Source organism: Chroococcidiopsis sp. [FACHB-1243] (assembly GCF_014696895.1).
Lineage (GTDB): Bacteria > Cyanobacteriota > Cyanobacteriia > Cyanobacteriales > Chroococcidiopsidaceae > Chroococcidiopsis.
The window spans coordinates 1-57,671 of sequence record NZ_JACJQX010000017.1 but is presented as its reverse complement, the minus strand read 5'-3'; the positions used below and the strand labels follow the sequence as shown (position 1 = coordinate 57,671).

Below are 57,671 nucleotides of genomic sequence, written 5' to 3'. Positions count from 1 at the left end.
AGGGGTTATTAGTAATGATGCGGTGCTGCATGAATTCGCGATCGACTTCGACCAGAAAATCTCTAAACTCGTCTACTCGATCCTGAGTCAGTTCGCCTTGGCGCAAGCGTTCCTCAATCCGCGCAGAAATAGTTAATCTACTTGAAGATGTTGTCAAAAGAGAAGTCATAATTTATTACTCCTAACAGTAATGGAGCTTTTGAGTAGAGGGGACAAGGGGGACAAGGGGGACAAGGGGGACAAGGAAGCAGTTACGAATGATCGATGACTAATGACTGACCCAACTATACGAATAGTCTTTGTCCTCAAATTTAAGAGCGTGCCGTGTCAACTTCAGCGGACGAAAGGTATCGATCATCACAGCGAGTTCGTCAGTCCGTTCTTTCCCAATTGACCCCTCGTACATGCCTGGGTGAGGACCGTGGGGAATACCTCTGGGATGAATGGTAATCGATGCCCGTTCAATTCCTTTACGCGACATAAATTTTCCATCGACGTAGTAAATTACCTCATCTGAATCGACGTTGGAATGGTTGTATGGAGCCGGAATTGCTAAAGGGTGATAATCAAACAGACGCGGTACGAAGGAACACAAAACAAATCCGGGAGCTTCAAATGTTTGATGCACTGGAGGCGGTTGGTGAACCCGACCTGTAATTGGCTCAAAATCTTCGATGTTGAAGGCAAAGGGCCAAAGATACCCATCCCATCCCACAACATCTAAGGGATGATGGTGATAGAGGTAGCTAGTAATCTGGTTTCCAGCTTTGACTCGAACCTCAAATTCTCCTTCCTCGTCGTGGACGATTAGTTGGTTTGGCGGACGAATATCGCGCTCGCAGTAGGGGGAGTGTTCGAGAAATTGACCGTAGCGATTGAGATAACGTGCTGGTGGATCGATGTGTCCGTAAGCTTCTACAACCAACATGCGCTGCTCGACTGCTGCATCAGGGAGGATACGCCAAAGAACTCCTGTGGGAATCACCAAGTAATCGCCAGGTCGGTAGAAGAGATTGCCAAACTGAGTTTCTAGTATGCCGCTCCCGTCATGGATGAAAATGACTTCATCGCCGCAGGCGAACCGATACCAATAGTGCATAGGTCGTGTCGGGCAAGCGACTGATATGCAAATCTCTGAATTTGCCATCAAGGGGATGCGCGATTCCACAGCATCGCCTTTCGCTGTCATATTTGCCGTGCGTAGGTGGCGGTGATGCAAGGGGCTTTGGTCTTCGTAGGGAATTTCTACGTTGCCCTCGATCCAAATTTTCTGAATTTGCGTGGGTGGATGCAAGTGGTAGAGCAAAGATTGCACGCCTGAGAAGCCACGAAGCCCGATCGATTCTTCGTGATACAGAGAGCCATCTAGTTGACGAAATTGAGTGTGTCGTTTGTGAGGAATGTTCCCCAAATAGTGGTAATAAGTCATGGTTTCACACCGTGGCGATCGCCAAATTACCTCTCAAGGTTTGCTCGCGTTCGATCGCGACAAACAAGGATTTGAAATTCCCCTCACCGAAGCCTTGCGCTCCATGTCGCTCAATAACCTCAAAGAACAGCGTCGGTCGGTCTTGTACTGGCTGGGTAAAAATTTGGCATAAATACCCATCTTCTTCTCGATCTACTAAGATGCCTAACTCGGCTAGCCGCTCGATTGGCTCGTCGATTTTTCCGACTCGCTCCTCTAAGTTTTCGTAATACGCTTTTGGTGTCGAGAGAAACTCAACTCCTGCTGCCCGCATCTGAGTGACTGTCTCGACGATGCTGTCGGTCGCGCAGGCAACGTGTTGAATTCCGGCTCCGTGGTAATATTCCAAGTACTCTTCAATTTGAGATTTACCCTTGCCTAAAGCTGGTTCGTTAATGGGTAATTTAATCGTACCCGTGCTGTCCTGCATTACTTTGGACATTAAGGCTGAGTACTCAGTAGAAATAGCGCGATCGTCAAAATGTATTAATAGGTTAAAGCCCATCGTCTCAGCAAAAAACCGCGTCCACCTCTCCATTGCTCCTAGTTCTACATTTGCAACTACGTGGTCGATGGTTTTCAATCCCACTCCTTTGCGGTTGGCATGTAGATTCCGAGGTTCAAAACCAGGAGCAAAAACACCTGCGTAATTGCTGCGATCGACGAACTCGATTAAGGTATCGCCATAAGCATGAATCGCACTGTAGCGTAACACTCCATAATTATCTTGTGCTTCCGTCGGGGCGATCGCTCCCACCGCACCTCGTCGAGTTGTTTCCTGATAGGCGCTAACAACATCAGGGACTTCTAAAGCAATAATGGCAATTCCGTCGCCGTGTTTGAGTACGCTTTTGGAGATGGGATGTTCTGGATGCAGTCCCGTACTCAAAACAAAGCGAATATCCCCTTGCTCTAGTACGTATGAGGCAGTGGCGCGGCTATTAGTCTCTAGTCCTCTATAGGCAGCGATCGTGAATCCAAAACACTTGGAATAAAATAGTGCTGCCTGCCTTGCGTTCCCAACATAGAACTCAAGGTGGTCAAATCGCTTAATCGGGCAAAAATCGCTCATTTGGATTTCTCCTTTGAAGAAGCTTGTCCAATTGCCCAACCTGCGACTGAATCTCATCAGACAATTGGAGCGATTGAAACGCAGACACTTCTAACTCTCTATTTGCGTTACCGAGGCAGCACAATCTGACACGAACGCTACCCCACACTACCTTTGTTGCTGAGGAGCTGAAGTTGTCTTTTAATTTGATATTCGAGTTGTTGTTAACCAAAAGACTCTAATAAGATTATAAAACTTATTTTTTAGCTCCATGTAGCATGAATTGTGAACTAGTAAACTTGGTTTGGTTTATGTATTTTATTTATCTATCTTTAGGTGTAATTCTTTAAGCGTAACCGAGCAGTTCATCCCAAGAGATAGAGTGACAATTAGGCGATAGTGTTCTAAGCCAGCGGGAGTTGAATTTGAAAAGTGGAACCCTGCCCAGAAACGCTTTTGACGCTAATTTCACCGCCGTGAGCGCGAACGATCTGAGAGGCGATCGCTAACCCCAATCCAAAACCGCCTGTTTTACGCGCTCGCTTAGAATCGACACGATAAAAGCGATCGAAAATCCGAGGTAAATCCGATTGGGGAATGCCAATGCCGCTATCCTCAACTTGAATTACAGCTTGATGAAAACGGGTAAAAAGTCGTAATTGCACGCTCCTGCCAGCTGGCGTGTACTTAAAAGCGTTACTCAACAAATTTACAACTGCTTGTTGCAGTAAGTCTGAGTCGATTTTCACCTTGACTGTATGTTGAGGTAATTTGATGGCAAAATTTACATTTTGGGTTGTGGTTTGGGTTGCGATCTGAGAAGTATAATTATCTGCTAATTCTTTTAGCCAGCTTGTCAAGTCAACCTCTACCAAAGACTGAGTCGTTAATTGCCCTTCATGCCTTGCGAGAAATAGCAACTGACCGATCAAAGCCTCCATCGACTTCGCCACTTTGACAATCTTCTCAAATCGCAGCCGCTGTTGCGAAGGATCGCTCGATTTGGAAATCACTCCAACTTGAGCATTGCTCATCACTGCTGCTAGTGGCGCTCGTAATTCGTGGGAAGCATCAGACGTAAAGCGTTGGAGTTGGTCGTAGCTGTCTCGAATCGGTTGCATTGCTAACCCTGCCAGCAGCCAACCAGCTAAGCCGACAATTCCTATAGTCACTGGTACTATCAGCAATAAAACTAATCGTAATTGGGCTAGCTCTTGCTGTGTAGGTGCGAGTGGAATGGCGACTTGCAGATAACCAATTAACAACTCGCTTTGGTAAACAGGCAAAGTCACTTGGCGCAGCCAGACAGGAGTAGGTGCTGTCTGGGTGTCGTTGTTAACAGTTTCTAACGTGGAAAATCCAGGCGATACAGTTAGCTCAGATGAGGGTGTCGTACCGAAAAACTGTACGAGTTGCCTTTGAGAGTTGTACCACCGCGCATAGACAACATCCGTCCCAATGGGTGGGGTATTAGTCCCTACCAGCGGTACATTTTTTAAATTTACTTGCTTTGTCAGTCGGTTATACTCGGCGTTCACCGCCATGACGCTAGTTTTTTTGTAAAGTAGGCGATCGAGATCCTCCAACTCATCTAAGATCGTCAGGTAGTAGATTACCCCTGCAAACACGACTAAAATACCACCCATCGTCACGGTAAACCACAGAGCAATATTAGTACGACTGCGAGCAAACCTGCGGTTAAACATGAACAGTGGTAGTTGGTAATTGGTAGTTGGTGAGCGGTTAACGATCCGAAACAGTTTTAACTTACGACTTACGACTTACGACTTGCTCAACGGTAGGTTTAAAGCGATAACCCATACCATATATAGTTTCAATCCAGTCGGCGGCATTGACTAATTGCAGGCGTTGACGCAGCCGTCGTATCAGTGCAGTCACGGCGTTGCTTTCAGGCTCAGAACCCCATTCCCATAATGCTTGTTCGATTTGGTCGCGGCACAGAACGTGGTTAGGATGACGCAGAAAATACTCTAGTAAATGAAATTCCCTTGGAGCCAATTCTATAGCAATTCCATCTCGTTCCAAAACTAGGGTGTCAAGATGAAGTTGTAAATCTGCCAGCCGCAGAATATCTCCCTGCCACATGGGCGATCGCCTCCCCAATGCCCGCACTCGTGCCAAAAGTTCTAAAATATCTATCGGTTTAACCAAATAATCATCCGCACCTGCATCTAAACCCATAATTTTATCTGGAGTCGTATCTTTAGCCGTCAACATCAGTACGGGGGACGTTTTGCCCGTTTGTCGATACTGACGACAGAGCGATACCCCACTGACTTCTGGCAGCATCCAGTCCAAAATCAATAAGTCATAATCTTTTTGAGATAGCAGCCATTGTGCCATTGCCCCATCATCAACACCATCGACAATGTGTCCGGCTTCAGTCAAGGCAGTTTGCAGTGGTTCTAACTGTTCGCTGTCGTCTTCCACCAATAAAATTCTCATAATCCCAGCCTGCGATCGCGTGTTCTGAAGTTAACTATTTTCTGATTATCTTTAAACTAGGAAATATCAACCGATCGGCATATCCCCCACCAGTGAGATTCTCCGATCGAGCCTTTGGGAAAAATCCGCTCCAAAATCGCTCCTTTGAAGTGCAAGCTCCAATCCCTATCTATGTTCCTTTGGTTGCTAAAATTGTCTGCTTTACCGCTGAAGTTTCTGCTACCTTTACCATTACTCTTAACTGCTTTTGGACTGTTTGGCGAGCAACTCACAAATCGAGTGTTAAGTCTTTCCTTCGTGGGACTAGATAAGCTACAAGCTGAAAATTCCCATCTCCAAGTACAGTTACCAGTAAAAGCAATAGTGGTTAAAGCTGAAATCGAGAGAGAGTTAGAGTTTACTGAAGTTGAGATTGAGATTACCAAATCGCCAGTGAAAAAGTTACGATTTGAGTTTCCCAATGTAGATGCGATCGCTTTACAAACTATACTTGCTCGCGAATTAAACCTTGCTTCTGGAGGCAGAGAATTACAATCCGGTATGCAAGTTCAGGGGCAGTTTAAATTTAATGTCCAAGGAATATTAGCCCAGATCGATAAACAACAGGGAACGACTAAGGTGGAAATCGTCACGATTGATTCGGCAATTAAAAATTTAGAATTGGAGTTTCCAGTTACAGATATCGAGCGATTAAAAGATGCTATGGTTCAGGAACTAGGGCTATCTCGTCAAGAAATTAGAATGTTGGTCAGCTATCGAGTCATTAACTAGTGAAAAGGCAATATAGTAGTAGCTTTTTTCAATTACTGATAACTTTGTAAAGACGTTACATGTAACGTCTTTACACTACTCACTACTTACTCTCTACTGATAACTGATAGCCTCTACTAAAGCTATGGAAGTAAAAATTCTTGGGACTGCCGCAGTGGAACTGTAACTGTCCTAATTGCCAAGCAGTCCGCGCCTCTAGTGCAGGTGTATGCTGGCTCAATCAGTCCTCAATTGCAGTACGGGCAAATAACCAACCTTGGTTTTTAGTCAATGCTTCCCCAGACGTGCGTTAGCAACTTGAGTTATTGCGGGACGGCAAACCAGTTTCCATCCGCTCTAGTCCGATCGCTGGGATTCTGCTCACAGATGCAGAAATTGACCACACCACAGGGTTGATCTTGTTGCGGGAATCTTCCGAACCACTGCGTGTTTACGGCACTGATACAGTTCGTATAGCTCTGACGGAAGGGTTTCCATTACTATCGACTTTAGCAGGCTATTGCGGCGTAAAATGGTCGTTACTCGAACCTGGCATACCGATAAACCTGGGACTGGATGCAGCAAATCAACTAGAAGTAGAGGCGTTTTCCCTGGCTGCCAAACCACCAAAATACATGCGTCACAAGGCTGTAGCAGATGAAGTGTGGGTTGTAGGTTTTACGTTTCGCGCCAGTGGCAAAGTGATGACATATGCCCCAGGTTTAGCTCAGTTAGATGACACCGTATTAGAACGGTTTGAATCTAGCGATTGCATTCTGATTGATGGGACGTGTTGGCAAGATGACGAGTTGGTAAATTTGGGCATTGCCAATCGCAAAGCACGGGAGATGGGACACCTACCTCTTTCAGGAGCGGAAGGTAGCATTCAGCATCTCGCGCAACTACGCCACCCGCGCAAAATTTTGGTTCATATCAACAATACCAATCCAAAATCTCTACTTCTAGATTGCCGTGTAACATCAATGTCATCGCGATTAATTGTAATTCTATCGTCATATTTATACGGGTTGTCTTGACACATTCTTGTCATATTTATACCTCAGAATAGAAACATCTAAAGAGTTCGGAAGTTGAACTAATCCAATGTTAAAGTTGTTGCATTTGAGTGCTGCGATCGCTGCTATTCTTGGCGCTCAGATTAGTAGCAGCAGTTTGCCTATTGCCGCTCAAACCGTTACTAGAGAAGTTGAGCCAAGTCACCGCGAATTTTTGACGGCACAAATATACCGATCGAACCCCAGGAACGAAGAAGGAATAGATCCTAACCTGATGCTAGCTTTAGCAGGCTTAGCAGGTGGCGCTGCGGCGATCGCCTTAGCCGCTAGAAATAACGGACACTTCAAATCTCCAGTAAAATCGCGTCCTGTTGCTGTAGGAGGTTCCGTTCGCGTCGAGCAAGGTAGCCGTCATCTTCAGAAAAGATTAATGAGTTTGCTGCATGACGAAAGAGAAACAGCCAACCGCCTTCTATCTCAAGCTCAAAAGAAAAACCCGCACCAGTCAGTTGATTGGTATATGGAAAAGGTAATCTACGATCTCAAACGCGATCGCGGCGGCTATTAAAGGGGATTTAAGGGCGCACAGTTGTGCGCTTTTACACAACACCATAGTTCTTAGGATAGACTTGCGATTTGTGAGAAATTGAAACAATAGGGAGGGTAACTCTCTTTTAAAAGACATTAACACTATGAGCTTTAGTTTTTTTGACCTATTCTGGGTTTTTCTCTTCTTTTCTTCGCTGCAACCAGTATGGCAGCGTCGTCAGATGGAATTTCGTCGCGTCAAAACTATCCAAGAATTTGAACGGGGTCGCAGCAGCCGAACTATCCTGCTGATTCACCGTCAAGAGTCAATTAGCTTGTTGGGAATTCCCCTTTCTCGTTACATTACGATTGAAGACTCAGAACAGGTACTTAGAGCAATTCGCCTCACTCCACCTAATGTCCCCATCGATTTAATTCTGCATACTCCTGGGGGTTTAGTCTTAGCAACAGAGCAAATTGCTAGAGCCTTAATTCGCCATCCAGCAAAGGTAACAGTGTTTGTACCCCACTATGCCATGAGTGGTGGCACGATGCTAGCACTGGCATCTGATGAAATTGTGATGGATGCTAACGCTGTGTTGGGACCAGTGGATCCGCAGTTAGGCAACTTCCCCGCTGCAAGTATTCTCAAAGTGGTGGAAGATAAACCGATTAGCGAGGTGGAGGATCAAACCCTAATTATGGCGGACTTGTCGCGTAAAGCGATCGCTCAGGTTCAGCGCTTTGTCCGCACGTTGTTAAAAGACGATATTCCCAAACAGAAAATCTCGCCGGAAAATGTTGAAAAGATTGTCGAGACGCTAACGACGGGACAAGTCACTCACGACTACCCTATCACCGTAGAAGAAGCAACAGAACTGGGATTGCCAATTACAGTAGGATTGCCAAGATCGATCTACGACCTGATGGAATTGTATCCTCAACCGCAAGGAGGTCGTCCCAGCGTCCAGTATATCCCGATGCCATATGGCGATCGCCGTCCGAGATTACCCGAACCCAAGGGTAGACCGTTACCAGATCCGATGGAACCATAATTCTTGTAGAGACGTTACGTGTAACGTCTCTACAGAAGCTGAAAATAAAAAGCAGGGTTTTTCTTCCCCTGCTGCTAACTTATGGTTGTGAGATTTTAGTTACGCAGCTTTCCTGAAATCCTCGTCATCTATATCGTGAATTCTCCTAACTTGAGAATCATATTTTTTAGGAGATCGTTCTGACATTTTAATATTCTGTTGATGGAGTTGATGAAGCATATAGATTTTATCAACTAGCTTGGATTTATCGATTCTATGGCTACCTCTCATAAGTTCCTCCTGTTGTCTTTGTTTGCATGAAATCAAAATATAGACAAAGAAAGTGACTTATTCGAAACAACAAAGTGACAATTTAGAGACAAATAACAGGTAAAAAGAAGCTGTTTGTCAGTCAACCTAGCAAAGGCGATCGCCGAGATTAGATTGAGATGCCAAAGTAATCACCGTCACCTCTGGCGGACACAAAAATCGACCGGGGGCATAAGTTCCTAAGCCGCGATTGACGTACATTTGGTTCTCACCAACTTGGTGAAAACCCTGCGCCCATTCCCAGTGACGCACGACTTTAGCGCACTCAGCTTGCATAAATGGCATCCAACGCCGCATATTTTTAGGTAGACTGCGGCGCAAATCTTGATACCAGGTAATCGCGGGACCAATACCAGGTAAGGCAAACTGACCCCCATGAGTATGACCGGATAATTGTAAATCGACGCGCCATTTTTTCAACGGTACGGCTGTGTCTGGATTGTGAGATAAGACAATTCGAGGGATTTGCGGGTCTAGCTGTTTCATTACCGATTTAGCATCAAACTCCCGCGACCAATAATCAGCTAGTCCAACTAAAGGTAATTTTTTCCCAAATGGGTAAGCAATTTCATTCCACAACACACAAATGCCCACACTTGTCAAGGCTTTAGTTACTTCGGCTTTGGAATAGGGGTAATGGATATCGTGATTGCCCAGGCTAGCATAAACTCCATAGCGACTTTGCAGGTGCTTGAGTCGCAAGACTAACTGATGGATGGGGCTGGGATCGTCGGTAACGTAATCGCCAGTTAAAACGATCAAATCGGGATCGGCTTCGTTCGTAGCCGCGATCGCCTGCTTTAACATCTCTTCTGAGAGCTTAACACCGTCGTAATGCAGATCGGACAGTTGCACTATCTTCGTCCCTACCAAAGATGCAGGTAAGTCGGCGATCGCTACCGTCAGTTCCTCTACACTCAAAGATCCAGTCAATAGCCAGTGCATACAAGCTTGGGTTCACTCCTCAAACAGCGCGATTATAGCTTAGCCGAAGCGACGGATGACGCGAAATATACTGGATAACATCTGCTGCAATCTGTGGTTTTGTTCGTAATTTTGGCGAGTTTGAGCAAAAGCTGCCTTACTATTCACTTCTGATAAGGTGGGATAGATGTGAATTCCACTCAGAGCAGATAGCTTCAGATTATGCGACATTGCCAATATAATCTCGTGGATAAGTTCGCCCGCCGCTGCACCAACTAAATGAGCGCCGAGTATTTGCCCGCTACGTTTGGTAATAATCTTAGCAAATCCGGCTGTCGTTCCGTCAGCTTGAGCGCGATCCACATCTGCATATTCTTGTTTGACAACTCGAACATCGTTCCCATACTTTTCCCTAGCTTCTTGTTCCGTTAATCCCACCCTTGCTAATTCTGGCTCGGTAAACGTTGCCCAAGGAATGACGCGATTGCTTACTTTAAATATTGGTAAAAACAAAGCATTTTTGAGAACGATATTTGCTTGATAACTAGCAACGTGGGTGAATTGATAACCGCCCAAAACATCGCCACAAGCGTAGATCCGGGGATTGGAAGTTTGCAGTTTAGAATTGACTTCAATTCCCTTTTTACCTACTTTTACGCCTGCTGCCTCTAAGTTCAAAGATTCTACGTTTGGCGCTCGTCCGGCTGCAACTAAAATTTGGTCAACGATAATCTTTTCTTTTCCCGTCCAAATATATTTTTTACCATCTACAACTTCGATTTTTTCTGCTTTGGTATTCAGGAGAAAATTAATCCCTTCAGATTGAAATTGTTGGTGGATAACTTCAACTGCTTCTGGATCTTCCTTAGGAAGGAGGCGATCGCGACTAGCAATGATGGTAACTTTCGATCCTAAACGAGAAAATGCTTGTCCTAACTCACAACCGATTGGTCCTCCGCCAATAATGGCTAGCATATCTGGGCGATCGGTAATTTCAAACACTTCTTCGTTAGTAATAAATCCCGCTTCCTTCAGTCCTGGTATTGGTAGCGTGGCGGGACGAGAACCTGTAGCGATGACAAAACTTCTGGCTTTGAGGCGGCGGTTATTAACTTCAAACGTTTTCTTATCAACGAACTTACCATCACCAAAAATGACTTCTACACCCAAACCCTCAAACCTTTCTGGCGAATCGTGGGGTTCGATGGTAGTAATTGTATTTTGGACGTGCGCGATCGCTTTAGCAAAATCAATTTGCGGATCGTTACAGTAGATCCCAAATCTTCCCGCATGTTTCACCTCATAAGCCACGCGAGAAGCACGAATCAAAGACTTACTGGGGACGCAACCATACCAAAGACAATCACCACCCAGGCGATGCTTTTCAACTAGCGCTACCTTCGCCTTAAGTGCAGCGGCGACACCAGCCACCACCAAACCACCCGAACCGCCACCAATAACCACAAGATCGTATTCCACTGCCATGATAAGTACCTTTAGAGGATGCGATCGCCTTCTTCTACTTATAGCGTTTTGTTGTCCATCTGAATTAAGTCTTGGGTGTTACTCGATTTTCTCTTTTGGGTAAATTAACTGTAGGAAAAACTATTTTGCCTAAAAATTACTTATCAAAGTAAACCCTCATTTCTAACCGAAAACCTAAAGGTTGCTATTTATGCCGTCATCTGTTGAGTCATACTTTACGAACTATACAAACTATAGAGACTTCGAGGAACACGTAGAGCGACTTTTTCATAGAGAAGGTTGGACAGTCACAACCCCTAAACCCAATCAACCTGGTTACGATTTGGTTGTAAGAAAAGATGGTATAGTCGCTGCTGTACAGGTTAAATGGTTAAGAGCTAATGTTACAGCTCCTATGCTGCAAAGATTTGCTGCTTTTCTAGAGTCTGAAGATGGTAAAGAATTCAATCGTGGTTATTTCATAACTACAAAAGGATTCGGAGGTCCAGCACTTGCCCAAATCAGAGCCTGGAATCAGGAAACTAAGATGTATTGTGGGATTGCCTTGGAACATAAAATTGAGCTAATAGATGGTTCTATTACATCTTCATCAACAAGAAAAACAAAAGATAAAATTTATTTTGGTGTTTTTACTTGTAAAGGTGGAGTAGGAAAAACCACAGTTTCAGCACATTTAGCTGGGGCATTTGCACTACAAGGATTTAATATTGCTCTAGTAGATTTAGACCCAGAACAAAACTTACAGAAATTGGTAGGCGATGGTGTTTTTGTTCCTAACCCTAAAGGTCTTGGTACAACTATTACAGTTTTTGATGGGCAAGACTGGCATGAAGATGCTGCGCGTGATTGTCAAATAGTAATTTGTGATTGTTCCCCTGCACTTGAACGTAATCCTGAAGAACTCGTTCAGAAATTTGATTATTGCATCATACCTACAACATTAAATCCTTTGGGAATTAATAAACATGGGAAAGTAATTGAGGGAACTGTAAAAGAAATACGTACAATTAATAAGAAAGCAAATCTGTTTGTACTAGTTAACAATTTTAAACAACCAAGTGTAAATCAATTGAAGATTCTCAAAAGAGCCTTCTTTAATGCTTATAAAGAAATTAGTAAAACAGATGAAAAGTTCCATTGTATAGATCCAGAGGAAATTTGTATTCGTGCCAGCGATCAGCTTTATTATTGGGGTATACACCTTTTAGAAAATCCAGATGGCTCTCCTAGCGAACTAGCCTTTAAGCTAATTGGAGGTAAATGCCATCCCCGTGAAGACTTTATTAATTTATCAGACTATATAGAAAACAAAGCAGCTCTTGGCAGCTTACGAAATACTAATAGCTAAATCACATCAACAGCTACTTATTGCCTTTTTCTTCGCGTCTTTGCGTCTTTGCGCGAACAAATTTCAGAGTAAGGGCGAATAGAATTCACAGCTACACAAACAAAGTCTGACGAGCGCAGACTAAAAACTATATTTAAGTTTTTTAACCTGCGGAGGTAGGTTTTGTCTGTGTAGATGCGGTTTTAACCGCCCCTTATCTCATTTACCTTGCAGCATCGAACTTAACTCCAACGCCAACCACCGCTGAAATAGCCGTTCCAAAATTTCTTGGAATCTTTCCGAAGTTAACTGAGCTGAAAAGAATTCTTCTACTAATAGTAAACAATAACCTGTATCAGTTTGCAGAGGACCGATCGCCTGTCCTACAGCACCACTAAAGACGATCGCTGCTATATCTGGTTGTAACTGAGACCGATAGATTCTTCCCTCATAACCGCATTGAAGTCGCCGTTTTTCGCTAATATCGTAGAAGTGTGCAGCTTCATAAAAGCTAATTTGCCCCTCTTGCAATCGATATAAAATTTCTAATGCTTCAGCTGCACTAGACACGACAATTCGATAAAGTAAGACTCGTTCAAATTCACTTGGATGTTGGTTAAAGAATCGTTCTACTTCTATAGCAAAGAGACGTTGATTTAATTTTTCAGCCAACAGGCGATCGCGAATACTAGCTTCCCAAGTTTCTCGATCGAGCAGCCGATCTGTCAACCAAGTTAACAAATCGGCATCTATTTCTAAATCGCGATCGCGACGCTGGCGTTCCAACTCAGCTTGAATTTCCTCAGCTTCAACTGTTAAGCCTCTTTCCCGCGCCACACGTTCGATGATTCGGCGATATAAAATCTGCTGACAGACTTCCTTTAATTGCAAATTCTTTTGCAAATAACTAACGATCTCAGCAAATTCTATAGATAAACCAAAAAAATCAACGGAGTGGGGTGCGGGATTCATAAATACAACCACTTGTCATCGTAATATTGAGTAAGTTAAGTGGTGACTATTAAGGCTTTTTAAGTAAGATAAAAGCTGCGTCTTAATACAAAACATCTCATTATAATTTTACAGTTCGAGCTAACTAGCTGTCCCAAAACAATTGAAATAAATTAAATATATTTCGCATTCTAGAGCTACTAGAACGAGATCTACGTCTACCAGATCCACCAAAAAGCGGCATGGTAAACGCTAAAGTAATTTGCGATAATTTGTAACTCGTACGGCGAGAAATAGAACTGCCATCCGTAAACTTATCTTGAGCATCAGCGAAAGTGTCTATATCTGTTTTTTGAAAAAAGAAAGAACTAAAAAAATCTTCCCAGCCAAATCCACCCACTACAGCTTCTTGTTCCCGATCGGATAACTCATCTAACAGCCGATCGCTCTTATCTTCATTAGGTTCAGACATATTAATATCTACTCCACTTAAGGTAAGAAAAATCTTAAATTTTCGTCAGGTTTGTTACGTAAAACTGATAAAAAACCTTGAATTTGTAACTTTCCTCGATCGAGTAGCACCACCCAATCAGCGCGATCGATCGCACTCGGACGATGGGTGATAATAATTGTAGTTTTGCCCTTACGGTAGTTTAACAATCGCTCCAGAACTTGAAATTCACTCACCGGATCGAGACCAGATGTCGCTTCATCTAAAATGAGAATAGGTGGATTGCTGACAATAGCGCGGGCGATCGCTAGTCTTTGTCGCTGTCCGCCAGATAAATTTGCGCCAAATTCTCCTAAAACTGTTTGATATTTATTAGGTAGTTGACTGATAAAACTATCGGCATCTGCAATTTGACAAGCTTTAACAATTTGCTCGAACGGAAGGTGAGGATTTCCTAAACGGAAGTTTTCTAAAATTGAACGACTCCAAAAATGAGGTTCTTGAGGAATCAAAACAACTTGCTGACGCAGACAATCGATCGCGATATCTGACAGATTATACGTCCCAATCCGAATGTTTCCTGATTGGGGTTCATATAAACCTGCAATTAATTTGGCTAAAGTACTTTTACCACATCCAGATTGACCGATCAAAGCAATAACTTGTCCGCCGGGAATTGTGACTGAAAAATCTTCTAGTAGATCGACTCTGCCAGCATGATGAAAGTAGAGATTCGTACACTCAATATCTGCATCTGATAAAATTTCAGCAAAGGGCTTATGAATGTCTCCAACCGCTTCTGGAGTTGCATCAATTACTTCTAAAAGACGATTAACTGCTGTTTGAGAACGAAAATATTCGTCTGTTAAACCAACTAGAGAATTAATTAAACCAACAACATTAATTTGCATCGTGTTAAACGCTAGCATTTGCCCGATACTGAGTTCCTTATTAATTACCAAAATGCTACCGAATCCCAGTAAAGCAATACCACCAAGGCTGCTCAACGTTTGAGTGAAAACACCGTTAATAATGCCAATTTTAATCGTACTAAAAGTCAAATGTGCCAACCGACCAAAACGACTTTGAAACTCATCCCAAAATTGGGGTGTAGCCGCTGTAGTCTTCATCACCATCGCACCTTTAAAAGTTTCTACCAAAACACCCTGATTCTCTGCCGATAAAACGAGTAGACTGCGCGTTTTCTGCCGTAGAACTGGTAAAAACGGTAACGTTGATAAAATCATAATTGTGGCGATCGCCATCACCGCCAAAGTCAGTTTCCAGCTATAAAACAGCATGAAGCCAAACGAAACTAAAGCAACAAAAAACTGGCTGGGTAGATAGGCAACAATTTGCGAGACCAACTGATTGATTTCAGTAATATCTCGCAAGCGACTGACAATTTCTCCACTACGGCGAGTTTCAAAATAATCTAAAGGTAGATGTAAAAGTTTGCGTCCAAATTCTAAGACTAATCCTAACTGCAACTTTTGACTAAAATGAGCAATCATTGTAGTTTGTAATAGTTGCATCGTACTGCTAAACAGAGTTGTCACGACCACAGCAGCTATAACAACACTTAGTAGTTGAACATCTCCCCGTACTAGAACATCATCTGTGAGAATTTGAATTAAAAATGGGCTAGCTAAGGCAAGTAAACCTAAGACAAGATTAATGCCCAAAGCCTCAATCAGTATGGCTCGATAAGGTAATATCCGTTGAAAAAAACGGATAAATCCGCCTAAAGAATCTTCTTCATCCCAATTATAAAAGCAGCTAGGATCGGGAGTTAGCAAAAGCATGATGCCATTCCATGCTTTCATTAATTCTCGCCTGCTTAAGTAGCGAATACCCGCAGCTGGATCGGCAATGACGTAATTCCTACCCTGTCGCCCATACAATACTACCCAGTGGTTGCCCTGCCAATGCACGATCGCTGGTAGAGGAACATCATTAATCTGGTCTACCACCTCTCGCGAAGCTTTAACTGGTCGAGTATTGAAACCCAAGGACTCCGAACCACGCCTTAAGCCCAACATCGTCGTTCCCAACTGTCCAGTACTGACAGCTTCCCGCGAACGATTAATACTTAAAACCCGTCCGTGATGTCTGCAAATCGTAGCTAGACAAGCTGCCCCGCAATCTTCCTCGCTTGCCTGTAAGACACATGGATATTTTTTGTTAAACAGGCTAACCATAATAGGTAATTGGTAATAGGTAATGGGTAGTTGGTAATTGGGAAGCCGTAAGTCGTAGGGGCGGGTTTTTTGAAGATCCCTATGAAAAAACAAACAGTACTACAGTTAAACCCGCCCGTACACAAGTCAGAAGTATTTCACGCACCACGCACCAATTTACAAATCTGTCAGTAGTCTTGCTTTTCTCAGAATGAATTGCAGTACGGTTTCGGAGCGAGAAATAATATCGGCTGCACCTTCCATCCCAGGTTGCAACCGACAGACGCGATCGCCTGTACTGACAAATTCACGATCCGGCTGAATCGTCACTTCATAGCTAGACGGGGCGATCGACCGCTCTAACCCCGCGCTAGCTGCGGGTAAAGCGTCTGGAGCAACAGCTTGAACTACACCTCTGAGAGTGCCGTAGTCGGGATAAGGACAAGCAGAAACGCGCATTTGAACTTGTTGACCGGGTTTGACTTTGCTAATATCTGGTTCTGCGACACGAGCTTTCACCACTAAGGAAGCGTCACGGGGAGCAATTTGGGCGATCGCATCCCCCATGCCTACCACCTGTCCTGGGTTACGCAGTTCTAGCTTGAGAATTGTGCCATCTGTAGGGGCAAGAATAAACGCCTTCCTCAGTTCCAAGCCAATTTGTTGTAGTTCTTTTGTATCCTGCTCTTGTTGATTTTGCAGGGCAATTTTGTTAACGATCAGGTTTTCGCGCTCTCTGTTTAATGCAGCTACAGTTGCAAGTCCTCTGGCTTTGGCTTGAGCGATCTGCTCGTTAGCTATAATCACCGTGGCATTACTAGGATTGAGGCTGGCTTCAGCTTGCTTGAGTTTGGCTTTAGCTGCTTTGAAAGCTTGTTCTTTTTCCTTAACTTGCAATTGGGCGATCGCACCTGTATTTGCTAGTTGTAGATATCTCTGCTTCTCTTCCTGTGCCAATCCCAGAGCGGCTTGAGCTGCTTGTACTTCTGCAATTGTGGCAATTTCCTTAGTTTGATATTCTCTACGTTGCAACATCAGTTCCGCTGCTGTCGCAGCTACAGAACGCTGCATTAAGTTTGTCTCAGCAGCTATTTGACGATCTAAGGAATTGAGTTGAGCTGTAATTTGTACTAATTGTAAGTGGCTCTGCTGAATGTTGGTTTGCAATTGTTGTTTCTTAGTTTGAAGTTGTGAATTGTCGATCTCAGCAATTGGCTCACCTTTTTTTACAGCTTGATTTTCTTGCACGTTAATGCTTGTAATCGTTCCCTCTGTTGCTGCCTGAACAACCCGCAGTTCTCCGCTCGGACGGATATTTGCAGGTGCTTTGACTGTGACGTTGTAGCTGAGCGTGGCAGCTAGAGACACTCCTACACTAAAAATAGCGATCGCCATCCCGCCGCCGAGCGTTGTCAAAGAACCGATTGGGGGGATAAACTCATCAGTTTCAACTGCACCAAAATTGGGATCGATTTCGCTTACCATGGCTACAAACTCTTAGTTCGGCACTTAAATTCCATACCTAGAAAAACTAGGTTATTCAGGCAGTTAGAAAGAGGAAGTTTCTAAATAATCATCTTGGGAAACATCAATTGTTCCCCTACTCCAAATGGAGATTGCCATGCAATTGGCTCTATTATCACTGGTTTATCTCGTTTCCCTTTTTGAGCATCTGAGTCTGTACTACCTCCATCTGATGTTTCGGTTTTAATGTAATACTGCTTGTTGTTTTCGTACACCTTACCACCAGCCACAGTCTCTTGTTGCTCCTCAGATAAGTCTAGAAATAATTCTGAGGATTGGTTCTTGGAAAAGAACATGTTTGATACCTCGTTTATTGATTGCTATCCACTTAGTCAAGCTAAAACTATCAACAAGAAAACTGCCCGCCTCCTTGTAGGAAGTCTAATAAAAAGATTCCAGAGCCTTATTCCTTTGCATTGTTCTTATTTGTGCAGCGAGACGATTGAAGCGTGCAAAATGAAGAATTTAGGAGGCTCTGGAATCTATATTCAGGTAGTTTGTGCAGATAAACACTCTACCTTATCGCAGTTTTTTGTCAAATGTTGCACGTCGCGTAAATTAGCTTAATTTGGCAAAGAAATCCTTATAAGCTGCGGTGTTAACATCCATAGTGTCGTGCTTGAAGCTTTGCAGATTCGTGCTACCCTTTGGAGTCGATTCCTGAGCCACTTCTAGGTTTGTTATGGTTTGATTAGCTTTGAAATGAGTCGCCAGCTTATCTTTCAAAACATCGCCTGAGCTGCCACCACCTGCAACCAACTGCTGCTGATCCTCAGACAATTCCACAAATAATTCAGACTTGATATTATTAGCGATCATGGGAAAATCTCCTACATTTAAACTAGTGATAGCGCTTACTAATTGGGTTGTCTCTAGTAAAGAGCTTTCGGATTGATTGCCGAAATAAATTAGCCTAATTTGGCAAAGAAATCTTTATAAGCTGCGGTACTAATATCGAGAGTATCGTGCTTGAAGCTTTGCAGATTCGTGCTACCTTCAGGACCCGACTGTTGAGCAACATCCAGGTTGGTTAAACTGTTATTGGCTTTGTAGTAAGTGGCAAGTTTGTCGCGAAGCTCATCCCCTGTAGAACCACCACCTGCAACTACTTGTTGTTGCTCGTCGGATAAATCCAAAAACAATCCAGATTGCATATCTGTATCGAACATAGCTTTAGCTCCTTCTAAATTTAGATGTTAGATATTCAACCACTAACTGCATAAGAAATTGAATATCTATCTATTAACAGGATAGAAAAAGCAATTGTTGAATTCCACAGCGTATCTCCCCAATACACTAGGTATTTACCCTAAGTATATCTACTGGCATTTTTATCTTTAATACAGAATCACACATTTAATTCCTATAGTGTATTTACCTAAAAAACTGGGTATTTTACCTGAGTGAGATTACGCTCAGCAAAACAAGTTAAAATAATATCTATCTTTTAGATGATATATCTTAAGAGGGACTATCTGTCTTGCTGATTTACCATCAAAAATAGTCTGCAACATAAAACCAAGCTATTGCGGAAGCTATTCTGTCTATTGAGTTAGCGATCGCTACTCAAAGCCAAAATATTAGCAACTTCTGCATCTAGCTTGGTTGAGAAAATAAATATTTTCAATCTTTAGACTTACCGCTGTTAACCATCAACTATTAATTAGATGGCGTTCTCTGGCAAAGCACGCGAGTTCTACTCTATTGTTGGTTCCAGTTTTACACAGTAAATTACTAACATACTTTTCTACTGTTCGAGGACTGAGGTATAAGCTAGAACCTATTTGAGAATTTGATAAACCTTTGACTAAAAGTTGAAGTACTGCTTGTTCTCTCTTAGTTAAGGAAAAATTATCGAAAGTCTTAGTATCAGTTGTCCTTTCCTGTTGGTGCTGGTAAGGATTATAGCGCGGTGTATCGACTCGAATAGTTGCTTCTTCTTGGCTTGAAGGATAGTGTAGTGTATTATACGTTTTGCCTTGTTGCTGTTCCATATTTTGTTGTTGAAGCCGTAAGCGCCATTCCCACTGCATTAATTGGGATATTAACTGCGATCGCTCTAGTAAATTACGCACCACAGCATATAATTCATTCAATTCAAAGGGTTTGGCTAAATATGCATCTCCCCCTATTTGATAGCCGCGAATTCTTCCTTCAGTATCTACTCGTGCTGTCAAAAACATTACGGGTAGGAGTCGAAATGTTGGATGCTGACGTATCCACTCAATTAACTCGTAGCCATCCATCTCTGGCATACTAATATCAGTAATGACGAGATGCGGTTGACATTCCTCAATCTGCTTCTGTGCTTCTTTCCCATTCTCAGCTGCGATCGCTGAATATCCCCATTGCTTCAAAGAACAACTCACCAGCAGACGAATAGCCGGATCGTCATCGACGACAAGGATTAATAATGACATATTGTAAATTTTTCTCTAACTATTTTGAGTTAGCTGCCGCGAACTGACTGTCTAGTAGAAGATAGACAGTCCCCGATCTAGAGAAATTGGAATTCCTTGACACCCTGAGAATAGAAACTTGAGTTCTCTTTGTTCTCTCTTATTTTTTTATCGATACCAACTTGAATCTAAAAAAGTATGAGTGTTTTATTCTTTATTCTGTTACAGAGTATACTCTATTTTTTTCTTTTTTTTCAATTGTACTGTCTTTGAAAAGCAGAGACTCTACCATAAGTCAGAGTTCTCTAGTTTGAATTTATGTAACCAAGCTTACTTTGAGTAAAATAAATTTTTTTGGTAAAAATTGATACTAATAAAAACTAATGCTTACTTGTCACATTTTACTATAGGAATCCGGTTTGATGATTGAAAAAATTTCAGCATGGGTAGGGTGCGTTACGCCAGCGCGTAACGCACCAAAAACTGAGAGTGATGCGTTACGCGATCGTGCTAACGTATCCTACGTAGATTTCAAAATTAAATATGAGTTTGATATTAAAATTCCTACACTTGTTTCAGTTGACTAATTTGCTAGTTGCTACCACTTGGCGATCGCCTAAGATGTCGGTTTCGATGCTGAGAGAACTAGAGTAGTTAGTATCAACGACAAAGTAATTGAAGGTAATAGATACGATAATAAACTGTTTTCATCTTAATGCATAAAAAAGCAATTCTTCCTTTCACCCATAGACACTAGACCAAATAAGGGTTTTAATGATCTTAGCCCTGCGTCTTATCTGTCTATGTCCTCATCCCTGCAACCACCATACATACAGGATTTCACTCACTTCGAGCAGCACGTAGCCAGAATTTTTCACAGACACGGGTGGACGGTTGTGACTCCCGAACAAAACCAAGCAGGTTACGATTTAGTTGTCAGTAAAAGCAATATTGTGGCAGCTGTCCAAGTCAAGTGGCTCAAAAATAACGTTGCCGCACCGCAAATTTTGAAGTTTGTTGACTTTCTTGAATCTCAAGCAGCTTGTCAGTTTAATTATGGTATTTTCATTACTACAAAAGATTATAGTGGACCAGCTCGCGCCCTAATTAAATCTTGGGGAAAAGGTTCGAGAATTCGCTGTGGCATCGCTTCTGAACATAAAATTACTTGGGTGAATGGTGACGATGGTACACCTCCACCCCAACCACCAAAACAAGACAAGATTTATTTTGGTATTTTCACTTGTAAAGGTGGAGTAGGAAAAACCACAGTTGCGGCGCACTTGGCGGGAGCATTTGCCTTGCAAGGATTCAATGTTGCTTTGGTAGATTTAGATCCAGAACAAAACTTACATAAATTAGTAGGAGATGGGGTTTACGTTCCTAATAGTAAAGGTACGGGTACAACTATTGAAGTCTACGATGCAAGAGATTGGGATGAAAACGCCGCCCGTGATTGCAAAATAGTTATATGTGATTGTTCTCCTGCTTTAGAACGCAACCCAAGAGAACTAATTGAGAAATTTGATTATTGTATTATTCCTACAACTTTGAATCCTCTAGGTATTAATAAACATGGAATCGTGATTCGAGATACAGTGCAAAAAATTAGAAGTATTAATCAAGCCGCTCACCTATTTGTTTTAGTTAATAACTTTAGAGACCCAGGAATTAGACGATTCAAGATTTTAAAAGAGTCATTCTTATCAGTCTATAAACATATTAGTCAGAACGATGCAAAGTTTCATTGTATCGATCCAGAACAAGTTTGCATTCGTACTAGCGACCAACTATACTACTGGGGAATCCATATTTTAGAGAATCCCGATAATCCATCGAGTGAATTAGCATTTCAGCTGATCGGTGGCAAGTGCTATCCGCGAGACGATTTTATTAGCTTAGTCGATTACATAGAAAGAGAAGCAGGGATCGGAATTCTGCGAGAATAGTAGGGGACATTGTAACTAGAACGCATAAACATGGAAGATTTTAATTTCATCACCCCTCTGGGACTATTTGCAGGAGTCCTGACAACGATCGCATATTTACCCCAGTTGATCAAAACCTGGAAGACGAAATCAGCTCACGATCTTTCTTGGAGTATGCTCATCGTTTTATGTACGGGAATAATTCTGTGGTTGGTCTACGGCTTCTACGTACACGATATTCCTATCATCGCCGCCAACATCGTAACATTTATTTTTGCTGGAATGATTTTGATGCTGAAGATTCGCTATAAATCAGATCCTAGCGAAGAGAATTAACTTTGTCCAAATGTACCTCAAAACTAATGTAGAGATGCACGAGATCGCGTCTCTACAAATTTTTCAACATAACTATCAATGCTGTTACACCTACAACAGTCATTAATCCTGCTGGCATGAATTTGCGTGTTTTTATCAGACGAGAAGTAAAAATAATAACTAATATTACTGTAACTATAGCAGCTAACCCCAGACCCCAGACCTGACCGAAAGATCGCGCAACTCCTCCTAGAATCAGCAATAAACCGCTAGCAGTACCAGAAACTAGCGAAGCCTTACTCTGAGCTTGCTTATAGCCAATCGCACCGCCAACTATGGCTAAAATCCCATACGCGATCGCCGCAACCACACCTGGATTCATTACCTGAAGATTCGTTCAATAATTTAACTATTATTTCATTTTGTCAAACATACAAACGTATATTTTTGTATCCCAAAGCAATTTCCCATCTGTCAAGAATTTGTAATAAATTCTCCCAGACTCCAGTAGCGATCCTCGTCAAATTTACTTGGTAAATCTTTTCATTTAGCACAATTCTCAGCTAACAGGAAAAATTCGATTGCCAACTAATGCTAATTGCTGCACATTCTCATTATGAGCATTTTCATCTACATCGAAATGCTTGTCAATCAATTCTGCAACCTGCTTAGTTTGTACGTGGGTATATCTAGTTTTATCGGGCATCACCACGACATTTGGTCCAGCTTTGCACTGTTTGAGGCAACCAGTAGCCTTAATTTCTACCTCATTTTCCAAACCGCGCTCGTTCAAAGATGCTTGTAATGCTTTACAAACTCCGTTTGCACCCCGCTTCACGCAATCAGACTTCTGACAGACTAAAATACTAGCTTTTGCTTTGGTTTGTCGTTTAACAGGTGTAGCAGGAGTCATAACTGACGGTTGGCGATCGATAACGATCACTCGTTCTGCCTTCAATTTGAGCGAATCTTTTTTATAGTCAAACTTTCTCTCACCAAAAATTTGTACTACATCCCCTGAATTCAGGTTTAACTCCATAGGTGAACGCAGATACTTGGGGAGTTTGACCCGATATTCACCTTCTAAAGTGCCAATTTGCAAATATTTACGCTTATAGCCATCTTCTAATTCAAAACTGAGAAATTTTCCCTCTAAGCTAAAAGCCGATACTTCTTTACCAAAGCGACTACTCATTGCTTTATCACCTTCGGATGAACGACAACCAATGCTCGATCTACGGTTTTACCAGCACTGTTTTAACCACCACACCAAATCTTGGCGAGATGCAGTGAATTGTCTCAAAACACTATTCAATTGAACTGCCGTTGTGGCATCGGCTATCTCAACTTTTAATGGCTGTCCGGCATCGCACCAACAAGGAATCTCTAACTCTTGTAAACGTTGATACACCTGCCATCTATCTGCCCATTTCACTTCCACAATTTCTCTAACTTCCGGTTCGCAACCTAACGGCTTCAACCCCATACCCTCCGATGCTCAAATTACATTTTGTCATCTGATTGCCGTGACTAGCCGTGCTAGTTGCCGACAGTTTAACTTTACCCAATAGCATACCTTAAATGCAAATGATTCTCATGATATTTGCAAAAAATTTTCTTTAATAATGGGTCGTCTCAACAGTCAAAAGCACTGAAATACATAGCGATCGCGCTGTTTAAAGCTTGACTGGAGAGCGATAATGAAAGTAGCAGCGAGTTATCGATCACAGCATCACAACCAGCAAAGAGAGGAGAACCATGTCTGAGGCAACAATTTTACGGAACTTCGGTCAGGTATATGACAACCCTATTCTGCTCGATCGCAGTGTTACCACTCCTGTTTGCGAAGGGTTAAATATTGCTCTTGCTAGCTTTCAGGGTTTGTACCTGCAATACCAAAAACATCATTTTGTGGTCGAAGGTGCAGAATTCTATATGCTGCACCAGTATTTCAGCGAAAGCTATGAAGAAGTCCAGGGACACGTTCACGATGTTGGCGAACGTTTAGATGGATTGGGTGGCGTACCCGTAGCTAGTTTTAGCCAACTCGCCCAGATGTGCTGCTTTGAGCCAGAACCAGACGGTGTTTTTGCTTGCCGTCAAATGGTAGAACACGACCTAGCGGCAGAACAGGCAATTATTGGGTTGATCCGTCGTCAAGCCGCTCAAGCAGAAAGTTTAGGCGATCGCGCTACCCGTTACTTATACGAGAAAATCCTACTCGAAACCGAAGAAAGAGCATATCACTTAGGGCATTTCCTCGCCCACGACAGCCTAACGCTAGGTTTTATGGGGAACGGCTCTAGGTAGGAGTGAGGAGCTAGAAGAGAGCTGAGGGAGCTGAGGGAGCAACTGCAATTCGCAATTTGCAACTAAGCAACTTTTCTCTCCTCTCCCTCTTTTCTCTCTATAAGATTTTGTTTATGACTTCCGTTGCAGCGATCGCTAGCTAAAGATCGAATCGTAGGGACATTCCAGGTTTCTGTTTCTGCTCCCTTGTCCCCCTTGTCCCCCTTGTCCCCTGCTCCCTACATCAACCTGAGTCACTCAAAACGCAAAATATTAAAACATTTACTGTTTTTTGTCTCCTCTGATGCATTCATTAGTCAAATTACTAGTTAACTTTGACTAAAAAATGCAACTTTTGTGTGCGTGAAACAGTTTAACTTTGGAGTGCGATCGCCCTGTGAGGGCGAGTCGTGGAGCTAACTCAACTCTCAAGCTGAGACAGAAAATCCAGGCAGTGGCAGTTTCCTCTCAGAAATGTTACAATTATTAATAGTGTAGAATGTTAATCTTAAGCGATCCAATGACCGATTGGAGGGTAGTAAAGCTGCTCTACCCGTAGAGACAGCTCTAAAATTAAATTTCTGCAAACAACTAGATGTTGTCCAATTCTTGTAACACTATAGCCTTCTGCTGTCTGGATACGTAACAGAAAAAGCTTGTCTCATCAGCAGAGGGCTTGGTAGTGAAATAAGTGTTACTCTTTTATTTCCACACAGCTGCTTACTACTGATAAAGAAACCTAGCGCCATGAAAACCGCTCAGACAACCACTGACCTTGTACGTACTTACTTGCGTGAGATTGGTCGTGTTCCATTACTGACCCACGAGCAGGAGATTGTATATGGCAAGCAAGTGCAGCGACTCAGCACCCTGTACGCGCTCCAAGAAGAGTTAGTTGCAAAGCAGGGGCGCGAACCAACCCTAGAAGAGTGGAGTGAAGCAGCGCGAATAGATAAAACAGCCTTATCTACCGCGATCGCCGAAGGAGAAATTGCTAAGCGCAGAATGGTAGAAGCTAACCTGCGACTAGTCGTCTCCGTCGCTAAAAAGTACATTAAGCGTAACGTAGACTTATTGGATTTGATCCAAGAAGGGACAATTGGGATGCAGCGGGGTGTAGAGAAGTTTGACCCGACTAAAGGTTATAGATTTTCTACTTATGCTTATTGGTGGATTCGGCAAGCAATCACACGGGCGATCGCCGAAAAAGGACGAACCATTCGCCTACCGATTCACATTACAGAAAAATTAAACAAAATCAAAAAAGCACAGCGTCAACTCTCTCAAAATCTAGGACGCGCCCCAAGTATCGTGGAGTTAGCTACAGCACTAGAACTCACACCCAAACAGGTACGCGAGTATTTAGAAAGAGCGAGATTACCACTATCGTTAGATTTGCGGGTAGGAGACAACCAAGATACAGAATTGGGCGAACTGTTAGAAGATACGAGTCTCTCCCCAGAAGAATTCGTGACTGAATCCTGCTTATCTACCGATATTGAGAAGCTGATGGCGGATTTGACTCCGCAGCAGCGAGAGGTTTTATCATTACGCTTTGGCTTAGCTGACGGACAAGCAATGACATTAGCCAAGATTGGCGATCGCCTCAATATTAGCCGCGAACGGGTACGCCAAATCGAGCGCGAAGCCCTCACCAAGCTCCGCAAGCGAAAAGCAGACCTTGACCAGTATTTAGCTAGCTAGGGAGCAGGGAGTGAAGAGAGAGTCGCCCAGCTGAGGAGGCTGAGGAAGCAAGACAAGTCACAATTCATAATTCGCAATGAATTCGGAATTCCGAATTCCGAATTCTCCTCACTCACCACCCAATTACCAATTAACTATAATCCTCATCGTGGAGCAACAACCCCCCAAATTCAGTTCGGTTTTGCCACATATCATATCCGCGCCTACCTGTTACATTAAATTTACATAAAGACGCTATTTGTCGGTTAAATTGTAAACAACACTAACAGCAAGTCGATCGGTTACAATTTGGCAACCGAACTGTAAGGGAGGTCATCAGTGAACGATTCATCACATCAAGTTTCCGAGTTTTTCCCAGGAGAATCAAAGGACAGCGATTCATTATGGCAATACGTCCAGTCGCTGAGTCCAGAGGATATTACTCAGCTATCCAAGCCTAGTTCTACTGAAGTATTCCAGATGATCGAGCGTAACATCATCGGTATGTTAGGTAGTTTACCTGGGGAAAACTTTGGGATAACGATTACAACTAACCGTGAAAGTTTGGGTAGATTACTTGCTTCAGCAATGATTAGTGGTTATTTCTTACGCAATGCCGAACAACGCATGATGTTTGAAAAGTCCCTAGAAGCAACGGAAGTCATTGGGACACAGGAATAAGTAAAACAAACCGTTCATGACTTCAAAACCCATTTCAATTCCGCATAAAACTATCGGCGTGGGCGTTCTGTGGAACGCTCAACAACAAATTTTAATCGATCGCCGTCGCCCAGAGGGGGCAATGGGCGGATTGTGGGAATTCCCCGGTGGGAAATTGGAGCCAGGAGAGACGGTAGAAGAATGCATCAGGCGCGAACTGATGGAAGAGTTAGGGGTAGAAGTTGATGTCGGCGATCGCCTCATCACTATCGAACACGACTACTCTCATTTGCGCGTAACGCTAGCAGTACACCACTGTCATTATTTAAGTGGAGTCCCTCAGCCGATCGAGTGTGCGGAGATCCGTTGGGTAACTCTAGATGAAATTGAACAATACAATTTTCCTGCCGCTAACGTGCAGATTATTGCTGCAATAAAAGATTATAAATAATGAGTAGAGGCGCACAGGTGTGCGCCCCTACTCACTACAAGGAATAAACCGGCAGCGTGAAATGGAAACAACTGCCTCCATTGGGGGCTGAGTCTACCCAAATTTGCCCGTAGTGCGCTCTAATAATCCGTTGACATAAAGCTAAACCGATGCCATAACCATCTTTAGCTTCATCGCGCTTGAGGCGAAACCGCTCTTCAAAGATGCGATCGTAATTTTCTTCAGGAATTCCAGGTCCAGTATCGCAAACGCTGACTTGTACCTTCTGCGTTGTGCGGTGCAAGCAAGAAATGCGGATCGTACCTCCTTCGGGAGTATACTTCATCGCATTGTCTAGTAAATTGATCAAGACTTGCCTTACCCTTTCCCGGTCGGCATAAACCGCAGGTAAATCGTTAGGAAGATCGGTTTGGATAGATTGCGATTTAGTAAAAGCACGGTCTTGGATATGTGCTTCTACATCTTGGTATAACTCGATCAAATCTAGCTTGTGGGGTTGAATTTGTAGTTCAGCACTAGAACCCCGCGTTACCTGTAACAAACTAGCAATCATGCGATCGATAATCTTAGCTTGGCTACGGGCTTGTTTGAACAACTGGGTTAATAAAGCAGGCGATGCAGAAAACCCCCCCTTTTTAGTCGATAGAAATTGAGCTTCGAGAGTTTCTACAGCAATAGACACAGCAGTCAGAGGATTGCGCAGGTCGTGCGCTACCATTGCAATAATTCGATCTTTAAACTGAAGCTGCTCCAATAACCTCTCCTGCTCGCGTTTGAGGCGAAATACTTCATCAGAAAGCCGAATTACTTCTACCGAATCAGCTACAGAACGAATCGCGGCGACATTGGAAGTACCGTAATTGCCCGAGGTGTTTAAGTTTTCTAAATCCTTCGGTTTCGTTGAGGTTTCGGCTAACTCTGCTACCAAATTTGCCTGAGCCTCGGCTGATTGCTGCCACCGCAGCCACCAGTTACTCAGTTGCTCGATCAAATTACTTCCAGCCAGAATTTGTCTTGGTTCTGGATAAATCTTGATCAAAGCTGGCGTAGCCACCAATTTGAAGTGTTCTGCTAAATATGGTTGTTCTCCGACATTGACAATCTGTAATTCAAACGGATACTCAGCTTGTAGCTGCTTGAGATAACGACGAATTTGCTGTATTTGCTGTCGCGAACTGGGACGCTCATCTACAAATAGCAGTAGTTGAAGCCTAGCTTCAGTCGAGGTCGGCTGTTCAGAAGAAACCTGCATGCAATCTTGTTTCAGCACGGGCAACTAACAGGTAACGCTTAGTGGGAGGTGAAAGAAGTAGCCATAGCGGATTATAAATCAGCCTCCTCTTAAATTTAATATCTATTTTAGTTTTTGCATATAGCTAAGATGTTAAGGAGCGTAGAATTACAGATATTAGGCAGTCCTACGCTAGCGTAAAACTAGTACATATACTGAAAAACCGTGTTGTTTTCAAAAAGCGCTCGATTAGCTAGTTTAACCTGCTTATTGCTTGCTGTAACTGCCTGCGCCAACAGTCCTAACGCTCAGCAGTTGGAGCGCACTTTAGCTGCCGATCCTGAGTTGGAGACCAATCGACCGTTTAGCAATTCTGGCACTTCTGCGCCATCCACCGATTCAACTCCGCAAAATCAGCCGAATGGGGCGATCGCCCAGCTACCAGCCGACTTTCCTTCAGAGATTCCTCCCTTTGACGATTCCCGCTACGACACCCAGCTTGTAGCTGTGACACCAGCAAACGAGCCGCAGCAGCCGGACGAAACCCGTTGGGTGACTACTGCGCCGATCAACGCCGTACAAAGCTTTTATCAACAAGAGTTTCAGAAGAATAATTGGCAAGTTGTCAATCCACCGCCAGAGGGAGAAACGAATAATACTACGATTGAGGCGCGGCGGGATGACTTGTTAGTAAAAATTGCGATCGCGCCAAGAACGACATCTACCCCTCCGCCTAATGCGACTCCTACACCCAACCAGCCGAACCCTGGAATAGATCCTGCGGCTAGCACGGAATTTACCATTCAGTATCAGCGAAATGCTCCAGCTACAGCCGCCACTCCTACACCCTCACCCCAAACCAGCGGGGAAAACTCAGCTCAGACACAGACAGGCAACTCAGTCACTTCTGACACAGCCGAGCGAAGCTTCAACGACCTAAGCCAAGCCCCTCAAGAATTGCAACAATATATTACAGATCTGGCGGCTCTGGGTGTTTTGCCCCTGGAACCAACTAACGCCAAAAGCAGCCAAGCCGATCCCGTCCGCCAGTTCAATCCCAGCAAGATCGTCAGCCGCCGGGAATTTGCTCGATGGTTGTTTGAAGCTAATAACCGCATTCAAGCCACTCGTCCAGCACTACAAATTCGAGCCGCATCAGCCGCAGCTCAACCAGCATTTCGAGATGTACCGCGAAACGATCCTGATTTCTCCGTTATCCAGGGACTCACGGAAGCCGGTTTAATTCCCAGTTCCTTGTCAGGAGACGGAACGGCGGTTTTATTCCGTCCTGATGCCCCGTTAACGCGGGAACAGTTGATTCTTTGGAAAGTCCCTCTAGATACCCGCCAAGCCTTGCCTAACGCCTCCTTAGAGGCTGTCAAAGAGTCATGGGGATTCCAAGATGCAGCGCGGATCGATCCCAAAGCTTTACGTGCGGTAATCGCAGATTTTCAAAACGGAGAGCAGTCGAATATTCGCAGGGTTTTCGGATACACCACATTGTTACAGCCGAAAAAACCCGTTACCCGTGCTGAGGCTGCATCAGCAATTTGGTTTTTTGGTAATGGCGGTGAGGGGATGACGGCTCAAGAAGCCCTGAAAGCACAACAGCAACCGCAAAACACCCAACAGCCCCAAAATCAGCCGCCAAATCAGCCTCAAGCGCAACCAACATCACTATAAAAAGTCACCCACGATTGACTCGTGCGCGATCGCCTTCTAAAGAGAATGTACTTCTTTTTTATGTAGAATTAGGTGCTGGCGCAGAAATTGCACAACACTAAAATCTTGTAATATCTTTTACTGTAAGATTTTAAATCTAGAGACTTGAATCCGAGCTAATTTGAGCGATCTGTTTGAAAACTACTGTACTTTACAACCACTGTTCTCTAAGAGCGATTGGTTATCATCCAGAAAATGAGTAATAGAGAATTTTAACTTATGAGTTCTTAGTTATGGCTTTAACCACTTCTACTATGTTGCCACTGGGGACTCTTGCCCCAGATTTTCAACTTCCAGATGTTGTTTCTGGTGACACGATCGCTTTATCTACATTTGCTGGCAAACAGGCTTTGCTAGTGATGTTTATTTGTCAGCATTGCCCTTTTGTAAAACACGTTAAAACGGAGCTAGCACAACTCGGTAAAGATTACAATCACCAGAATGTAGGGATGGTTGCTATTAGTGCCAATGATATTCACAACTACCCCGATGACGCTCCCGAAAAGCTCAAAGCAATGGCAGTGGAATTAGATTTGCCATTCCCCGTATGCTATGACGCGAGCCAGGAAATAGCTAAGGCTTATACTGCTGCTTGCACTCCAGATTTCTTTTTGTTCGATGCAGGGCAAAAATTAGTTTATCGCGGACAGTTAGATGATAGCCGTCCTAGTAATGGTAAGCCTGTAACGGGTGCAGATTTACGAGCTGCTATTGATGCAATTCTTGCCTCGCGTCCCGTGCCAACCGAGCAAAAGCCTAGTGTTGGATGCAATATTAAGTGGAAACCTGGTAATGAACCTAGTTACTACGGCTAAAAAGGGAAACAAAGGAGCAGATTTGGGAATCTTATAATTAGAGTCTTGCTTCTGAGCAACTCTGTTAAACCGAACTATTTGAGGCGCTCTGATTTTGAGTCGGGAGCGCGAATTATTATGCCTGGCTCCAGCAGCCACAAATCATCAACACATGATTATTAAGTTATCTAGACAATGAAAATTTCGATTCTTGCTACCGTTACTTTGCTGGCTCCTCTTTGTTTCATGGCTTCAGCTCAGGCTTATAATCCCCAAGACCTAGCACAATTAAAACGGACAAATGCTTGTCCTCGATGTGACTTAAGTAACGCACCCTTGAATAACTTAAACCTCAGCAGAGCCAACTTGCGTAATGCCAATCTTCAAGGTGCTAACTTATCTCGTTCTATTCTGGCAGGTGCAGATTTAAGCGATGCAAATTTGGAGACAGCAAATATTTCAAGTGCTAATTTATTTGAGACATTACTGATCGGCGCAAACCTCAAGTCTGCTGTTCTCGTCAACTCGAACTTGACTGGTGCTGGTTTAATGGCTGCTAACCTAGAAGGTGCTAACCTCAGAGGTGCAATTATGGATTTAGTCAATTCACGAGGGGCAAGATATAGAGCGACAACTATGCCTAATGGTACGATTACCCCAACTCCAACTTGGCGGTGATAGCTCGTTGGTAGTTGGTAGTTGACAGTTGACAGTTGACGGTTAACATTCAACTATTAACCTAACCCTTTACTCTTTTTGATGCGATCGCTACCTAATCTCGATTCTCTTTCCTTGACAGAACTAGTGGCTCAGATGCTCGTGGTTAGAGCTTCTGGATACTTATTCGACCACCAGATTCTCTATCCTAGCTGGGAACCAACTACAGATAAGCTCAAGCGGTTGGTAGAACTAGGTGTAGGTGGTGCGATCCTATTGGGTGGAAGTGCGGCAGAAATCGCTTTAAAAACGCAACAATTGCAATCCTGGGCGGCAATTCCGTTATTAATTGCCGCAGATATTGAGGAAGGGGTAGGACAGCGTTTTGCTGGTGCGACTTGGTTTCCTCCACCAATGGCAATAGGGGCGATCGCATTCCACAACCTCAGTCTCGCCCAAACATATGCAGCTCGAATGGGAGCAATTACCGCTCAAGAAGCCTTAGCGGTTGGGATTAACTGGGTGCTTGCTCCTGTAGTAGATGTCAACAACAACCCTGACAATCCTGTGATTAACGTCCGTTCCTTTGGCGACAATCCAGCGATAGTCAGCCAGCTAGCTAGTGCCTATATTCAAGGGGCAAAATCTTATCCCGTACTCACAGCAGCTAAGCATTTTCCTGGGCATGGGGACACGGCTGCTGATTCTCATTTAGATTTACCAGTCATTCCTCATTCTGCGGCAAGATTGGCAGAAATCGAACTACCACCTTTCCAAGCGGCGATCGCGGCTGGGGTAGATGCGGTGATGAGCGCCCATTTACTTATACCCAGTTGGGATACCGAACATCCAGCTACCCTCTCATCGCACATTTTAACGCAACAGCTACGTCAGAACATGGGTTTTGAGGGTTTAATTGTTACAGATGCTTTGGTAATGGGAGCGATCGCCAATCGCTATGGAGCCAACGAAGCGCCTGTACTCGCAGTGGAAGCTGGAGCAGATATTTTACTGATGCCAGTCGATCCTGAGGGCGCAATTCAAGCTGTTTGTACTGCTGTTGAAACCGGACGCATCTCCAAAGAGCGAATTCGCGCTTCTGTAGAGCGGATCTGGAAGGCTAAGTTGCAGGTTGTTGGTGAAAATAGGGAGCAGAGAGTAGGGAAGCGGGCAGAGGGCGAGGTTTCCTCGCCATCGGAGCCGCGTAGCAGGGAGCAGGGAAGAAAGACAAGGGAGAGGGGGGAGACAAGGGAGACAATTTTTGAGTTGGCTAAACCGGAAGCATTTGCAGTGGTGAATGAGATTTTAAATACTTCCCAGGTTGTAGGGGGCAACGTGCCTTTGATGCCAGCCCAATCTGCCTCAGAGTCAAAAAAATTGAGGAATTTGATTGTGGTAGATGAGTTGCTTGGATGCGATTTCTTGCACCGCAAAGCACCTGCGATCGCTCTCCCTACTCAGCACGGCTATACAACACAGCTTTGCGATCGCCATACCCCTGTTGTTTTTGAGACTGATGACGATTGCCCAACTCTACTCCAGCTGTTCATTCGCGGTAATCCTTTTCGCGGAAGTGCTGGAATCGCCCAAGTAGGACAGGTGTGGGTTAAGAAATTATTAGCTTCAGGTAATCTTCAAGCACTGGTAGTTTACGGTAGTCCGTATGTCCTCCAGCAGTTGCTGCCTATGCTACCGTCTATTCCTTATGCTTTCTCTTACGGGCAAATGCCAACAGCTCAGGCAGTTTCCTTGTCCGCGTTGTTTGCTAGGTCGATTTAGTTCTCTATCTTAAGATAGATTTTTTTTCCTCTTTTATCTCACCTGAGTTAGATATGACAAAACCTTAACCCATTCCTAAACCAAAAAATATAGGATTAAAAGGGCTATGCACCAGCTCTTGAAAAAGTTCAAGCATAGACAGGTGGCGAACATTTTGTCAAGATTTGTTGACTGTCTCAATATTTGTTAATATATAGTTGAATGATATAACGTCAAAATAGGGATAATTTCAGTATAGTCAACTACAAAATTTTCAACTTCAATTAATTATTTACCCATCTGCCACCTTGAGAGAACAACACATCTGATACCCCGATCGAAACTTAGGTTAAAACTATGAGTGTAAATACGGTGCCACCAATCCGATACTCTTTGGACGTAATCCAAGATGAAGCCCGTCAGCTGGTACAAAAAGGATTGGTTAGCCGCCAGCAGCCAATCTATACTCTGTGTCAGTACATTCCAGCACGGGAATGGGTTTGCATAGAGTGCGAATTAGAGCAATGTGATTTCTTGCTACGCGATCGCATCGGCGATTTGATCGGTAGAGAACAATGGGATAACGATTAGAAAGAGCTATAAAATTAGAAACTGAGGGCTAGGGCATTGGTTGCACTAGCCCTTAGCATTTTTAGGTCACGATCCGTAAATCGACTGTTAGCTATTGGCAATCCCATCCAGATATTTATCCATTTTCCATAAACTCCTCATTCTCGCTCGGAGAACGAGGATTTTTCTTGCTTTTTTCACTTTGACTCTGTAATATCTATGACCAGACAGATTAAATACGGTAGTTCTACCAAAGATTCGTAGATTATTAGGAGACAATGACATGAGGTGGTGGCAGCAGACCTGGAAGCAATGGCAGCAGGCGGTTGAGCAGCTTGGTAGACTCAGGTGGAATTCGTTAAAAAGTTTAGTATCGCTGTTTTTAGTTGGGGTGAGCTTGAGCGTGGCGATCGCCGCTTGTAGTGGAGATAATGCGGCAACTCAAAATCCGGCTGCCAATCCTGTAGCTGCAAACAAACAGGATGTGGAACTCACCCTCGTTTCCTTTGCCGTCACCAAAGCCGCACACGATGCGATTATTCCCAAATTTACCGAGCAGTGGAAGCAAGAACACAATCAGAACGTCACCTTCAAAACGAGCTATGGTGGTTCTGGTTCCCAAACTCGCGCCGTGATTGATGGTTTGGAAGCAGATATCGTTCACTTAGCTCTTGCCCTCGACACGAGCAGGATCGAAAAAGCAGGACTGATCGAGCCAGGATGGGAAAAAGAAGTCCCCGATAATGCCATTGTCTCTAAATCTGTTGCCGCATTAGTGACTCGTCCAGATAACCCCAAAGGTATTAAGACTTGGGCAGATTTGGCGAAAGATGGAGTTAGCCTGATTACAGCCGATCCGAAGACTTCTGGCATTGCCCGTTGGAATTTCCTCGCCTTGTGGAATTCAGTGGTTAAAACTGGCGGGAGTGAAGACAAAGCACTCGACTTCGTGAGCAAAGTATATGGTAACGTGCCAGTTTTAACTAAAGATGCACGAGAAGCCACTGATGTCTTTTTCAAGCAAGGACAGGGAGATGCTCTGATTAACTATGAAAACGAAATTCTTCTAGCACAGCAAAGAGGCGGCGAGAACGTTGCTTATATTATTCCCGATGTCAATATCTCCATCGATAACCCCATCGCCGTAGTGGATAAAAATGTAGACAAGCACGGGACTCGCGAAGTCGCCGAAGCTTTTGTCAAGTATTTGTTTACACCCGAAGCGCAGCAAGAGTTTGCCAAAGTCGGATTTCGACCCGTGGATGAGACAGTAGCTCAAACCAAGGAAAATACTGATAAATATCCCAAAGTACAAAATCTCGGATCGGTGAAGGACTTTGGGGGATGGAACGCAGTCCAAGCGAAGTTCTTTGAGGATGGGGCAGTTTTCGACCAAATTCAAGCCAAAATTAATCGGTGATTGGTAATTGGTAATTGGTAATTGGTAATTGGTAATTGGTTGCTGGTGAGAAAGTGGTGCGTGGCTTGCGAGCATAGCGACTGCGAGCATAGCGACTTGGAATTGCCCCCTCCGCTCCGCGACTCTCTCTTCTCCCCTGCTTCCTTGTCCCCCTCGTCTCCCCCTCTCACCCTTAATCCCTACAGATGGCAATATCTCCTGCATCTCGATTTAGCGATCGCAATTCAGTAGCTCAAAAGTTGCGGCAATGGTTGTTTCATATGCCTTGGACGTGGCGCATTACGCTGGGATATCTCACTGTTATGCTCTTTGTCCCCATTACAGCAATGTTCCTCAAAGCGAGTACCGAAGGTCCGGTTAACTTTTGGCGCATTGCTACTAGTCCCGTGGCGCTGGCAACATACAACGTCACATTTGTGACATCAATCTTGGCGGCGTTGATGAATGGTCTTTTTGGCACTCTGATTGCTTGGGTGTTGGTGCGCTACAAATTTCCCTTGAAACGATTAATTGACGCTTCGATCGATTTGCCCTTTGCCTTACCAACTTCAGTTGCGGGGCTAACGCTGGCAACAGTTTATAGCAATAATGGCTGGATTGGCTCTTTGCTTGCCCCATTAGGGATTAAGGTATCCTTCACCCGTCTAGGCGTATGGGTAGCCATGATTTTTATTTCGCTGCCTTTTGTAGTACGGACAGTGCAACCCGTAATGCAAGAAATGGAGCGCGAGATTGAAGAAGCTGCTTGGAGTTTGGGCGCGAATCAATGGCAAACTTTTGTGCGAGTGATTTTACCCCCTCTATTTCCAGCAATTTTGACTGGTGTGGCTTTGGGTTTCTCCCGTGCTGTGGGAGAGTATGGCTCAACCGTAATTATCTCCTCCAACACGCCTTTTAAAGATTTAATTGCACCCGTACTGATTTTTCAGCGCTTAGAGCAATATGATTACTCTGGTGCAACTGTCATCGGTACGGTGTTGCTGCTGATTTCACTAGTGTTGCTGCTGTTGATTAATCTTTTGCAGGCTTGGGGAAGACGGTATGACGACTAGGAAAGATATGAATTCTGGGGTGAAGAACAGCAAAGCTGCGCCTAGCGAACAAAAGAGTTGGATTCCAGCCATTTTGATTGTCGTAGCGATCGCCTATGTCAGTCTAGTACTTTACATCCCCGCATTAAACGTCTTCATCCAAGCTTTTAGCAAAGGAGTTGGTCCATTTTTGGCTAACCTGACTCGACCGGAGTTTCTCCATGCCGTCCAATTAACCGTAATGTTAGCCGCGATCGCCCTCCCGCTCAATACAGTTTTTGGGCTATGTGCGGCTTGGGCGCTGACTCGTCATCGATTTCCAGGTCGTGCCTTTGTTTTAAGTTTGATCGATCTGCCCTTTTCAATCTCGCCTGTAGTTGCAGGATTAATGCTTGTCCTCCTCTACGGACGACAAGGATGGTTTGGTGGATGGTTACAAGATCGTGGGCTGAATGTTATCTTTGCCTTTCCAGGTATGGTACTAGCTACAGCATTTGTGAGTATGCCGTTTGTTGCCCGCGAAGTCATTCCCGTATTGGAGGAATTAGGGTCAGATCAAGAAGAAGCTGCCAAGACTTTAGGCGCAAACGACTGGCAGATCTTTTGGCGCGTCACCTTGCCTAATATCCGATGGGGTTTACTTTACGGCTTAATTTTGACCAATGCTAGAGCTATGGGTGAATTTGGCGCTGTCTCGGTGGTTTCGGGAAATATTTCGGGAAAAACCCAAAGTTTACCGCTATTTGTTGAAGATGCTTACAAACAGTATGAAACCGAAGCTGCCTACTCTGCTGCTGTACTGTTAGCACTGTTGGCTGTAGTGACGTTGGTATTGAAGGAAATTTTGGAACGGAAAACTCGGATTAAAGATGTGGAATAGGGTGAAATTTTGTATTTAGCTTAAAATACAGACTTAACTGGCTACAAAGGCGCACGGCTGTGCGCCCCTACTCTCCTCCCCAATCATGAACTGGTGGCAAAGACTTAAAAAGAATCCCCTCGCCCGCTTTGGGGCGATTCTGCTACTCATTTTTTACATTGCAGTTTTCGCTGCTGATTTTGTCGCACCCTACGACCCTTATGAGTCTCAAGCTAATGGTTCCCTGCTGCCACCCACACAAATTTATTGGCAGAATACACAGGGGCAATTTGTTGGACCCCACGTTTACCCTACGACTCAAGGTAAGACAGATTTAAATACAGGCGATCGCCAACTGATTGTAGACCGGACTAAGCCTGCTTGGTTCCGCTTATTTGTTACAGGCGATCGCTACCAACTGTTTCGTCTCAGCTTACCACTGGGCAATAATTTTGAAGAAGTGGAAGTTTTTAGCGGCATTCCCGTTAACCTACATTTATTTGGTACGACCGGGGCTAAATTTAACTTGTTGGGAACTGACGAACAGGGACGCGATCAATTTAGCCGCCTGCTACATGGGGGGCGCGTTAGCCTCAGCGTTGGTTTAATCGGAGTCGCTATCTCTTTTCCCCTCGGCATGATTGTCGGTGGTATTTCTGGCTATTTTGGTGGCTGGATCGATAGCATCATCATGCGTCTTGTAGAAGTATTAATGACGATTCCTGGTCTTTATCTATTGGTTGCTTTGGCAGCAGTTTTACCACCAGGACTAAGTAGCTCCCAGCGATTTATGCTGATTGTTTTAATTACTTCTTTTATCAGTTGGTCTGGACTGGCGCGAGTCATTCGCGGACAAGTTCTATCGATTAAAGAGCGAGAATTCGTCCAAGCAGCTAAAGCTATGGGCGGCGATCCTTTCTACATCATCATCCGTCACGTTCTGCCTCAAACGGCAACGTATATCATCATCTCAGCAACTCTATCCGTACCTGGGTTCATTGCGGCAGAATCGGTATTAAGTCTAATCGGTTTGGGCATTCAGCAACCCGATCCATCTTGGGGCAATTTGCTCTCTTTAGCAACAAATGCCTCAATTTTAGTGCTACAACCTTGGTTGGTTTGGCCTCCCGCGATATTAATTATTGTTACAGTGCTAGCGTTTAATTTATTAGGAGATGGCTTGCGCGATGCTCTCGATCCTCGTAGTGTCAGACGGTAAGAGGAAATGGGAGACAAAATCAAGTCGTAAGTCGTAAGTCGTAAGTCGAGAATTAACGGGTCACTGCTCCCTACTCCCTGCTCCCTGCTCCCTGCTCCCTGATAACTGTCAACGTGGATTAAGCTGGATTATTCCTTAATATCCTTTCCAGCTTTTCTTGCTTATGCTTAGTAGTCTGTTGTTGGGTGCAAATAGTGTCATTGCAGTTTGCTACTTCGCAATATCCTTCCTGATCTTTCAGGGACTCCGACGCGGACAAGAGCATTTACTCAAGAACCCACTCGTTCTAGCAACTGTTATTATCTTTTTCACCTGTGCTGTGGGTCACTCTGTCCATGTTGTAGGTGGAATTGTCAATCCACGACTTGTCCAACTGACAATGCAGGTGCAAGTTGTTGTGGACTTGCTGACTGCTAGTATTGCTGTCATTTACTTTGCACTGCGCCGACAGTATTCGCTACTGATTGATGGTCCGTTGCTGCTGGCTCAGACTCAAAGCCAATTGGCAAAAGCGATCGCCGAGCTAGCACACGCAAAAGGTAACTTAGAAAATGCGGTTGCAGAACGCACAACTGAGTTGTTACACGCCAATCAACAACTGGATGAATTATTGGGACGCGAACAAAAGGCTCGTCAAGAAGTCACCGAACTGCTAGAAAGTATATCTGATGCATTTTTTGCGCTCAATCACGACTGGCAATTTACTTACATTAATCCTCAAGCAGAAAAATTATTGCAGCGATCGCCAGATGAATTACTCAATCGTCACATTTGGTTTGAATTTCCCGAAATTGTAGGAACTGTTTTCGAGCGCGAATATCGCCGAGCTGCAACCGAGCAAGTTACCGTTCAATTTGAAGAATTCTTTGCACCACTTGACAAATGGTTAGGGGTTCGAGTTTATCCGGCGGCGAACGGTTTATCAGTCTATTTGCAAGACATTACACAGCGCCAGCAGGAACAGGCACTTTTACAAGAACTCAATCAAAATTTAGAACAGCGCGTAGCCAAGCGCACGGCACAATTAGAAGCTGCGAATAAAGAACTAGAAGCCTTTTCCTATTCTGTCTCCCACGATCTTCGCGCCCCACTACGCAGTATTGACGGTTTCAGTCTAGCTTTACTAGAACGCTGTACCAACTTAGACGAAAAGGGAAAGCACTATCTGCAACGTATTCGTGCTGCTAGTCAAAGAATGGGAGAACTGATTGAAGAATTGCTTCACTTATCGCGGGTGACGCGCAGCGAAATGCGGTTACAAAATCTCGATTTGAGCGCAGTGGTACGCAATATCGCTTCAGAATTACAACAGGCACAACCAGAACGAGCCGTAGAATTTGCGATCGCTCCTGATATCACCGCACTAGTAGATCCACAACTCATTCGAGTTTTATTTGAGAATTTACTCAACAACGCTTGGAAATTTACCTCGCGCACAAAATCTGCTCGAATTGAATTTGGCAAGCTTTCATCAAAACAGCTCAAATTCTTTACAGAACGCTCTTTATCTTCTTTTAATTCCTCTGATGTTTATTTTATTAGTGATAATGGTGCTGGCTTCGACATGGCATATGTTGCTAGATTGTTTGTTGCCTTTCAACGCCTCCATTCAGAAGATGAATTTCCTGGGAATGGCATTGGATTGGCTACAGTCAAGCGGATCGTTCTACGTCACGGAGGGCAAATTTGGGCAGAAAGTACTTTGGAGCGAGAGACAACATTTTTCTTTACATTACGGTAATGGTAATTGGTAATTGGTTGTTATTCTCCCCTGCTCGATCGCTCCCTGCTTCCTTTCTTAACTGATAAGAAATGTCTAAAAAACTGATTTTACTAGTAGAAGATAATCGCGATGATGAAGAACTAACGCTGATGGCATTTGAGCGCAGTGGTTTAGAGTATGAAATTGATGTTGTCCGCGATGGAGCTGAGGTACTAGACTACTTATTTCATACTGGTAAATATAGCGATCGCCACTCCAAACAGCAACCAACCTTAGTACTGCTAGACTTAAATCTACCGAAGGTAAGTGGTTTAGAAGTTATACGCCGTTTACGAGCTGATGCAAAAACTCGTTCTCTTCCCGTTGTCGTACTGACAACTTCCAACGAACAGGAAGATATGATTAACAGCTACGAATTAGGTTGCAATAGCTACGTGCGCAAACCTGTAAACTTTACGGATTTTTTGGTAGCTTCTCGACAGCTTGGGTTATACTGGCTCCACTTAAATGAATTCCCGCTATGTAACTCATACCGTGAGTAAACCTCTACGTATCTTACTAGTTGAAGACTCAGAAGATGATGCTGAGTTGTTGGTGTGTCATCTAGAACGCCATAACTGCGATGTAGAGTGGCTGAGGGTAGAAACTCCAGAGGCAATGTCGAGCGCCCTAGATCGCCAACAGTGGGATATCATTCTAGCCGATTATTCGTTACCAAAATTTAATGCTACTGCTGCTTTGCGCTTATTGCAAGCTAAAGCTCTAGATATTCCATTTATTATCGTTTCTGGCAACATTGGTGAAGAAACTGCTGTCGCAGCCATGAAAGCCGGGGCGCACGACTACATTATGAAAGGGAACTTGGCGCGTCTAGTCCCCGCGATTGAACGAGAGATTGAAGAGGCTGGTTCTAGGCGAGAACGCCAACGCATTCAGTTAGAACTCGAAGAAAGTGAAGCTCGCTGGCACTTAGCACTAGATGGTGCTAATGACGGACTCTGGGACTGGGATATTAAAAATCATACAGCTTTTCTTTCAGCCCGTTGGAAAGCAATGCTGGGTTATGCCGAAAATGAGATTGACAATCGCTTTGAAGAATGGGCGAACCGCGTGCATCCAGACGATGTGGCATCGGTGATGCGATCGCTACAAGAGCATCTTGCCCGACAAACTGAATTTTACCGCACAGAACATCGCCTGCGCTGTAAAGATGGCACTTACAAATGGATTTTGTCTCGCGGCAAAGTCTCGTGGGATGAAACTGGAGCCGCAATCCGCATGGTTGGTTCCCATACAGATATTACTTCCACGAAGCAGATGGAAGATACCCTAAGACAACAAGCCGAAAGTTTAACAGCAGCAAATCGGATCAAAGATGAGTTTTTAGCTGTTGTGTCTCACGAACTACGCGCACCGCTCAATGCCATTCTTGGTTGGTCGCAAATACTTCGTACGCGAAAATTTACGACGACTACCAAATGGGAAATATTAGAAGCGATCGAACGCAATGCGAAATGGCAACAACATTTAATTGAAGATTTATTAGATGTCTCCCGCATTGTTCAAGGCATGCTCGAACTTCAGTTTGCTCCGGTCTATCTACCGTCGATTATTGCTGCAACAATTAAATCTGTACAGCCGATCGCTGATGCAAAAAGAATTCAACTTAAGTTTACAGTCGATCCTGATTGGGAAGACGCAGAAATAGAAAAACAAATTTTGCTTTTGGCTGACTCTAACCGATTGCAACAAGTCTTTTGGAATTTACTGAGTAACGCAATTAAGTTTTCTGATGAAGGTCAACAGGCTGACATTTGCCTGTCATTAGTTGCTGACGATTCTAACAGCCAAGCTCAAATTGACAGCCAGGCTCAAATTCAAATTATCGATCGCGGTCAAGGCATTAGTGCCGAGTTTCTGCCGCATGTATTCGATCGTTTTCGGCAAGAAAATAGCTCTAGCACCAGAGCGCGTGGCGGGTTGGGACTGGGATTATCGATCGTCCGTCACATCGTCGAAATGCACGGTGGGACAGTTGGTGTTGCTAGCGACGGAGTTGGACAGGGAGCAACTTTCACAATTCAGCTACCACTACCAAAACAAAAATTGAGTCAAAATCGGCAGCCTTCTACTGCCGATCTCTGGTTGGAGACATCAGAACCATATCCCTTAGTGGGGAGAAAAGTTTTAGCGGTTGATGACGAACCCGATACTTTGGAATTATTGGCAGTCGCTCTCACGGAGTACGGTGCTGAGATTGTTGTTGCTGGCTCAGTACCGGAAGCGATCGCTGCCTTTACCCAGTTCAAACCAGATATTATGGTTTGCGATCTGGGGATGCCAGGAGAAGATGGTTATGCCCTGATTCACCAAATTAGAATGCAGGAGATAAAACTAGGTACTCATACCCCAGCGATCGCCTTGACTGGATTTGCCAGAGAATCAGACCGCGAACGCGCGATCGCTGCTGGTTTTCAAATACATCTCTCTAAACCCATCAATCCCTGTCAATTAATGTCGATAATTTTGAAACTGACTAAAGATAGTTATTTAGCTGGAAAGATCTAAGGGAGCAGGGAGTAGGGAGTAAAGAATAAGAGAGAATTCTGAACCCAGTGCTTTTTGACTTTTAGCTTTTGACTTTTGACTTTTCAAGCTACCGGATGCTGTCCGTAAAAAGGTAATGCTGCCGACCAGTGGAGGCGTTTGCCTTGCTGCCATTCGAGTTCGGCTAATTCCAAAATTTGGGAAACAGAAGCTCCTAAATTCCCCTCGGCAGAAACCAGTTGACAAGGAGCTGAAAAATCAGCCAGAGTTTGCTGCCATGCTTCGGGAGACATGACTGTATCTGCTAATAGAGGAGTTAAGTTTTGAGGATCTGAGGTTAATTGATAAATTGCTGTAAATATCTGTCCTCGCTGGGCTGGCATCTGTACGGCGACAGGTTTTTCGCCTCGATGTCCCCAGGCGACTGCGGCTAAAGTTGAAATTGCAAATAGGGGAATATCGAGTTGTTGTGCTAGCGTCCGCGCCGTTACCACGCCGATGCGCGTTCCTGTAAAGCCTCCTGGTCCCCTAGCTACAGCAATAAATGCCAAGTCAGACCAAGTTTGAGGTTGCAGAAATTCAGCTAAATTTTGGTGCAAAAGACTTGACAGATCGCGTCCCAAATGTAAAACGCGATCGCGTCTATCTCCCTGAAAATTACTTATTGCCAGTCCTAACTCTGGTGTTGTCGTGTGTAGGGCAAGGGCGTAGTTGGTAATTGGTAATTGGTAACTGGTAATTGGTAGTTGGTGGTTCATGATTAATTTTTTGTTTCCATCAACTGTTGACTCTCTGCTATTACCTATTACCTATTACCTATTACCATCTTCATGTCGGTACGAGTTCGCCGGGGCGCAGTTTTGACCATTTACCCATTTCGGCTTTGAAACTGAGGCAACCTACTACGTCCCATTCCATTTCAATATAGTCTTCTTTGGGACGGATATTGACGTTAATGCTTGGTTCGACTGGTTCAAAACTTGGGTTTTCGGTCAAGTGGGGTTGCTGGTGTTGGTGTTCTACTGCATGATAGGTCATGCAGCGATCCACGTAATGGCAATTGACGCAGATGCACATAGAACCTTCTCCAATGGCTTTTCTGTTAATTTAGCTTATACAAATTGGATGTGAGTCAACTGCTGGGTTGATTTTTGTTGCGATGTCTCCCTCTTTATTATCTCAATTATTTACCAATCTGCCCTTTGACTGGGAATGGTTGCCTCAACCATCGTACCTAGTAGGTGGTGCAGTCCGCGATCGCCTACTCGGGAGAAACTCAGATTATTTAGATTTAGATTTTGTTTTACCAGAAAAAGCGGTTGAGACAGCTAGGGCGATCGCCAAACATTACAAAGCTGGTTTTGTCTTACTCGACGCGCAAAGGCAGATTGCTAGAGTTGTGTTTAAAAATGCTACTGTTGATTTTGCTTTACAAGAAGGTGCTGCGCTCGAAACCGACTTGCAACGGCGAGATTTTACAATTAATGCGATCGCCTACAATCCTCACACCCAAGAACTCATCGATCCTTTACAGGGTTATACTGACTTACAGCAACACTTGTTACGGATGGTATCGCCTGCAAATTTGCAAGACGATCCGCTACGGTTGCTAAGAGGTTATCGTCAAGCTGCTCAGTTAAATTTCACTCTCGAACCAAATACGCGATCGACAATTCGTCAGCTTGCACCTTTAATCGGACGAGTAGCAGCCGAACGAGTACGAGTAGAATTAGGCTATCTCCTGAATAGCGATCGCGGTACGGTATGGTTGGAAGCTGCTGGGGAAGATGGGTTACTTGCACCTTGGTTTCCGAGTCTGACGCGATCGCATATAGAGCGATTACTCAAGGTTAACTTTGCCGCTGCTAGCTTATCATCATTTCCCCAGTTAGTTCGAGAACTCAGTCAACCAGTACGAAATACAATCAAAACCCCCTGGTTGGGAATTGCCAAACTGACTTGTCTCGTTTCTACAAATTCAGCCACAGCAGAAATAGAGTTAGATAAATTAGCTTACAGTCGCTCAGAAATTAAAGCTGTCACTACAGTCTTACAACTATTACCTCAACTCCAAGCAAAATCGCCCGAACAAATGACTTTAGCAGAGCAATACTTTTTCTTTCGTGCTGCTGGTGTTGTTTTTCCCGCGATTGTAATTTTAGCTATCGTACAAGGAACGAGTACAGACTCACTCTCTTCGCTCATTCACCGCTATCTCAACCCCAAAGATCCAGTTGCCCATCCTACCCCGATTCTGACAGGTAATGACTTAATGAAAGCTCTCCAACTCTCACCTAGTCCGCTGATTGGAGAAATGCTGTTACAGATTCAACTGGCGCAAATCGAAGGTAAAATTTCGACTGTAGAAGAGGCGATCGCATTTGCAGCAAAAAGACTAGACAGTTGACAGTTATCAGTAGAGAGTGGTGATGGGTAGTTGGTAGTTGGTAGTTGGTAGTTGCGTGAAATACTTGTGACTTGTGACTTGTGACTTGTCTTGCTCCCTCAGCAACCTTGTCCCCCTTGTCCCCCTTGTCCCCCTGCTCCCCTGCTCCCCTGCTCCCCTGCTCCCTGCACCGAAGCGCTCCCTACTCCCTCTAACAAATCGGGACGACGCTCGCGGGTGCGTTGAATTTGCTGTTCGTAGCGCCACTGGGCGATCGCTTGATGGTTGCCCGAAAGTAAAACTTCTGGAACTTTCCAGCCGCGAAATTCTGCTGGACGAGTATATTGAGGATAATCTAACAACCCTGCCTCAAAACTTTCGGCTTTAAGAGACTCTGTTTTTCCTACCGTTCCTGGTTGTAGCCGGATAACTCCATTTATCAATGCTAAAGCGGGAATTTCTCCTCCAGTTAATACGAAATCACCTAAAGAAATCTCTCGCGTGACTAGATGCAGTACGCGATCGTCTACCCCTTCATAATGCCCGCAGATAATGACTATTTGCTCGCAGTTACCTGCTAATTCTTTGAGCAACGATTGATTCAAAGGTTGACCTTGAGGAGTCATTAATATCGTTTCTCGACGCGGTAAAATTGGGAGTGATTCAACGGCAGCGAAAATCGGATCTGGTTTCATCAACATCCCTACACCACCACCGTAGGGTTCGTCATCGACCTTGCGATGCTTATCGGTGGTAAAGTCGCGGGGATTGACCAGATTTACTTCAGCAATTTTTTTTGCCAAAGCTTTACACATCAATCCTGAGCTAAGAGGAGAGGTAAAGAAGTCGGGGAAGAGAGTAACTATATCAAAACGCACAAAAACTCAACCAGAAAAATGACTATTATCAGTTGTCAGTTGTCAGAAGAAAGGAGTCAGGAGCCAGGAGTCAGGAGTCAGGAGAATATAAATACGATCGCGCACCACTGAATGACAAAAGTGTTGCTTATTGTTTAAATTATGTTTAAATATTGTCACGTCTGGCAAATTACTGAGCGGTCAGGGTAAAAAAAATTCAATTGGTACGGTCTCAACCTCGGATTGAATGCTTTGCAGCACTGAAGCGATCGCGGGAGCGGACTTTGAATGAGGTTGACGAGAAGGAAAGAAACAATGGTGCAATTAGAGGCTCAATCGCTGGAAATGAGGACTCCCCAAGCTACAAAAACAGCCATTTTGGTGATCGGTGGAGCAGAGGATAAGGTTCACGGAAGGGAAATCCTGCACACGTTTTTTGCTCGTGCCGGATCGACAGATGCCCATATTGCTATTATTCCTTCTGCTTCTCGCGAACCAACAATTATTGGCGCACGCTATCTTAGCATTTTTGAAGAAATGGGAGCTAAAAAAGTCGAAGTCTTGGATATCCGAGAACGGCAACAGTGCGAGGAGCCAAACGTTCAGGCATGTCTGGCTGCTTGTACGGGAGTCTTTTTGACCGGTGGGGATCAACTGCGGCTGTGTGCTGTGTTAGCAGATACCCCAGCAATGGATATTATTCGGATGCGGGTGCAACGAGGACAGCTGACTTTAGCTGGTACGAGCGCGGGAGCTGCCGTGATGGGACATCACATGATTGCTGGTGGTGGTAGCGGCGAGTCACCAAATCGAGCGCTGGTAGATATGGCGATCGGTCTGGGGATCATTCCTGACGCGATCGTAGATCAGCACTTTCACAATCGCAATCGGATGGGACGGTTGCTCAGTGCAGTTGCCTGTCATCCAGATCGTCTGGGGATCGGGATCGATGAAGATACTTGCGCTATGGTCGAGAAAGATGGCACTTTAAGGGTGATGGGCAAAGGTACAGTTACGATTGTCGATCCTGGGGAAATGTCTTACACTAACCATGCCGATATTGGTGCTGCCGAGCCTTTAAGTTTGCATAACCTGCGAGTACATATTTTGAGTTATGGCGATCGCTATCATTTACAAAAACGGATCGTTCTGGCTCCCGTGCAAAGACTACCTCAGTAGAATTCGGAATTCGGAATTCGGAATTATATTCTTTCATTGGGAAGAATATGAGTTGCATTTTTGATTTTCAGTGAAAATGTGATTTTCGATACAGTTGTCGCTAAGTCTTGAGCGAGACACTAGTTAATTGGTTGCACCCCCCATTTCCCAATCCCATGAGAATTCTGAAAATCCAGACTTTACGCGGTCCCAACTATTGGAGCATTCGCCGACATAAGCTGATCTTGATGCGGTTCGATTTAGAAGAGTTAGCCGAGCAACCAACGAATCAAATCCCAGGCTTCTATGAAGGACTGGTCGAAACTCTGCCGAGTTTAGAATCGCATTTCTGCTCTCCTGGGTGTCGCGGTGGCTTCCTAATGCGGGTGCGGGAAGGCACGATGATGGGGCATGTGGTGGAGCATGTCGCTTTAGAGTTACAAGAACTGGCGGGAATGTCAGTCGGCTTTGGACGGACGCGGGAAACCTCAACGCCAGGGGTTTATCAGGTGGTGTTCGACTATGAAGACGAGCAGGCAGGACGCTATGCGGGAAGGGCTGCCGTGCGGATGTGCCAAAGTATTGTGGAGCAAGGAAGATATCCCCAAGCTGAGTTAGATCAGGATTTGCAGGATCTCAAGGAACTGTATCGGGATGCGGCGCTAGGACCGAGTACGGAAGCGATTATAGAAGAGGCAGCAGCCAAGGGCATTCCCTGGATGAATTTAGGGGCGCGGTTTTTGATTCAGTTGGGTTACGGTGCGAATCAAAAGCGGGTGCAAGCTACCATGAGCGATCGCACGGGAATTTTGGGTGTAGAACTTGCCTGTGATAAGGAAAGTACGAAACGGATTTTAGGCAATGCAGGCGTACCCGTTCCCCAAGGGACGACAATTAGCTATTTAGATGAATTAGAAGATGCGATCGCCTCTGTTGGCGGTTATCCAATTGTGATTAAACCCTTGGATGGCAACCACGGAAGGGGGATCACGATAGATATTAGAACCTGGGAAGAAGCTGAAGCCGCCTACGATGCTGCGAAAGAAGTTTCTCGCGCTGTTATTATCGAGCGTTACTACGTCGGGCGCGATCATCGCGTATTAGTCGTAGACGGCAAGGTGGTTGCCGTTGCCGAGCGCGTCCCCGCTCACGTTGTCGGTGATGGTGAGAGTACGATCGAACAGTTAATTGAAGAAACGAACCAAGACCCGAATCGAGGTGAGGGACACGATAACGTTCTGACCAAAATTCAACTCGATCGCACCAGTTTCCAATTGCTCGAACGCCAAGGGTATACCTTAGATACGGTATTAACAGAGGGCGAAGTTTGCTACTTGCGGGCAACAGCCAACTTGAGTACGGGTGGGATCGCTGTAGACCGTACCGATGATATCCACCCAGAAAATGCTTGGTTAGCGCAGCGAGTTGCGAAAATTGTCGGCTTAGATATCACGGGGATCGATATTGTCACCTCTGATATCAGCCGTCCGTTGCGGGAGACTGAAGGTGTAATTGTAGAAGTGAATGCGGCTCCAGGCTTTAGGATGCACGTTGCTCCCAGTCGCGGTATTCCTCGTAACGTTGCTGGGGCAGTATTAGATATGTTGTTTCCCCCAGGTACGCCCAGCCGAATTCCAATTATTGCCCTGACGGGAACGAATGGTAAAACAACCACTACGCGCTTGACGGCACACCTGATTAAACAGAGTGGCAAGGTTGTCGGTTACACCACAACTGATGGCACGTATATCGGCGATTATTTGGTAGAACCAGGAGATAATACTGGTCCCCAAAGCGCCCAGTTGATTTTACAAGACCCCACGGTGGAAGTTGCCGTACTGGAGTCGGCGCGGGGAGGAATTTTGCGATCGGGACTGGCTTTTGATGCTAGCGATATCGGGGTGGTGTTGAATGTGGCTGCCGATCATTTAGGAATTGGCGATATTGACACGCTCGAACAAATGGCACACCTCAAGAGCGTGGTGGCGGAAGCCGTGCAGCCAAATGGTTATGCCGTCCTCAACGCCGACGATCCGCTCACATCACAAATGCGCGATCGCGTCAAGTCTAAGCTAGCTTGGTTTTCCATGTCTCCAGACAACCCTTTAGTGCGGGAGCATACCCAACAGGGGGGATTGGCAGCGGTGTATGAAAACGGCTACCTCTCAATTTTGCAGGGAGATTGGACGCTGCGGATCGAACGGGCGGAAAACGTACCCTTAACTATGGGCGGACGCGCACCGTTTATGATTGCCAACGCTTTAGCTGCTAGTTTGGCAGCTTATGCCTACGGCGTACAGATCGAACAGATCCGTATAGGGTTAAATTCCTTCCGCGCTTCTAGCAGCCAGACTCCAGGACGGATGAACTTATTCAATCTGGGTGAATACCATGCCTTGGTAGACTACGCTCACAATCCGCACAGCTACGAGGCGTTAGGGGGATTCATTCGCAACTGGACGGCAGGAGAAAGAATTGGTGTTATCGGCGGTCCTGGCGATCGCCGTGACGAAGATTTTATTATGTTGGGTAGGCTTTCCGCAGAAATTTTCGATCGCATCATTATTAAAGAAGACGACGATAACAGAGGTCGCCCCAGGGGAGACGCAGCTGAGTTAATTTCCAAAGGAATTATGCAAGTCAAGTCCGATTGTCGTTACGAGATCGTCTTAGATGAGACGACAGCAATCAATACAGGTTTAGACACTGCTTCCAACGGTAGTTTGGTTGCGATCCTCCCAGAAAGCGTCAGCCGTGCCATTAGCTTAATTGAAGCCCGTAACCCCTTGAGCGATAATTCCCTCCAGCCTCCCAGCGTGGCGGCGCAAGATAATACAACGGGGATCGTGTCGTCGGTGAATCAGATTTAGGTAATGGGTAATGGGTAATTGGTAATTGGGTGGTGCATGGTGCGAACGATGCGGGTGTAGTGAGTGGAGAGTCATAACTCCTACCTCCTGTCTTCTGTCTCCTTTGACTTTTAACTTTTGACTTTATTCAACTACGCAATCAGCTTCAATTTCCACTAACCAATCTTCCTTTATCAATTTTGATACCTCTACAAAGGTACAAGCAGGACAAATATTTTTAAAAAATTCTCCATGTGCTTTTGCAGCCTCTTCCCATAGAGAAATGTCTGTCAGCATGACCCTTGTGCGAATCACGTTGCCTAAGCTACCTCCAGCCTCCTCGATCGCATTTTGAATGATTTCCAAGCAGCATTTTGTCTGACTGTACATGTCACCTGGAAAAGCTGTAGAACCATTGGACGAAATTGGTGCTGTTCCTGCTACTGAGATGAAGTGTCCGATCCGCGATGCTCTCGAAAAACCAATAGACTTTTCATAAGGAGAACCAGAGGATACATTCTTTCTCACCATAGAGAACCTCAAGATATGTCTACAAGTAGCGTAAACTACTTTTTATTAGTTTTATTAGACTGCTTTCTTCCTATTCTCTTTCTTCCGATTCAGGGCGATCTTCCTGGGGATTTTTCAGTTCTTCTTTGAAGCCGCGTAGTGTTTTACCGAGGGAACTACCAAGTTCGGGAATTTTCTTGGGACCAAAAATCAAAATTGCAATGATGAAGATGACTCCGACTTCCGCCCATCCTAGACCAAACATAAAATTCTCCTGCAACCTTCTTTCTTATTAATCATAGATGGGATGCGATAACTTCGTAATAGGGAGCGCACGAGCAGGGAGTAGTTAAGAAATGCGATCGCTACTGTTTTGTAATTGGTATTCCCAACCACGTGCTGAGTTCTTGGGCTAACCAATCAATTTCAGAGGGAGAGATGGAACCATCGTTACCCAGTTCGTATTTTCTGGTTCCCGCCCAAATTGTCAAGCGGGAGACATTGCCAAAAGAGGCGATCGCCAGTTTTTCAATTTCTTGTCTCGGCAGTTGATGGCGTGGCTGTTTAAATCGAAAGCCGAACATTTCGTAACTGCGGGTTATTTGTTGAGGATCTAGAGTAATTCGGACTTTCCCAAATAAAGCTGATAATATTCGCCAGACCATACTCGCACCCGCACCCAAAAAAGGGAGTGAAAATAAGGCAAAGAAAAGATTCATTCCCATTGGTGCTGTGATGAGAGCCGAGGCTAGCCAAAATACTAAAAACGAATTCCAGGCGATCGCAAATAAGCTTAAAGAGACAATTTCAGGACTAAAACCTTTGCTAGGAAGTAAAATTTCTACAGAATTGGCATCTTGATGTAATTTAATTTTACTCCCAAACGGTTGCGAAATTATCGGTACGATATTTACAGGTTGTTCTAACGCTGCCAACGCTTCCCGAGTCGAACTCAAACGCCGATCTAAGTTTGGTTCAGTCATCCACTTCAACCAGCGGGTAAATTCAGGACTCAAATTTGCCAACGATTCAAATTGAATGTGTCCGTTTTTGTGTGGTAGATCGGCGGGATGAGTCCCCGTAACCAAGTAAATTAAAGTTGTACCTAAGCTGTATAAATCGGAGGCGGGAACGGCGCGATCGCCAAATTGTTCGGGAGGCATATAACCGTACGTCCCCACGACTGTCATCGTTCCGCCTTCCTTGGAAGCTAGAGTTTGGACGGAACCGAAATCGACTAAATATATTTGCTCGATGCGATCCCCAAGCAAAATATTGCTAGGTTTCAGATCGCGGTGAATGACGGGTGGTTTTTGTCCGTGGAGGTAAATCAAAATTTCTAGTACTGATTTAGCTAATCGTTTAACTTCCGCCTCGCTAAAAGTCCGTCCAGCTTTGAGTTCTGTTTCTAAAGATTTCCCTTCTACATAAGACTGTACCAGAACAAACCCTTTACTGTAGGGTGTATCGAATTCAAAAAAATCTAAATATTTGGGAATAGCAGGATGAGATAAAGCTTTTAAAGTTTCTGCTTCCCGTTCAAATAATTTCAACGCTTCCCACTCAAAATCTATCCCAAAGGAGAGGAGTTTGATAACAACTAATTGTTGAGTTTCTAAATCCCGCCCTAACAGCGTTTTGCGTCCGGCTTTTTTTGCCAATTGTTGTTGAATTTCGTAGCGCGAAGTGAGGCGATCGCCATAGTTCATATTTCGTGATTCGTGCTTTGGAGGGTGCAATGCACGTGTCGCACCCTACAGAAATGGTAGCAATTGGAGCCGATTGAAAGAGAATGTCGCGCAAAGACGCAAAGGCGCAAAGGAATAAAGAGTATCTTCACGGGCGATCCGAGTCTCAAGGAGATCTCACGTACGCAATGCTTAGCAACAAGCTACTAGTCCTCAGCAACGCTTTGCGCCTTTGCGTCTTTGCGCGACAAAATTATAACAGCCATCCTTTCAAGCGTTTAGCAATGTGAGGACGGCGCAATTTCCGCATGGCTTTACTTTGAATTTGTCTAACTCTCTCACGGGAGAGATTGAATAAACAACCGACTTCCTCCAAAGTACAAGGTTCGCTCGTCGTTAACCCGTAACGCAGAGAAATTACGTCTTTTTCCCTGGGAGTTAGAACATCACCCAAAACATCCCATATTTCCTGTCTCATCATGGTTTCGCTCATCTGTTGTTCGGGAGATTGAGCGTCGTTGTCTTCTAGAAGATCGACTAATTCTGTATCTTCCTCTTTCCCGACTCGATGATTTAGAGATAAAGCCTTGCGCCGTAACTGTTGTAATTGACGTAACTGTTCTGGTGGAACTTCTAATGCTGCGGCTAATTCAATTTCTGAAGGATTGCGTTGGAGTTTTTGCTTCAGCTCGCGTTGATATTTTTTAAGTTTATTTAATTTTTCAACAATGTGAATTGGCAGCCGAATTGTTCTAGCGTCATTAGCGATCGCCCGCGTAATTGCTTGACGAATCCACCAATAGGCATAGGTAGAAAATTTATATCCCTTGTCGGGGTCGAATTTTTCTGTGGCGCGATTGAGTCCCATTGCGCCTTCTTGAATCAGATCTAGAAATGGCAAACCACGATTCAAATAACGTTTGGCGATGGAAACTACCAAGCGTAAATTAGAACGAATCATTTTTCGCTTTGCCACTCGTCCCAAATACAGGTGGTGTTCTAATTGTTTTTCTGAAATTCCTAATTCTGCTATCAGTTCTTCGCGATTTGGTTGACGTTTGAGTTGCTTTTGTAGCCCTCTTTGAATTTCTTCAACTTCAACTAAAAACCGAACTCGACGCGCCAATTCTACTTCTTCGTCTGCTTTGAGCAGGGGATAACGCGCCATTTCTTTAAAAAACGCTCCCACTGCGTCATCAAACTGAGTTTTTTGATACTCCGAAGCTCTTGCTGCTCCAATCCCATCAAAGTCTCGCTCGTCAGCCTCCCACCCTTCTGTCAAGGCGATCGCTGTTTCTTCCATATTGGGTGTTGTTAGCTCGGGTAGCTGCTCTGGTTCCGATTCGACTTCTCGATTCAAAGCGGTAATTACCTCTATTTCGGCAATATCTATATCGCTGTTGAATTCAGGGGTAGGGAAGCGATCGTGTTGGTACGGCTGCTTTCTTTCGTACATAAACACTGGCACAAGGTAGATTGGAGACTACTTAATTTGTAATCAAGTTTCAGGCTTGAAACTTGTCTGGGGAATTATCTTCTGATTAGAAGCTTATTATCAGTTTTTCTCGACTTGAAAGCCTTTCAAATTCGTATTTTTTATTACCGAATTCGCTCGGCAATAAACACTGTAAATTGAGGGCGAGAGTTTTATTAAATTTTCCAACCATGCTTATCGTAGGCTAATTATCGTTTGAAATGCAATGTAAATAGTTAGAGATTTCCTGTTTTTCTATGGCAAACCTATTAAGTTTTTATTAAAATTTGCTCTGTATTTCAGAAAAATGAATAGGTTCTCCAAAAGTTATGAGATATACCAAGCCAATTAGATGTTTAGTATTCCTAATTGTAGGCTAGTTCGGTTAATAAAAGTTACCAATTATACACATATAATTAGCTGATTCATTAAATTTTCTTAAAGTATTTGTTCCTAAAAATTAGGATGGCATAGAATTAACGGTTTAAATCTCTATCAATAGGGAGAAAATACTTATTAGTAGTTGGAAGAGAGCTGAGGGAGCAGGGACGAGCTGGGACGAGCTGGGAGCAGAGGGGCAGAGGAAGAATTTAATTCTGAATTCTCTCTACACCCCACACCCCACAACGCTAGTTGCTACAACGGGAGAAACCCTACGGTCGGTTGCTACAACGGGGGGCGACGAAGTCCGCGATCGCGCCACCCCCGCAACGCACCGACCTCCCGCACCGCACTAGCTCCTCCACACCCTTTCTTCACTGCTTCCTTCATTGCGAATTCAGAAGGCAAATTGTAATATGGATTACCACGGGTCGCGCCAAGGGCGATTGTAAGAGTAGGCTAATTTAGGTATGGTCGGGGTAAATTTAACAGGCAGATCTGTGGTAGCTGAACTACAAGGATACTACCAATCGCAAACGAACCAGCGTTGGCTGGAAGTTTTGGTAGATTGCCCTGGAACGCAGGAGATCTACACCTATAAGTTGCCAGCTCAATTGACGGTAAAACCGGGAGATATCCTCAGTGTGCCGTTTGGGGCAAATCAAGTTGGAGCGATCGCCTTACGATTTGTAGAGCAGCCTCCCGTCGATCTATCCCCAGACAAAATTCGTGCTGTTGAGGATGTGGTGAGTCGGGGCTTTTTCCCGCCTGCTTATTGGGAGCTACTCAATCGAGTGGCAGCATATTACTACACTCCCTTGATTGCAGCAATTCGCGTTGCTTTGCCCCCTGGACTGCTGGGGCGATCGCAGCGTCGGATTAAACTAATTGGGGAAATTAAGCCTGGTGTTGATGCGTTCTGCACTCCGGCGGCGAAAGAAATTTTGGCACTGCTGCAAGCTCAACCAAACAAAGACTACAGCTTTGTTTACCTGCAAAGGCAAGTCAGGAATGCCTATCGGGGAGTGCGAGAATTGTTGCGCCTGTCGTTAGTAGAAAGTTATCTAGAACCACCCCGCCTGACACGACCCAAGTTGCAAAAAGCTGTAACGTTGGTAGGTACGGGATTAGAACGAGATATTACGTCTCGACAACAGGAAATTTTAGACGTGTTGCGACGGCAGGGCGGCGATATTTGGTTGAGCGAACTGTTACGGCTGTGTAACGCCAGTCCTAGTACCATCAAGACATTAGAACAGAAGGGCTATGTTGTCATTGAAGAACGAGAAATGCTGCGGCAAGAACAAGGAGTATTGCAAGCAGCAGACAAGCCAAAAACGCTGACAGCAGCTCAGTCACGAGCAGTAGAAACAATTACTCAACTAGAGGGATGCGATCGCGTCTTATTGCATGGGGTGACGGGATCGGGTAAAACTGAAGTCTATTTACAGGCGATCGCGCCTATATTACGACAAGGTAAATCGGCTTTAGTTTTAGTACCGGAAATCGGTCTAACTCCCCAACTTACCGATCGATTCCGCGCCCGTTTCGGTAGCAAAGTATGCGTTTACCATAGCGCCCTCTCAGATGGAGAAAGATACGATACCTGGCGACAAATGCTCTTAGGAGAACCCCAAGTTGTCATTGGTACTCGTTCTGCTATTTTTGCCCCCTTACCCCGTCTTGGCTTAATTATTTTAGATGAGGAACACGACAGCAGTTTTAAGCAAGATTCCCCCATTCCCACCTACCACGCCCGTACCGTCGCCCAGTGGCGCGCTGAATTAGAAAACTGTCCCTTAGTTTTAGGATCTGCAACTCCTTCATTGGAAAGTTGGGTGATTAGTAGGGAGCAGGGAGCAGGGACGAGCTGGGAGCAGGGGAGCAGAGGAGCAGAGGAGCAACAACTACCAACTACCAACTACCAACTACCAACTACCCATTACCTCTCCTTACCAGAACGCATCCAATCCCGCCCTCTCCCACCTGTAGAAGTGGTGGATATGCGTCAGGAAATTCAGGAGGGCAATCGCTCGATTTTTAGCCGGGCGCTGTTGGAGGCTTTGCAGCAGTTGCAAGCACGGGGACAGCAGGGAATTTTATTTATCCATCGACGAGGACACAGTACGTTTGTTTCGTGTCGTAGTTGCGGTAACGTGCTGGAGTGTCCTGCTTGCGATGTGTCATTGTCCTATCATCATACGGAAGAAGGTGCGCCGCAGTTGTTGCGGTGTCATTACTGTAATTACAGTCAATCTCATCCCCGTCATTGTCCCGAATGCGGTTCCCCCTATTTGAAATTTTTTGGTAGCGGGACGCAACGAGTGGCGCAGGAGATTACGCGGTTGTTTCCCCAGTTGCGATTTATTCGGTTTGATAGCGATACGACTCGGACTAAGGGAGCGCACCGGACGCTGCTAACTCAGTTTGCCAACAAAGAAGCAGATTTATTAATTGGGACGCAAATGCTGACGAAAGGGTTGGATCTGCCCCAAGTTACGCTCATTGGTGTGGTAGCGGCGGATGGGTTGTTACATTTACCCGATTACAGAGCCGCAGAACGAGCATTTCAAACTTTAACTCAAGTTGCGGGAAGGGCGGGACGCGGTGACGATCCTGGGCGGGTAATATTACAAACGTATACCCCCGATCATCCGGTGATTCAAGCCGTACAACAGCATGAATATGAGGGATTTGTAGAGGCGGAGTTGCAACAGCGGGTGGCGTTGAATTATCCGCCTCACGGACGATTGATTTTGTTGCGTTTAAGTAGTGTTGAAGCGAGTGCGGTAGAACAAACGGCGCAAGCGATCGCATCCTATTTAAATAATTACATTACGCCTAGTTGGGAAATTTTGGGTCCTGCTCCAGCCAATATTTTGCGAGTGGCTAATCGTTACCGTTGGCAAATTCTCCTGAAGATTGCGACCGATCTGCAACCAGTGTTACCCGATTGGCAACAGGTGCGATCGCTTTGTCCTCCCAATGTGAGTATGACCATTGATGTCGATCCGCTCAATTTGATGTAGAATTGCCGCTTTAATTCTGGCTAGCAAGTCTCCGTTCCGAATTTCGCTAAGATCTTTTTCAAAGCTTTTTCTAAACTCGACTTTCACACTTTCGGCTCTAAGAGTTTAAAGATGGATTCGCGGCTAACTAATTCAGTTGTTTCACCTTCAGCGATCGCCCGTTCCATCGCAACATCTTCGATAATTTCTGCTAAAAAATCGGAGACTTCTGCTCGATTTTCACGCAGCAGTTTGATAATCGCGCTTTTTAAGATCTCCTTAAGTTGTTCTGGATTTAGTGTAATCTCTGACATTGTGCCTCCATTAGATTAATTTGAGTTTGATAATTTGATTCCTAATGCTTCGAGTTGTTGGTTCATCCAGGCGATCGCATTTGCTTCATCGGTTTCAATTGCCCGTTCTACTCCTGTTTTAGCAATTTCTAATAGTTGTTTAGATTAATAACCTTAGAACAAAACCTCAATCGAGCTTAAAAGTTCTGAAAGATTATTTTGAACTAAGTAAGTAGACAGGAAAATTTACAAGTATGTAACAAAAAATTAATTAGACTGATTCGAGTGAAATTTAACACGCCTGGTACTATAGTTTCCTCTTTCTC

Annotated in this window: 57 protein-coding genes (1 of these 57 running past the window's edge); 29 read left to right on the top strand and 28 right to left on the bottom strand. The window is 44.5% G+C overall.

Annotated elements, in window-relative coordinates:
* The 5 genes from H6G17_RS14420 to rppA form a co-directional block, all read right to left on the bottom strand.
* On the bottom strand, nt 1-169 hold the 5' end (the start) of the coding sequence (locus tag H6G17_RS14420) for a hypothetical protein (protein ID WP_192158230.1). Its footprint begins 740 nt before the window's first position; only the first 169 of its 909 coding nucleotides appear in the window; the start codon lies at nt 167-169; its stop codon lies off the left edge, out of view.
* Nucleotides 170-268: 99 nt separating this feature from the next.
* Nucleotides 269-1,429, bottom strand: a complete 1,161-nt coding sequence (locus H6G17_RS14415) for a homogentisate 1,2-dioxygenase (RefSeq protein WP_192158228.1) — start codon at nt 1,427-1,429, stop codon at nt 269-271.
* Nucleotides 1,430-1,433: 4 nt separating this feature from the next.
* A complete protein-coding gene (gene hppD / locus H6G17_RS14410) occupies nt 1,434-2,540 on the bottom strand; it encodes a 4-hydroxyphenylpyruvate dioxygenase (RefSeq protein ID WP_192158226.1) in 1,107 nt (368 codons plus the stop codon).
* Between the two features lie 383 nt (nt 2,541-2,923).
* The gene (locus H6G17_RS14405; RefSeq protein WP_192158224.1) at nt 2,924-4,225 is read right to left on the bottom strand and encodes a HAMP domain-containing sensor histidine kinase; all 1,302 of its coding nucleotides are present in this window, start codon (nt 4,223-4,225) and stop codon (nt 2,924-2,926) included.
* Nucleotides 4,226-4,286: 61 nt separating this feature from the next.
* Entirely contained in the window at nt 4,287-4,985 is a 699-nt protein-coding gene (gene rppA, locus H6G17_RS14400; protein ID WP_192158222.1) for a two-component system response regulator RppA, read from the bottom strand.
* 171 nt (nt 4,986-5,156) lie between these two features.
* Here rppA and H6G17_RS14395 point away from each other — a divergent pair, with 171 nt between their 5' ends.
* The 5 genes from H6G17_RS14395 to H6G17_RS14380 all read left to right on the top strand — a co-directional run bounded on the left by H6G17_RS14395 (nt 5,157) and on the right by H6G17_RS14380 (nt 8,334).
* Nucleotides 5,157-5,756 carry a hypothetical protein gene (locus H6G17_RS14395; RefSeq protein WP_192158220.1) on the top strand — a complete coding sequence of 200 codons (600 nt, stop codon included), beginning with the start codon at nt 5,157-5,159 and terminating at the stop codon, nt 5,754-5,756.
* A gap of 140 nt (nt 5,757-5,896) precedes the next feature.
* Nucleotides 5,897-6,049 carry a hypothetical protein gene (locus H6G17_RS32600; protein ID WP_199316721.1) on the top strand — a complete coding sequence of 51 codons (153 nt, stop codon included), beginning with the start codon at nt 5,897-5,899 and terminating at the stop codon, nt 6,047-6,049.
* A 12-nt stretch (nt 6,050-6,061) separates the two neighbouring features.
* The gene (locus tag H6G17_RS14390; RefSeq protein WP_199316720.1) at nt 6,062-6,772 is read left to right on the top strand and encodes an MBL fold metallo-hydrolase; all 711 of its coding nucleotides are present in this window, start codon (nt 6,062-6,064) and stop codon (nt 6,770-6,772) included.
* A gap of 67 nt (nt 6,773-6,839) precedes the next feature.
* Entirely contained in the window at nt 6,840-7,319 is a 480-nt protein-coding gene (locus H6G17_RS14385; RefSeq protein ID WP_192158218.1) for a hypothetical protein, read from the top strand.
* A 124-nt stretch (nt 7,320-7,443) separates the two neighbouring features.
* Entirely contained in the window at nt 7,444-8,334 is an 891-nt protein-coding gene (locus H6G17_RS14380; protein WP_192158216.1) for a hypothetical protein, read from the top strand.
* A gap of 396 nt (nt 8,335-8,730) precedes the next feature.
* On the opposite strand, the gene H6G17_RS14375 is transcribed toward H6G17_RS14380, so the two are convergent.
* A complete protein-coding gene (locus H6G17_RS14375; RefSeq protein ID WP_192158214.1) occupies nt 8,731-9,588 on the bottom strand; it encodes a metallophosphoesterase in 858 nt (285 codons plus the stop codon).
* A 39-nt stretch (nt 9,589-9,627) separates the two neighbouring features.
* Nucleotides 9,628-11,052 carry a mercuric reductase gene (locus H6G17_RS14370; protein ID WP_192158212.1) on the bottom strand — a complete coding sequence of 475 codons (1,425 nt, stop codon included), beginning with the start codon at nt 11,050-11,052 and terminating at the stop codon, nt 9,628-9,630.
* A gap of 190 nt (nt 11,053-11,242) precedes the next feature.
* Here H6G17_RS14370 and H6G17_RS14365 point away from each other — a divergent pair, with 190 nt between their 5' ends.
* Entirely contained in the window at nt 11,243-12,400 is a 1,158-nt protein-coding gene (locus tag H6G17_RS14365) for a restriction endonuclease (RefSeq protein ID WP_192158210.1), read from the top strand.
* A 198-nt stretch (nt 12,401-12,598) separates the two neighbouring features.
* Here the strand turns inward: H6G17_RS14365 and H6G17_RS14360 are convergent, their stop codons facing one another.
* The 8 genes from H6G17_RS14360 to H6G17_RS14325 all read right to left on the bottom strand — a co-directional run bounded on the left by H6G17_RS14360 (nt 12,599) and on the right by H6G17_RS14325 (nt 19,905).
* Nucleotides 12,599-13,363, bottom strand: coding sequence for a peptidylprolyl isomerase (locus H6G17_RS14360; RefSeq protein ID WP_347276431.1), 765 nt, complete (start codon nt 13,361-13,363; stop codon nt 12,599-12,601).
* Nucleotides 13,364-13,475: 112 nt separating this feature from the next.
* The gene (locus H6G17_RS14355) at nt 13,476-13,802 is read right to left on the bottom strand and encodes a hypothetical protein (RefSeq protein ID WP_192158208.1); all 327 of its coding nucleotides are present in this window, start codon (nt 13,800-13,802) and stop codon (nt 13,476-13,478) included.
* A 17-nt stretch (nt 13,803-13,819) separates the two neighbouring features.
* The gene (locus tag H6G17_RS14350) at nt 13,820-15,982 is read right to left on the bottom strand and encodes a peptidase domain-containing ABC transporter (protein WP_192158321.1); all 2,163 of its coding nucleotides are present in this window, start codon (nt 15,980-15,982) and stop codon (nt 13,820-13,822) included.
* Nucleotides 15,983-16,138: 156 nt separating this feature from the next.
* Nucleotides 16,139-17,446, bottom strand: a complete 1,308-nt coding sequence (locus tag H6G17_RS14345; protein WP_192158205.1) for an HlyD family efflux transporter periplasmic adaptor subunit — start codon at nt 17,444-17,446, stop codon at nt 16,139-16,141.
* 80 nt (nt 17,447-17,526) lie between these two features.
* The gene (locus H6G17_RS14340; RefSeq protein ID WP_192158203.1) at nt 17,527-17,781 is read right to left on the bottom strand and encodes a CTB family bacteriocin; all 255 of its coding nucleotides are present in this window, start codon (nt 17,779-17,781) and stop codon (nt 17,527-17,529) included.
* Nucleotides 17,782-18,043: 262 nt separating this feature from the next.
* Nucleotides 18,044-18,304 (bottom strand): CTB family bacteriocin, encoded by a 261-nt coding sequence (locus H6G17_RS14335; RefSeq protein ID WP_192158201.1) that lies wholly within the window; start codon nt 18,302-18,304, stop codon nt 18,044-18,046.
* Between the two features lie 89 nt (nt 18,305-18,393).
* Complete coding sequence (locus H6G17_RS14330) at nt 18,394-18,654, bottom strand: CTB family bacteriocin (RefSeq protein WP_192158199.1); 261 nt, start codon at nt 18,652-18,654, stop codon at nt 18,394-18,396.
* 483 nt (nt 18,655-19,137) lie between these two features.
* On the bottom strand, nt 19,138-19,905 hold the full coding sequence (locus H6G17_RS14325) for a response regulator transcription factor (protein ID WP_192158197.1): 768 nt from the start codon (nt 19,903-19,905) through the stop codon (nt 19,138-19,140).
* 401 nt (nt 19,906-20,306) lie between these two features.
* Between H6G17_RS14325 and H6G17_RS14320 the strand changes: the two genes are divergently transcribed.
* From H6G17_RS14320 to H6G17_RS14310, 3 genes are all read left to right on the top strand, one after another.
* Nucleotides 20,307-20,471: a hypothetical protein gene (locus H6G17_RS14320; RefSeq protein ID WP_192158195.1), complete on the top strand. Its 165-nt coding sequence runs from the start codon at nt 20,307-20,309 to the stop codon at nt 20,469-20,471.
* A gap of 216 nt (nt 20,472-20,687) precedes the next feature.
* Complete coding sequence (locus H6G17_RS14315; RefSeq protein WP_192158193.1) at nt 20,688-21,833, top strand: restriction endonuclease; 1,146 nt, start codon at nt 20,688-20,690, stop codon at nt 21,831-21,833.
* Between the two features lie 30 nt (nt 21,834-21,863).
* Nucleotides 21,864-22,148: a sugar transporter gene (locus tag H6G17_RS14310; RefSeq protein WP_039716960.1), complete on the top strand. Its 285-nt coding sequence runs from the start codon at nt 21,864-21,866 to the stop codon at nt 22,146-22,148.
* Nucleotides 22,149-22,200: 52 nt separating this feature from the next.
* On the opposite strand, the gene H6G17_RS14305 is transcribed toward H6G17_RS14310, so the two are convergent.
* From H6G17_RS14305 to H6G17_RS14295, 3 genes are all read right to left on the bottom strand, one after another.
* Complete coding sequence (locus H6G17_RS14305; protein ID WP_192158191.1) at nt 22,201-22,509, bottom strand: TMEM14 family protein; 309 nt, start codon at nt 22,507-22,509, stop codon at nt 22,201-22,203.
* Between the two features lie 177 nt (nt 22,510-22,686).
* Nucleotides 22,687-23,322: a (2Fe-2S) ferredoxin domain-containing protein gene (locus H6G17_RS14300; protein WP_192158189.1), complete on the bottom strand. Its 636-nt coding sequence runs from the start codon at nt 23,320-23,322 to the stop codon at nt 22,687-22,689.
* 48 nt (nt 23,323-23,370) lie between these two features.
* Nucleotides 23,371-23,613: an Asr1405/Asl0597 family protein gene (locus tag H6G17_RS14295; protein WP_192158187.1), complete on the bottom strand. Its 243-nt coding sequence runs from the start codon at nt 23,611-23,613 to the stop codon at nt 23,371-23,373.
* A gap of 272 nt (nt 23,614-23,885) precedes the next feature.
* Between H6G17_RS14295 and H6G17_RS14290 the strand changes: the two genes are divergently transcribed.
* From H6G17_RS14290 to mutT, 4 genes are all read left to right on the top strand, one after another.
* The gene (locus H6G17_RS14290) at nt 23,886-24,437 is read left to right on the top strand and encodes a Dps family protein (RefSeq protein WP_015155342.1); all 552 of its coding nucleotides are present in this window, start codon (nt 23,886-23,888) and stop codon (nt 24,435-24,437) included.
* 726 nt (nt 24,438-25,163) lie between these two features.
* Entirely contained in the window at nt 25,164-26,120 is a 957-nt protein-coding gene (locus tag H6G17_RS14285; protein ID WP_192158185.1) for an RNA polymerase sigma factor, RpoD/SigA family, read from the top strand.
* A 318-nt stretch (nt 26,121-26,438) separates the two neighbouring features.
* Nucleotides 26,439-26,780: a DUF760 domain-containing protein gene (locus H6G17_RS14280; protein ID WP_192158183.1), complete on the top strand. Its 342-nt coding sequence runs from the start codon at nt 26,439-26,441 to the stop codon at nt 26,778-26,780.
* A 16-nt stretch (nt 26,781-26,796) separates the two neighbouring features.
* Nucleotides 26,797-27,210, top strand: a complete 414-nt coding sequence (mutT, locus tag H6G17_RS14275) for an 8-oxo-dGTP diphosphatase MutT (protein ID WP_192158181.1) — start codon at nt 26,797-26,799, stop codon at nt 27,208-27,210.
* 34 nt (nt 27,211-27,244) lie between these two features.
* Here the strand turns inward: mutT and H6G17_RS14270 are convergent, their stop codons facing one another.
* Complete coding sequence (locus tag H6G17_RS14270; protein WP_192158179.1) at nt 27,245-28,480, bottom strand: histidine kinase; 1,236 nt, start codon at nt 28,478-28,480, stop codon at nt 27,245-27,247.
* 186 nt (nt 28,481-28,666) lie between these two features.
* Here H6G17_RS14270 and H6G17_RS14265 point away from each other — a divergent pair, with 186 nt between their 5' ends.
* The 12 genes from H6G17_RS14265 to H6G17_RS14210 all read left to right on the top strand — a co-directional run bounded on the left by H6G17_RS14265 (nt 28,667) and on the right by H6G17_RS14210 (nt 42,762).
* Nucleotides 28,667-30,124 (top strand): S-layer homology domain-containing protein, encoded by a 1,458-nt coding sequence (locus H6G17_RS14265; RefSeq protein WP_192158178.1) that lies wholly within the window; start codon nt 28,667-28,669, stop codon nt 30,122-30,124.
* Between the two features lie 272 nt (nt 30,125-30,396).
* On the top strand, nt 30,397-30,978 hold the full coding sequence (locus tag H6G17_RS14260) for a thioredoxin family protein (protein ID WP_192158176.1): 582 nt from the start codon (nt 30,397-30,399) through the stop codon (nt 30,976-30,978).
* A gap of 174 nt (nt 30,979-31,152) precedes the next feature.
* Nucleotides 31,153-31,635: a pentapeptide repeat-containing protein gene (locus H6G17_RS14255; protein ID WP_192158174.1), complete on the top strand. Its 483-nt coding sequence runs from the start codon at nt 31,153-31,155 to the stop codon at nt 31,633-31,635.
* Between the two features lie 81 nt (nt 31,636-31,716).
* Nucleotides 31,717-33,393: a glycoside hydrolase family 3 N-terminal domain-containing protein gene (locus H6G17_RS14250; RefSeq protein ID WP_192158172.1), complete on the top strand. Its 1,677-nt coding sequence runs from the start codon at nt 31,717-31,719 to the stop codon at nt 33,391-33,393.
* 336 nt (nt 33,394-33,729) lie between these two features.
* Nucleotides 33,730-33,963 (top strand): DUF4327 family protein, encoded by a 234-nt coding sequence (locus H6G17_RS14245; protein ID WP_015155351.1) that lies wholly within the window; start codon nt 33,730-33,732, stop codon nt 33,961-33,963.
* Nucleotides 33,964-34,225: 262 nt separating this feature from the next.
* Nucleotides 34,226-35,362 carry a sulfate ABC transporter substrate-binding protein gene (locus H6G17_RS14240; RefSeq protein WP_192158170.1) on the top strand — a complete coding sequence of 379 codons (1,137 nt, stop codon included), beginning with the start codon at nt 34,226-34,228 and terminating at the stop codon, nt 35,360-35,362.
* A 185-nt stretch (nt 35,363-35,547) separates the two neighbouring features.
* On the top strand, nt 35,548-36,414 hold the full coding sequence (gene cysT / locus H6G17_RS14235; RefSeq protein ID WP_192158168.1) for a sulfate ABC transporter permease subunit CysT: 867 nt from the start codon (nt 35,548-35,550) through the stop codon (nt 36,412-36,414).
* A complete protein-coding gene (gene cysW / locus H6G17_RS14230; RefSeq protein ID WP_242038390.1) occupies nt 36,404-37,273 on the top strand; it encodes a sulfate ABC transporter permease subunit CysW in 870 nt (289 codons plus the stop codon). The genes cysT and cysW overlap by 11 nt, the downstream gene beginning before the upstream one ends.
* Before the next feature lie 85 nt (nt 37,274-37,358).
* Entirely contained in the window at nt 37,359-38,471 is a 1,113-nt protein-coding gene (locus H6G17_RS14225) for an ABC transporter permease (protein WP_192158166.1), read from the top strand.
* A 163-nt stretch (nt 38,472-38,634) separates the two neighbouring features.
* Nucleotides 38,635-40,212: an ATP-binding protein gene (locus H6G17_RS14220; RefSeq protein ID WP_192158164.1), complete on the top strand. Its 1,578-nt coding sequence runs from the start codon at nt 38,635-38,637 to the stop codon at nt 40,210-40,212.
* Between the two features lie 71 nt (nt 40,213-40,283).
* Nucleotides 40,284-40,736, top strand: a complete 453-nt coding sequence (locus H6G17_RS14215; protein ID WP_192158162.1) for a response regulator — start codon at nt 40,284-40,286, stop codon at nt 40,734-40,736.
* Nucleotides 40,702-42,762 carry a response regulator gene (locus H6G17_RS14210; protein WP_192158160.1) on the top strand — a complete coding sequence of 687 codons (2,061 nt, stop codon included), beginning with the start codon at nt 40,702-40,704 and terminating at the stop codon, nt 42,760-42,762. The genes H6G17_RS14215 and H6G17_RS14210 overlap by 35 nt, the downstream gene beginning before the upstream one ends.
* Nucleotides 42,763-42,845: 83 nt before the next feature.
* Here the strand turns inward: H6G17_RS14210 and tsaB are convergent, their stop codons facing one another.
* Nucleotides 42,846-43,499, bottom strand: coding sequence for a tRNA (adenosine(37)-N6)-threonylcarbamoyltransferase complex dimerization subunit type 1 TsaB (tsaB, locus tag H6G17_RS14205; protein ID WP_192158158.1), 654 nt, complete (start codon nt 43,497-43,499; stop codon nt 42,846-42,848).
* A gap of 70 nt (nt 43,500-43,569) precedes the next feature.
* Complete coding sequence (locus H6G17_RS14200; protein WP_039716981.1) at nt 43,570-43,818, bottom strand: Ycf34 family protein; 249 nt, start codon at nt 43,816-43,818, stop codon at nt 43,570-43,572.
* A gap of 82 nt (nt 43,819-43,900) precedes the next feature.
* Between H6G17_RS14200 and H6G17_RS14195 the strand changes: the two genes are divergently transcribed.
* Nucleotides 43,901-45,148 carry a CCA tRNA nucleotidyltransferase gene (locus H6G17_RS14195; protein ID WP_192158156.1) on the top strand — a complete coding sequence of 416 codons (1,248 nt, stop codon included), beginning with the start codon at nt 43,901-43,903 and terminating at the stop codon, nt 45,146-45,148.
* A gap of 98 nt (nt 45,149-45,246) precedes the next feature.
* Here the strand turns inward: H6G17_RS14195 and trmD are convergent, their stop codons facing one another.
* Entirely contained in the window at nt 45,247-46,005 is a 759-nt protein-coding gene (gene trmD / locus H6G17_RS14190) for a tRNA (guanosine(37)-N1)-methyltransferase TrmD (RefSeq protein ID WP_192158154.1), read from the bottom strand.
* 294 nt (nt 46,006-46,299) lie between these two features.
* Here trmD and H6G17_RS14185 point away from each other — a divergent pair, with 294 nt between their 5' ends.
* Both H6G17_RS14185 and cphA read left to right on the top strand, forming a co-directional pair.
* On the top strand, nt 46,300-47,163 hold the full coding sequence (locus tag H6G17_RS14185; RefSeq protein WP_039716982.1) for a cyanophycinase: 864 nt from the start codon (nt 46,300-46,302) through the stop codon (nt 47,161-47,163).
* 155 nt (nt 47,164-47,318) lie between these two features.
* Entirely contained in the window at nt 47,319-50,012 is a 2,694-nt protein-coding gene (gene cphA, locus H6G17_RS14180) for a cyanophycin synthetase (protein ID WP_192158152.1), read from the top strand.
* 123 nt (nt 50,013-50,135) lie between these two features.
* Here the strand turns inward: cphA and H6G17_RS14175 are convergent, their stop codons facing one another.
* The 5 genes from H6G17_RS14175 to H6G17_RS34120 all read right to left on the bottom strand — a co-directional run bounded on the left by H6G17_RS14175 (nt 50,136) and on the right by H6G17_RS34120 (nt 54,452).
* Nucleotides 50,136-50,522 carry a RidA family protein gene (locus tag H6G17_RS14175; protein WP_106545561.1) on the bottom strand — a complete coding sequence of 129 codons (387 nt, stop codon included), beginning with the start codon at nt 50,520-50,522 and terminating at the stop codon, nt 50,136-50,138.
* Nucleotides 50,523-50,592: 70 nt separating this feature from the next.
* A complete protein-coding gene (gene tatA, locus H6G17_RS14170; protein WP_192158150.1) occupies nt 50,593-50,766 on the bottom strand; it encodes a twin-arginine translocase TatA/TatE family subunit in 174 nt (57 codons plus the stop codon).
* A gap of 100 nt (nt 50,767-50,866) precedes the next feature.
* A complete protein-coding gene (locus tag H6G17_RS14165; RefSeq protein ID WP_192158148.1) occupies nt 50,867-52,210 on the bottom strand; it encodes a serine/threonine-protein kinase in 1,344 nt (447 codons plus the stop codon).
* 232 nt (nt 52,211-52,442) lie between these two features.
* Complete coding sequence (locus tag H6G17_RS14160) at nt 52,443-53,645, bottom strand: RpoD/SigA family RNA polymerase sigma factor (protein WP_192158146.1); 1,203 nt, start codon at nt 53,643-53,645, stop codon at nt 52,443-52,445.
* 684 nt (nt 53,646-54,329) lie between these two features.
* Complete coding sequence (locus H6G17_RS34120; protein WP_277876002.1) at nt 54,330-54,452, bottom strand: hypothetical protein; 123 nt, start codon at nt 54,450-54,452, stop codon at nt 54,330-54,332.
* Between the two features lie 62 nt (nt 54,453-54,514).
* Between H6G17_RS34120 and priA the strand changes: the two genes are divergently transcribed.
* Nucleotides 54,515-57,073 (top strand): primosomal protein N', encoded by a 2,559-nt coding sequence (gene priA / locus H6G17_RS14155; protein WP_192158144.1) that lies wholly within the window; start codon nt 54,515-54,517, stop codon nt 57,071-57,073.
* A gap of 83 nt (nt 57,074-57,156) precedes the next feature.
* On the opposite strand, the gene H6G17_RS14150 is transcribed toward priA, so the two are convergent.
* Nucleotides 57,157-57,366 (bottom strand): hypothetical protein, encoded by a 210-nt coding sequence (locus H6G17_RS14150; RefSeq protein WP_192158142.1) that lies wholly within the window; start codon nt 57,364-57,366, stop codon nt 57,157-57,159.
* Between the last annotated feature and the right edge of the window lie 305 nt (nt 57,367-57,671).

Bases quoted from the DNA above. Each gene is read 5' to 3' on its own strand.
- H6G17_RS14165 (WP_192158148.1), bottom strand. From the start codon at position 52,210: ATGAACTATGGCGATCGCCTCACTTCGCGCTACGAAATTCAACAACAA.
- H6G17_RS14300 (WP_192158189.1), bottom strand. From the start codon at position 23,322: ATGAGTAGTCGCTTTGGTAAAGAAGTATCGGCTTTTAGCTTAGAGGGA.
- H6G17_RS14245 (WP_015155351.1), top strand. From the start codon at position 33,730: ATGAGTGTAAATACGGTGCCACCAATCCGATACTCTTTGGACGTAATC.
- H6G17_RS14330 (WP_192158199.1), bottom strand. From the start codon at position 18,654: ATGTTCGATACAGATATGCAATCTGGATTGTTTTTGGATTTATCCGAC.
- H6G17_RS14355 (WP_192158208.1), bottom strand. From the start codon at position 13,802: ATGTCTGAACCTAATGAAGATAAGAGCGATCGGCTGTTAGATGAGTTA.
- H6G17_RS14335 (WP_192158201.1), bottom strand. From the start codon at position 18,304: ATGATCGCTAATAATATCAAGTCTGAATTATTTGTGGAATTGTCTGAG.
- tsaB (WP_192158158.1), bottom strand. From the start codon at position 43,499: ATGAACCACCAACTACCAATTACCAGTTACCAATTACCAATTACCAAC.
- H6G17_RS14310 (WP_039716960.1), top strand. From the start codon at position 21,864: ATGGAAGATTTTAATTTCATCACCCCTCTGGGACTATTTGCAGGAGTC.
- H6G17_RS14255 (WP_192158174.1), top strand. From the start codon at position 31,153: ATGAAAATTTCGATTCTTGCTACCGTTACTTTGCTGGCTCCTCTTTGT.
- H6G17_RS14225 (WP_192158166.1), top strand. From the start codon at position 37,359: ATGAACTGGTGGCAAAGACTTAAAAAGAATCCCCTCGCCCGCTTTGGG.
- H6G17_RS14380 (WP_192158216.1), top strand. From the start codon at position 7,444: ATGAGCTTTAGTTTTTTTGACCTATTCTGGGTTTTTCTCTTCTTTTCT.
- H6G17_RS14220 (WP_192158164.1), top strand. From the start codon at position 38,635: ATGCTTAGTAGTCTGTTGTTGGGTGCAAATAGTGTCATTGCAGTTTGC.
- H6G17_RS14200 (WP_039716981.1), bottom strand. From the start codon at position 43,818: ATGTGCATCTGCGTCAATTGCCATTACGTGGATCGCTGCATGACCTAT.
- H6G17_RS14345 (WP_192158205.1), bottom strand. From the start codon at position 17,446: ATGGTAAGCGAAATCGATCCCAATTTTGGTGCAGTTGAAACTGATGAG.
- H6G17_RS14305 (WP_192158191.1), bottom strand. From the start codon at position 22,509: ATGAATCCAGGTGTGGTTGCGGCGATCGCGTATGGGATTTTAGCCATA.
- H6G17_RS14295 (WP_192158187.1), bottom strand. From the start codon at position 23,613: ATGGGGTTGAAGCCGTTAGGTTGCGAACCGGAAGTTAGAGAAATTGTG.
- H6G17_RS14215 (WP_192158162.1), top strand. From the start codon at position 40,284: ATGTCTAAAAAACTGATTTTACTAGTAGAAGATAATCGCGATGATGAA.
- H6G17_RS14350 (WP_192158321.1), bottom strand. From the start codon at position 15,982: ATGGTTAGCCTGTTTAACAAAAAATATCCATGTGTCTTACAGGCAAGC.
- H6G17_RS14320 (WP_192158195.1), top strand. From the start codon at position 20,307: ATGATTGAAAAAATTTCAGCATGGGTAGGGTGCGTTACGCCAGCGCGT.
- H6G17_RS14325 (WP_192158197.1), bottom strand. From the start codon at position 19,905: ATGTCATTATTAATCCTTGTCGTCGATGACGATCCGGCTATTCGTCTG.
- H6G17_RS14250 (WP_192158172.1), top strand. From the start codon at position 31,717: ATGCGATCGCTACCTAATCTCGATTCTCTTTCCTTGACAGAACTAGTG.
- H6G17_RS14160 (WP_192158146.1), bottom strand. From the start codon at position 53,645: ATGTACGAAAGAAAGCAGCCGTACCAACACGATCGCTTCCCTACCCCT.
- H6G17_RS14195 (WP_192158156.1), top strand. From the start codon at position 43,901: ATGTCTCCCTCTTTATTATCTCAATTATTTACCAATCTGCCCTTTGAC.
- H6G17_RS14175 (WP_106545561.1), bottom strand. From the start codon at position 50,522: ATGGTGAGAAAGAATGTATCCTCTGGTTCTCCTTATGAAAAGTCTATT.
- cphA (WP_192158152.1), top strand. From the start codon at position 47,319: ATGAGAATTCTGAAAATCCAGACTTTACGCGGTCCCAACTATTGGAGC.
- H6G17_RS14260 (WP_192158176.1), top strand. From the start codon at position 30,397: ATGGCTTTAACCACTTCTACTATGTTGCCACTGGGGACTCTTGCCCCA.
- H6G17_RS14340 (WP_192158203.1), bottom strand. From the start codon at position 17,781: ATGTTCTTTTCCAAGAACCAATCCTCAGAATTATTTCTAGACTTATCT.
- hppD (WP_192158226.1), bottom strand. From the start codon at position 2,540: ATGAGCGATTTTTGCCCGATTAAGCGATTTGACCACCTTGAGTTCTAT.
- H6G17_RS14150 (WP_192158142.1), bottom strand. From the start codon at position 57,366: ATGTCAGAGATTACACTAAATCCAGAACAACTTAAGGAGATCTTAAAA.
- H6G17_RS14290 (WP_015155342.1), top strand. From the start codon at position 23,886: ATGTCTGAGGCAACAATTTTACGGAACTTCGGTCAGGTATATGACAAC.
- H6G17_RS14315 (WP_192158193.1), top strand. From the start codon at position 20,688: ATGTCCTCATCCCTGCAACCACCATACATACAGGATTTCACTCACTTC.
- H6G17_RS14385 (WP_192158218.1), top strand. From the start codon at position 6,840: ATGTTAAAGTTGTTGCATTTGAGTGCTGCGATCGCTGCTATTCTTGGC.
- cysW (WP_242038390.1), top strand. From the start codon at position 36,404: ATGACGACTAGGAAAGATATGAATTCTGGGGTGAAGAACAGCAAAGCT.
- H6G17_RS14210 (WP_192158160.1), top strand. From the start codon at position 40,702: ATGAATTCCCGCTATGTAACTCATACCGTGAGTAAACCTCTACGTATC.
- priA (WP_192158144.1), top strand. From the start codon at position 54,515: ATGGTCGGGGTAAATTTAACAGGCAGATCTGTGGTAGCTGAACTACAA.
- H6G17_RS14415 (WP_192158228.1), bottom strand. From the start codon at position 1,429: ATGACTTATTACCACTATTTGGGGAACATTCCTCACAAACGACACACT.
- H6G17_RS14185 (WP_039716982.1), top strand. From the start codon at position 46,300: ATGGTGCAATTAGAGGCTCAATCGCTGGAAATGAGGACTCCCCAAGCT.
- H6G17_RS14395 (WP_192158220.1), top strand. From the start codon at position 5,157: ATGTTCCTTTGGTTGCTAAAATTGTCTGCTTTACCGCTGAAGTTTCTG.
- cysT (WP_192158168.1), top strand. From the start codon at position 35,548: ATGGCAATATCTCCTGCATCTCGATTTAGCGATCGCAATTCAGTAGCT.
- H6G17_RS14370 (WP_192158212.1), bottom strand. From the start codon at position 11,052: ATGGCAGTGGAATACGATCTTGTGGTTATTGGTGGCGGTTCGGGTGGT.
- rppA (WP_192158222.1), bottom strand. From the start codon at position 4,985: ATGAGAATTTTATTGGTGGAAGACGACAGCGAACAGTTAGAACCACTG.
- H6G17_RS14365 (WP_192158210.1), top strand. From the start codon at position 11,243: ATGCCGTCATCTGTTGAGTCATACTTTACGAACTATACAAACTATAGA.
- H6G17_RS14405 (WP_192158224.1), bottom strand. From the start codon at position 4,225: ATGTTTAACCGCAGGTTTGCTCGCAGTCGTACTAATATTGCTCTGTGG.
- tatA (WP_192158150.1), bottom strand. From the start codon at position 50,766: ATGTTTGGTCTAGGATGGGCGGAAGTCGGAGTCATCTTCATCATTGCA.
- H6G17_RS14285 (WP_192158185.1), top strand. From the start codon at position 25,164: ATGAAAACCGCTCAGACAACCACTGACCTTGTACGTACTTACTTGCGT.
- H6G17_RS14375 (WP_192158214.1), bottom strand. From the start codon at position 9,588: ATGCACTGGCTATTGACTGGATCTTTGAGTGTAGAGGAACTGACGGTA.
- H6G17_RS14240 (WP_192158170.1), top strand. From the start codon at position 34,226: ATGAGGTGGTGGCAGCAGACCTGGAAGCAATGGCAGCAGGCGGTTGAG.
- mutT (WP_192158181.1), top strand. From the start codon at position 26,797: ATGACTTCAAAACCCATTTCAATTCCGCATAAAACTATCGGCGTGGGC.